67 protein-coding genes and 1 tRNA gene (1 of these 68 running past the window's edge) are annotated in these 53669 nt (G+C 59.3%); 50 read left to right on the top strand and 18 right to left on the bottom strand.

The annotated features are described in order from the left end of the window. The 5 genes from ctaD to ACIROW_RS15305 all read left to right on the top strand — a co-directional run. On the top strand, positions 1-916 hold the 3' portion of the coding sequence (gene ctaD / locus ACIROW_RS15325; RefSeq protein WP_402277098.1) for a cytochrome c oxidase subunit I. Its footprint begins 704 nt before the window's first position; the window shows 916 of its 1620 coding nt (coding positions 705-1620); the start codon falls outside the window, past its left edge; its stop codon occupies positions 914-916. A gap of 34 nt (positions 917-950) precedes the next feature. Beyond that, positions 951-1058, top strand: a complete 108-nt coding sequence (locus ACIROW_RS15320) for a cytochrome oxidase small assembly protein (RefSeq protein WP_016834733.1) — start codon at positions 951-953, stop codon at positions 1056-1058. Continuing rightward, a complete protein-coding gene (locus ACIROW_RS15315) occupies positions 1058-1627 on the top strand; it encodes a cytochrome c oxidase assembly protein (RefSeq protein WP_402277096.1) in 570 nt (189 codons plus the stop codon). The genes ACIROW_RS15320 and ACIROW_RS15315 overlap by 1 nt, the downstream gene beginning before the upstream one ends. A gap of 43 nt (positions 1628-1670) precedes the next feature. After that, positions 1671-1898: a DUF2970 domain-containing protein gene (locus tag ACIROW_RS15310; RefSeq protein ID WP_016834731.1), complete on the top strand. Its 228-nt coding sequence runs from the start codon at positions 1671-1673 to the stop codon at positions 1896-1898. 97 nt (positions 1899-1995) lie between these two features. After that, entirely contained in the window at positions 1996-2856 is an 861-nt protein-coding gene (locus ACIROW_RS15305; RefSeq protein WP_402277095.1) for a cytochrome c oxidase subunit 3, read from the top strand. A 153-nt stretch (positions 2857-3009) separates the two neighbouring features. On the opposite strand, the gene ACIROW_RS15300 is transcribed toward ACIROW_RS15305, so the two are convergent. Next, a complete protein-coding gene (locus ACIROW_RS15300) occupies positions 3010-3210 on the bottom strand; it encodes a twin transmembrane helix small protein (protein ID WP_016834729.1) in 201 nt (66 codons plus the stop codon). 69 nt (positions 3211-3279) lie between these two features. Between ACIROW_RS15300 and ACIROW_RS15295 the strand changes: the two genes are divergently transcribed. The 5 genes from ACIROW_RS15295 (at position 3280) to ACIROW_RS15275 (ending at position 7214) form a co-directional block, all read left to right on the top strand. Continuing rightward, positions 3280-4011 carry an SURF1 family protein gene (locus ACIROW_RS15295; protein ID WP_402277093.1) on the top strand — a complete coding sequence of 244 codons (732 nt, stop codon included), beginning with the start codon at positions 3280-3282 and terminating at the stop codon, positions 4009-4011. A 76-nt stretch (positions 4012-4087) separates the two neighbouring features. Further along, complete coding sequence (locus ACIROW_RS15290; protein ID WP_402277681.1) at positions 4088-4606, top strand: SCO family protein; 519 nt, start codon at positions 4088-4090, stop codon at positions 4604-4606. A 7-nt stretch (positions 4607-4613) separates the two neighbouring features. Then, on the top strand, positions 4614-5720 hold the full coding sequence (locus ACIROW_RS15285; RefSeq protein ID WP_402277092.1) for a heme A synthase: 1107 nt from the start codon (positions 4614-4616) through the stop codon (positions 5718-5720). Between the two features lie 4 nt (positions 5721-5724). Continuing rightward, on the top strand, positions 5725-6618 hold the full coding sequence (cyoE, locus tag ACIROW_RS15280) for a heme o synthase (protein WP_402277090.1): 894 nt from the start codon (positions 5725-5727) through the stop codon (positions 6616-6618). After that, a complete protein-coding gene (locus tag ACIROW_RS15275) occupies positions 6618-7214 on the top strand; it encodes an SCO family protein (protein ID WP_402277088.1) in 597 nt (198 codons plus the stop codon). Before cyoE ends, ACIROW_RS15275 begins: the two co-directional genes overlap by 1 nt. An 85-nt stretch (positions 7215-7299) precedes the next feature. On the opposite strand, the gene rpoH is transcribed toward ACIROW_RS15275, so the two are convergent. The 4 genes from rpoH to ftsY all read right to left on the bottom strand — a co-directional run bounded on the left by rpoH (position 7300) and on the right by ftsY (position 11264). Continuing rightward, the gene (gene rpoH, locus ACIROW_RS15270; RefSeq protein WP_402277087.1) at positions 7300-8190 is read right to left on the bottom strand and encodes an RNA polymerase sigma factor RpoH; all 891 of its coding nucleotides are present in this window, start codon (positions 8188-8190) and stop codon (positions 7300-7302) included. A 313-nt stretch (positions 8191-8503) separates the two neighbouring features. After that, positions 8504-9427 carry a permease-like cell division protein FtsX gene (gene ftsX / locus ACIROW_RS15265; protein WP_402277086.1) on the bottom strand — a complete coding sequence of 308 codons (924 nt, stop codon included), beginning with the start codon at positions 9425-9427 and terminating at the stop codon, positions 8504-8506. Further along, on the bottom strand, positions 9424-10116 hold the full coding sequence (locus ACIROW_RS15260) for a cell division ATP-binding protein FtsE (protein WP_402277084.1): 693 nt from the start codon (positions 10114-10116) through the stop codon (positions 9424-9426). Before ACIROW_RS15260 ends, ftsX begins: the two co-directional genes overlap by 4 nt. Before the next feature lie 68 nt (positions 10117-10184). Beyond that, positions 10185-11264, bottom strand: a complete 1080-nt coding sequence (gene ftsY, locus ACIROW_RS15255) for a signal recognition particle-docking protein FtsY (RefSeq protein ID WP_402277082.1) — start codon at positions 11262-11264, stop codon at positions 10185-10187. Between the two features lie 173 nt (positions 11265-11437). Here ftsY and ACIROW_RS15250 point away from each other — a divergent pair, with 173 nt between their 5' ends. From ACIROW_RS15250 to ACIROW_RS15210, 9 genes are all read left to right on the top strand, one after another. Next, positions 11438-12847: a M16 family metallopeptidase gene (locus ACIROW_RS15250; RefSeq protein ID WP_402277080.1), complete on the top strand. Its 1410-nt coding sequence runs from the start codon at positions 11438-11440 to the stop codon at positions 12845-12847. Between the two features lie 79 nt (positions 12848-12926). Then, positions 12927-13604: an AAA family ATPase gene (locus ACIROW_RS15245; RefSeq protein WP_402277079.1), complete on the top strand. Its 678-nt coding sequence runs from the start codon at positions 12927-12929 to the stop codon at positions 13602-13604. A gap of 54 nt (positions 13605-13658) precedes the next feature. After that, complete coding sequence (locus tag ACIROW_RS15240; RefSeq protein WP_402277077.1) at positions 13659-14975, top strand: M16 family metallopeptidase; 1317 nt, start codon at positions 13659-13661, stop codon at positions 14973-14975. A gap of 4 nt (positions 14976-14979) precedes the next feature. After that, a complete protein-coding gene (gene rsmD / locus ACIROW_RS15235; protein ID WP_402277076.1) occupies positions 14980-15642 on the top strand; it encodes a 16S rRNA (guanine(966)-N(2))-methyltransferase RsmD in 663 nt (220 codons plus the stop codon). Positions 15643-15692: 50 nt separating this feature from the next. Beyond that, positions 15693-16181 carry a pantetheine-phosphate adenylyltransferase gene (coaD, locus tag ACIROW_RS15230; protein ID WP_029363547.1) on the top strand — a complete coding sequence of 163 codons (489 nt, stop codon included), beginning with the start codon at positions 15693-15695 and terminating at the stop codon, positions 16179-16181. Between the two features lie 81 nt (positions 16182-16262). Continuing rightward, a complete protein-coding gene (locus tag ACIROW_RS15225) occupies positions 16263-16520 on the top strand; it encodes a YfhL family 4Fe-4S dicluster ferredoxin (RefSeq protein WP_402277075.1) in 258 nt (85 codons plus the stop codon). 188 nt (positions 16521-16708) lie between these two features. Beyond that, positions 16709-17338 carry a cysteine dioxygenase gene (locus tag ACIROW_RS15220; RefSeq protein ID WP_402277073.1) on the top strand — a complete coding sequence of 210 codons (630 nt, stop codon included), beginning with the start codon at positions 16709-16711 and terminating at the stop codon, positions 17336-17338. Next, positions 17335-18951, top strand: coding sequence for a rhodanese-related sulfurtransferase (locus tag ACIROW_RS15215; RefSeq protein ID WP_402277072.1), 1617 nt, complete (start codon positions 17335-17337; stop codon positions 18949-18951). Before ACIROW_RS15220 ends, ACIROW_RS15215 begins: the two co-directional genes overlap by 4 nt. Before the next feature lie 78 nt (positions 18952-19029). After that, positions 19030-19917 (top strand): DMT family transporter, encoded by an 888-nt coding sequence (locus ACIROW_RS15210; protein WP_402277071.1) that lies wholly within the window; start codon positions 19030-19032, stop codon positions 19915-19917. Here ACIROW_RS15210 and ACIROW_RS15205 read toward each other — a convergent pair. From ACIROW_RS15205 to ychF, 3 genes are all read right to left on the bottom strand, one after another. Beyond that, positions 19914-21008 (bottom strand): DUF484 family protein, encoded by a 1095-nt coding sequence (locus tag ACIROW_RS15205; protein WP_402277070.1) that lies wholly within the window; start codon positions 21006-21008, stop codon positions 19914-19916. The genes ACIROW_RS15210 and ACIROW_RS15205 overlap by 4 nt on opposite strands. 132 nt (positions 21009-21140) lie before the next feature. Next, entirely contained in the window at positions 21141-22040 is a 900-nt protein-coding gene (locus ACIROW_RS15200) for a class I SAM-dependent methyltransferase (RefSeq protein WP_402277068.1), read from the bottom strand. A 15-nt stretch (positions 22041-22055) separates the two neighbouring features. Then, positions 22056-23147, bottom strand: a complete 1092-nt coding sequence (ychF, locus tag ACIROW_RS15195) for a redox-regulated ATPase YchF (protein WP_402277066.1) — start codon at positions 23145-23147, stop codon at positions 22056-22058. 290 nt (positions 23148-23437) lie between these two features. On the opposite strand from ychF, the gene ACIROW_RS15190 reads away from it, so the two are divergent. The 24 genes from ACIROW_RS15190 (at position 23438) to tatC (ending at position 40922) form a co-directional block, all read left to right on the top strand. Beyond that, entirely contained in the window at positions 23438-24241 is an 804-nt protein-coding gene (locus tag ACIROW_RS15190; protein ID WP_402277064.1) for an ABC transporter ATP-binding protein, read from the top strand. After that, on the top strand, positions 24238-25017 hold the full coding sequence (gene mlaE, locus ACIROW_RS15185) for a lipid asymmetry maintenance ABC transporter permease subunit MlaE (RefSeq protein WP_116434277.1): 780 nt from the start codon (positions 24238-24240) through the stop codon (positions 25015-25017). The genes ACIROW_RS15190 and mlaE overlap by 4 nt, the downstream gene beginning before the upstream one ends. 105 nt (positions 25018-25122) lie before the next feature. Further along, a complete protein-coding gene (gene mlaD / locus ACIROW_RS15180) occupies positions 25123-25599 on the top strand; it encodes an outer membrane lipid asymmetry maintenance protein MlaD (RefSeq protein ID WP_402277062.1) in 477 nt (158 codons plus the stop codon). After that, positions 25596-26306, top strand: coding sequence for a VacJ family lipoprotein (locus ACIROW_RS15175; protein ID WP_402277060.1), 711 nt, complete (start codon positions 25596-25598; stop codon positions 26304-26306). The genes mlaD and ACIROW_RS15175 overlap by 4 nt, the downstream gene beginning before the upstream one ends. A 255-nt stretch (positions 26307-26561) precedes the next feature. Next, positions 26562-27194, top strand: a complete 633-nt coding sequence (locus tag ACIROW_RS15170; RefSeq protein ID WP_116434274.1) for a phospholipid-binding protein MlaC — start codon at positions 26562-26564, stop codon at positions 27192-27194. A gap of 23 nt (positions 27195-27217) precedes the next feature. Then, the gene (locus tag ACIROW_RS15165; protein ID WP_402277058.1) at positions 27218-27502 is read left to right on the top strand and encodes a lipid asymmetry maintenance protein MlaB; all 285 of its coding nucleotides are present in this window, start codon (positions 27218-27220) and stop codon (positions 27500-27502) included. Positions 27503-27678: 176 nt separating this feature from the next. Continuing rightward, entirely contained in the window at positions 27679-28590 is a 912-nt protein-coding gene (locus ACIROW_RS15160) for an ABC transporter ATP-binding protein (RefSeq protein WP_116434272.1), read from the top strand. Continuing rightward, complete coding sequence (locus tag ACIROW_RS15155; RefSeq protein ID WP_116434271.1) at positions 28587-29351, top strand: ABC transporter permease; 765 nt, start codon at positions 28587-28589, stop codon at positions 29349-29351. The genes ACIROW_RS15160 and ACIROW_RS15155 overlap by 4 nt, the downstream gene beginning before the upstream one ends. Before the next feature lie 74 nt (positions 29352-29425). Next, positions 29426-29662: a BolA family protein gene (locus ACIROW_RS15150; RefSeq protein ID WP_029363541.1), complete on the top strand. Its 237-nt coding sequence runs from the start codon at positions 29426-29428 to the stop codon at positions 29660-29662. A 14-nt stretch (positions 29663-29676) separates the two neighbouring features. Continuing rightward, positions 29677-30927, top strand: coding sequence for a UDP-N-acetylglucosamine 1-carboxyvinyltransferase (murA, locus tag ACIROW_RS15145; protein WP_116434270.1), 1251 nt, complete (start codon positions 29677-29679; stop codon positions 30925-30927). A gap of 13 nt (positions 30928-30940) precedes the next feature. Then, on the top strand, positions 30941-31606 hold the full coding sequence (hisG, locus tag ACIROW_RS15140; RefSeq protein ID WP_402277054.1) for an ATP phosphoribosyltransferase: 666 nt from the start codon (positions 30941-30943) through the stop codon (positions 31604-31606). Between the two features lie 65 nt (positions 31607-31671). Further along, the gene (gene hisD, locus ACIROW_RS15135) at positions 31672-32985 is read left to right on the top strand and encodes a histidinol dehydrogenase (protein WP_402277052.1); all 1314 of its coding nucleotides are present in this window, start codon (positions 31672-31674) and stop codon (positions 32983-32985) included. A 46-nt stretch (positions 32986-33031) separates the two neighbouring features. Then, positions 33032-33823 carry a DNA-methyltransferase gene (locus tag ACIROW_RS15130; RefSeq protein WP_402277050.1) on the top strand — a complete coding sequence of 264 codons (792 nt, stop codon included), beginning with the start codon at positions 33032-33034 and terminating at the stop codon, positions 33821-33823. Then, positions 33804-34892, top strand: a complete 1089-nt coding sequence (hisC, locus tag ACIROW_RS15125) for a histidinol-phosphate transaminase (RefSeq protein WP_402277048.1) — start codon at positions 33804-33806, stop codon at positions 34890-34892. The genes ACIROW_RS15130 and hisC overlap by 20 nt, the downstream gene beginning before the upstream one ends. 43 nt (positions 34893-34935) lie before the next feature. Further along, entirely contained in the window at positions 34936-35532 is a 597-nt protein-coding gene (gene hisB, locus ACIROW_RS15120; protein WP_402277046.1) for an imidazoleglycerol-phosphate dehydratase HisB, read from the top strand. Between the two features lie 63 nt (positions 35533-35595). Beyond that, a complete protein-coding gene (gene hisH / locus ACIROW_RS15115; protein WP_402277044.1) occupies positions 35596-36234 on the top strand; it encodes an imidazole glycerol phosphate synthase subunit HisH in 639 nt (212 codons plus the stop codon). 107 nt (positions 36235-36341) lie between these two features. Continuing rightward, positions 36342-37133: a 1-(5-phosphoribosyl)-5-[(5-phosphoribosylamino)methylideneamino]imidazole-4-carboxamide isomerase gene (gene hisA / locus ACIROW_RS15110; protein WP_402277042.1), complete on the top strand. Its 792-nt coding sequence runs from the start codon at positions 36342-36344 to the stop codon at positions 37131-37133. After that, on the top strand, positions 37130-37894 hold the full coding sequence (hisF, locus tag ACIROW_RS15105) for an imidazole glycerol phosphate synthase subunit HisF (RefSeq protein WP_094562503.1): 765 nt from the start codon (positions 37130-37132) through the stop codon (positions 37892-37894). Before hisA ends, hisF begins: the two co-directional genes overlap by 4 nt. Further along, positions 37891-38355, top strand: coding sequence for a phosphoribosyl-AMP cyclohydrolase (hisI, locus tag ACIROW_RS15100; RefSeq protein WP_402277040.1), 465 nt, complete (start codon positions 37891-37893; stop codon positions 38353-38355). Before hisF ends, hisI begins: the two co-directional genes overlap by 4 nt. After that, positions 38352-38696, top strand: coding sequence for a phosphoribosyl-ATP diphosphatase (locus tag ACIROW_RS15095; RefSeq protein ID WP_402277038.1), 345 nt, complete (start codon positions 38352-38354; stop codon positions 38694-38696). Before hisI ends, ACIROW_RS15095 begins: the two co-directional genes overlap by 4 nt. An 80-nt stretch (positions 38697-38776) precedes the next feature. Continuing rightward, positions 38777-39160: a histidine triad nucleotide-binding protein gene (locus ACIROW_RS15090; protein WP_116434260.1), complete on the top strand. Its 384-nt coding sequence runs from the start codon at positions 38777-38779 to the stop codon at positions 39158-39160. An 83-nt stretch (positions 39161-39243) separates the two neighbouring features. Continuing rightward, entirely contained in the window at positions 39244-39465 is a 222-nt protein-coding gene (gene tatA, locus ACIROW_RS15085; RefSeq protein WP_016834683.1) for a Sec-independent protein translocase subunit TatA, read from the top strand. Between the two features lie 140 nt (positions 39466-39605). Continuing rightward, positions 39606-40106 carry a Sec-independent protein translocase protein TatB gene (tatB, locus tag ACIROW_RS15080; RefSeq protein ID WP_402277036.1) on the top strand — a complete coding sequence of 167 codons (501 nt, stop codon included), beginning with the start codon at positions 39606-39608 and terminating at the stop codon, positions 40104-40106. Between the two features lie 42 nt (positions 40107-40148). Beyond that, entirely contained in the window at positions 40149-40922 is a 774-nt protein-coding gene (tatC, locus tag ACIROW_RS15075) for a twin-arginine translocase subunit TatC (protein ID WP_402277034.1), read from the top strand. A gap of 71 nt (positions 40923-40993) precedes the next feature. On the opposite strand, the gene ACIROW_RS15070 is transcribed toward tatC, so the two are convergent. Both ACIROW_RS15070 and ACIROW_RS15065 read right to left on the bottom strand, forming a co-directional pair. Beyond that, on the bottom strand, positions 40994-41680 hold the full coding sequence (locus ACIROW_RS15070) for a DUF2461 domain-containing protein (protein ID WP_402277032.1): 687 nt from the start codon (positions 41678-41680) through the stop codon (positions 40994-40996). 14 nt (positions 41681-41694) lie between these two features. Then, entirely contained in the window at positions 41695-42867 is a 1173-nt protein-coding gene (locus ACIROW_RS15065; protein ID WP_402277030.1) for a Do family serine endopeptidase, read from the bottom strand. Positions 42868-42892: 25 nt separating this feature from the next. Between ACIROW_RS15065 and ACIROW_RS15060 the strand changes: the two genes are divergently transcribed. Then, the gene (locus tag ACIROW_RS15060) at positions 42893-43663 is read left to right on the top strand and encodes a Nif3-like dinuclear metal center hexameric protein (protein WP_402277028.1); all 771 of its coding nucleotides are present in this window, start codon (positions 42893-42895) and stop codon (positions 43661-43663) included. A 97-nt stretch (positions 43664-43760) separates the two neighbouring features. Here the strand turns inward: ACIROW_RS15060 and mscL are convergent, their stop codons facing one another. Further along, complete coding sequence (gene mscL, locus ACIROW_RS15055; protein WP_402277026.1) at positions 43761-44192, bottom strand: large conductance mechanosensitive channel protein MscL; 432 nt, start codon at positions 44190-44192, stop codon at positions 43761-43763. Positions 44193-44445: 253 nt separating this feature from the next. Here mscL and petA point away from each other — a divergent pair, with 253 nt between their 5' ends. From petA to ACIROW_RS15025, 6 genes are all read left to right on the top strand, one after another. Beyond that, positions 44446-45054, top strand: a complete 609-nt coding sequence (petA, locus tag ACIROW_RS15050; protein WP_053195379.1) for a ubiquinol-cytochrome c reductase iron-sulfur subunit — start codon at positions 44446-44448, stop codon at positions 45052-45054. A 2-nt stretch (positions 45055-45056) separates the two neighbouring features. Then, on the top strand, positions 45057-46463 hold the full coding sequence (locus ACIROW_RS15045; protein WP_402277024.1) for a cytochrome bc complex cytochrome b subunit: 1407 nt from the start codon (positions 45057-45059) through the stop codon (positions 46461-46463). Positions 46464-46485: 22 nt separating this feature from the next. Further along, positions 46486-47250, top strand: coding sequence for a cytochrome c1 (locus ACIROW_RS15040; RefSeq protein ID WP_402277022.1), 765 nt, complete (start codon positions 46486-46488; stop codon positions 47248-47250). Between the two features lie 93 nt (positions 47251-47343). Beyond that, entirely contained in the window at positions 47344-47955 is a 612-nt protein-coding gene (locus ACIROW_RS15035; protein ID WP_016834673.1) for a glutathione S-transferase N-terminal domain-containing protein, read from the top strand. A 151-nt stretch (positions 47956-48106) separates the two neighbouring features. Beyond that, a complete protein-coding gene (locus ACIROW_RS15030) occupies positions 48107-48598 on the top strand; it encodes a ClpXP protease specificity-enhancing factor (protein WP_402277020.1) in 492 nt (163 codons plus the stop codon). Between the two features lie 24 nt (positions 48599-48622). Then, positions 48623-48698: transfer RNA gene (locus ACIROW_RS15025), tRNA-Thr, on the top strand. Positions 48699-49212: 514 nt separating this feature from the next. Here the strand turns inward: ACIROW_RS15025 and ACIROW_RS15020 are convergent. The 7 genes from ACIROW_RS15020 to ACIROW_RS14990 all read right to left on the bottom strand — a co-directional run bounded on the left by ACIROW_RS15020 (position 49213) and on the right by ACIROW_RS14990 (position 53535). Beyond that, positions 49213-49533 carry a hypothetical protein gene (locus ACIROW_RS15020; RefSeq protein WP_402277018.1) on the bottom strand — a complete coding sequence of 107 codons (321 nt, stop codon included), beginning with the start codon at positions 49531-49533 and terminating at the stop codon, positions 49213-49215. Between the two features lie 66 nt (positions 49534-49599). Then, the gene (locus tag ACIROW_RS15015) at positions 49600-49875 is read right to left on the bottom strand and encodes a hypothetical protein (RefSeq protein WP_402277016.1); all 276 of its coding nucleotides are present in this window, start codon (positions 49873-49875) and stop codon (positions 49600-49602) included. A 46-nt stretch (positions 49876-49921) separates the two neighbouring features. Beyond that, positions 49922-50431 carry a hypothetical protein gene (locus ACIROW_RS15010; protein WP_402277014.1) on the bottom strand — a complete coding sequence of 170 codons (510 nt, stop codon included), beginning with the start codon at positions 50429-50431 and terminating at the stop codon, positions 49922-49924. A gap of 477 nt (positions 50432-50908) precedes the next feature. Continuing rightward, entirely contained in the window at positions 50909-51250 is a 342-nt protein-coding gene (locus ACIROW_RS15005; RefSeq protein ID WP_402277012.1) for a DUF6572 domain-containing protein, read from the bottom strand. A gap of 235 nt (positions 51251-51485) precedes the next feature. Beyond that, positions 51486-52178: a hypothetical protein gene (locus ACIROW_RS15000; protein WP_402277011.1), complete on the bottom strand. Its 693-nt coding sequence runs from the start codon at positions 52176-52178 to the stop codon at positions 51486-51488. Between the two features lie 83 nt (positions 52179-52261). Next, positions 52262-52771 (bottom strand): hypothetical protein, encoded by a 510-nt coding sequence (locus ACIROW_RS14995; protein WP_402277010.1) that lies wholly within the window; start codon positions 52769-52771, stop codon positions 52262-52264. Positions 52772-53226: 455 nt separating this feature from the next. Further along, positions 53227-53535, bottom strand: a complete 309-nt coding sequence (locus ACIROW_RS14990) for a hypothetical protein (protein ID WP_051994718.1) — start codon at positions 53533-53535, stop codon at positions 53227-53229. Between the last annotated feature and the right edge of the window lie 134 nt (positions 53536-53669).

Here is a 53669-nt window from a genome sequence, read left to right as displayed (position 1 = left end):
GCTGACTGACCGCCACTTCGGTACTTCGTTCTTCAATGCTGCCGGCGGCGGCGATCCGGTGATGTATCAACACATCTTCTGGTTCTTCGGCCACCCTGAGGTCTACATCATGATTCTGCCGGCGTTCGGCATCGTGTCGCAGATCATCCCGGCCTTCGCCCGCAAGCAACTGTTCGGCTATGCATCGATGGTCTATGCGACTGCTTCGATCGCGATCCTGTCGTTCATCGTCTGGGCCCACCACATGTTCACCACCGGCATGCCGGTGACTGCACAGCTGTTCTTCATGTACGCCACGATGCTGATCGCCGTGCCGACCGGTGTGAAGATCTTCAATTGGATCGCCACCATGTGGCGCGGTTCGATGACGTTTGAAACACCGATGCTGTTCTCGGTCGGTTTCATCTTCGTGTTCACCATGGGCGGCTTCACCGGCCTGATCCTGGCCGTGACCCCGATCGACATCCAGATGCAGGATACCTATTACGTGGTGGCGCACTTCCACTACGTGCTGGTGGCCGGTTCGCTATTCGCGCTGTTCGCCGGTTTCTACTACTGGGGTCCGAAGTGGACAGGCTTCATGTACAACGAAACCCGCGGCAAGATCCACTTCTGGAACTCGCTGGTCTGGTTCAACGTGACCTTCTTCCCGATGCACTTCCTGGGTCTGGCCGGCATGCCGCGTCGCTACGCCGACTATCCGGCGCAGTTCACCGACTTCAACATGCTCGCGACCATCGGCGCGTTCGGTTTTGGTCTGTCGCAGGTGTACTTCCTGTTCTTCGTGGTGATCCCGTCGATCAAGGGCGGCGTCAAGGCAGCAGACAAGCCATGGGAAGGCGCCGAAGGTCTGGAGTGGACTGTGCCGAGCCCGGCGCCGTTCCACACATTCGAAACGCCACCGACAGTTAAGTAAAAAAGGAGCGGCGGGCTGGTTCCGCCCACTTCGTATGACAGATCGTAAAAAGCCGAATAATCTGCGCACGGGTTTGTTGCTGGCGCTGGTGGCATTTGTGTTCTTTGCCGGCATCTTCATCAATCGCATCTGGTTCCGCTGATGAGTGACGCCGACAAGAACGACGCGTCGCCGGAAAGCAGCCTGAACCGCAAGATGCTCGGCAAGCTGCTGGTGATTGCAGTGCTGATGTTCGGTTTCGGCTATGCGCTGATCCCGGTGTATAAAAAGATTTGCGAAGTGACCGGCGTCAATTTCCTGACGCCCAAGGATGTGACGGTCGAAGCGCCGAGCAACAGCCAGATCGACAAGAGCCGTACCGTGACGATCGAGTTCGACGGCAATTCGCAGGGACCGTGGCGTTTCCGCCCGACCGTAGCCAGCATGAAGGTCCATCCGGGCGAAATGACGCAGGTGGTGTACGAGGTGGTCAATACCCAGGCGCGCAGCGTCGACGCCCAAGCCATCCCGAGTTACGCGCCGCAGCAGTCGGCAGCCTTCTTCAAGAAGGTGGAATGTTTCTGTTTCACGCAGCAGACGCTGGGTCCGAACCAGGCCAAGCAAATGCCGGTGGTGTTCTACATCGATCCGGCGCTGCCCAAGGATGTAACGACGATCACGCTGTCTTATACGTTCTTCGAGATCGGCGGGCAGGCCAAGAAGGCCAGCTGAAGAAAGTAAGCGGAGGTCGTCGGCAACAGGAAGGAAGCGGCACATGAGCGACTTGAAGGATGCATCACAGCGCAAGGCGTCATTTGCAGCGACGATGAAGGCGGTGTTCTGGTCGTTCTTCGGTGTGCGCAAGCGCAGCGATTACGAAAGTGACGCAGCCAAGTTGAATCCGCTGCACGTCATCATCGCCGGCGTCATCGGCGCGGCGATTTTTGTGACGGTATTGGTATTGATCGTGAAAATGGTAGTGGGCTCGGCGGTTTCTTCGTGAGGCAGCCGCAGTCCGGCAGCAAGACACAACGGATGTGGCAGTGCAGGTCAGAAGCAGTCATTTATAAAAGATCCGAATTTTGTATTGGGAGATGGAGATGAGTTCTCAACACGCTAAAGCGCCGTACTATTTTGTACCTGGTCCCTCGCAGTGGCCGGTGCTGGCGGGTATTGCAATGCTGGTCACCATGGCCGGCGCATCGGCATGGGTCAACAGTTATGCCTGGGGCATGCCGCTCAACCTGATCGGCATCGTCGCCGTGCTGGTGGTGCTGTACAAATGGTTCGGCCAGGCCATCGGCGAGTCCGAATCCGGTCAGTACAGCGCGCGCATCGATGCCTCGTTCCGTTGGAGCATGGGCTGGTTCATCTTCTCCGAAGTGATGTTCTTCGCGGCGTTCTTCGGTGCGTTGTTCTATGCCCGCAGCATCACCATGCCGTGGCTGGCTGATCTGGATCACAAGGTGATCTGGCCCGACTTCGCTGCGCACTGGGGCAACATCGGCCCGGCCCGCACAATCGAATCGTTCCAGACCATGGGCCCGTTCCCGATCCCGACCATCAACACTGCATTGCTGCTGACATCGGGCGTGACGCTGACGATTTCGCACCATGCGTTGCGCGCCGGTCATCGTGCGCAAACCGCGATCTGGCTGTTCGCCACCGTGCTGCTGGGCGCGATCTTCATGGGCTTCCAGGCTTACGAATACATGCACGCCTACAGCGAGCTGAACCTCAAGCTTACGTCCGGCATTTACGGTTCGACCTTCTTCATGCTGACCGGCTTCCACGGCTTCCACGTAACCATGGGCGCGATCATGCTGTCGGTGGTGCTGTACCGCGTGCTGCGCGGCCACTTCACGCCGGAACACCACTTCGCCTTCGAAGGCGCCGCCTGGTACTGGCACTTTGTGGACGTGGTCTGGCTGGGTCTGTACGTCGTGGTCTACTGGCTGTAACGACTAGCCGCTCCGGCAACAAAAAGCCGCACTTCGGTGCGGCTTTTTTACGGGCGAAACATTCCTCGAAAAATCAGGAAAGCGTGCGCTGCATCGTGTAAGCTGTGGCGGCTCGCGCAGCAGTGGAGGTAGTGGCAGCCGCGGCGACAGAGGTCAGCGAATGCCGGTCGGTTGTATCCAGCCCAGGCGATAAGCGATCAGCAGCAGGATGAACAGCAGCACCGAAAATCCCACGCGCATCGTCAGCGCATACACCGTGCGATTGCTCTTGCCCTTGTCGCGCATCATGAACAGCAGGGCCGATGCAAGGCTGCCGATGATGAGCACGAAAGCGATGGCGACGATGATTTTCATGGCGGGTGCAGGTGGGTGAAAAGGAAGGCGCCGCAGCGTGCGGGGCGGCTTGAATAAAGTGACATTGTAATGCCAATCAGATTCCGTATTCGATGGATTCCGCTGCTGGCCACCGTGATCGTGGCGGCCATCGGCATATCGCTGGGCCAGTGGCAGACGCGGCGCGGCGACGAGAAGCAAGCGATCGAGGCGAAGATGGCGGCGCGCCAGTCGGCTCCGGCCATGGCGCTGGAAAACGCCGCCGGGATCGACATTGCCGAGGCTGAATTCCGCCACGTCAAACTGCGCGGCCGCTTCGTGCCCACGTGGGTGACTTATCTGGAAAATCGCCCCTACAATGGCGTGCCCGGATTCTATGTGCTGATGCCGTTTAAAATAACCGGCTCCGCAGAGTCGGCAATCCTGATCGAACGCGGCTGGGCGCCGCGTGACGCAAACGACCGCACGCGCGTGCCGGTGGTGCCGACGCCGGCGGATGAAATTGAAATTAAAGGCGTGATCCGCAGCGACGCCGGCCATTTGCTGCAGCTCGGCGCGGCCGAGGTGCCGCGTCCCGGCGCGATCATGCAGAACCTCGACATCGCCGCCTACGCACGCGCCAGTCAATTGCCGCTGGCGCCGTTCGTGGTGGAACAGTCGGGAGAAATCAAGGATGGCCTGGTGCGCGACTGGCCGGCGCCGTCGCTGGGAATAGACCGTCATCGCGGCTACGCCGTGCAATGGTATGCGCTGGCCTTGATGGCCGTGATTTTTTTCGTTGTCACAGGATTCCGAAGTGGAAAAAAACAAAGAGCAGGGTAAGAATCAATCGCCAAGTCAACAACGCAAGATCGGCCGCTGGAAGCTGCTGCTGGTGGTGGCGGTGTGCGCCGCACCGATGATCGCGTCGTATTTGACTTACTACGTGATCAAGCCGGAGGGCCGCACCAACTACGGCACGCTGCTCGACCCGCGCGACTACCCGATTCCGCCGCTGGGCAGCACCGAACTCGACGGCAAGCCGGCAAAGCTTGAGGACTACAAGGGCAAGTGGGTCCTGCTGCAAGTGGCCGGCGGCGATTGCGATCAGTCTTGCAAGACGCGCCTGTTCGCCATGCGCCAGCTGCGCCTGATGCAGGGTAAGGAAATGGAACGCATCGAACGGGTCTGGCTGATCACCGATGCCAAGCCGCTCGACACCGTGCTCATGCGCGAATACGACGGCACCGACATGCTGCGCGTCGATCCGAAACTGCTTAAGGCGTGGCTGCCGACCGACGCCGGCACCAGCGTGGAAGACCACCTCTACATGATCGATCCGCGCGGCAACCTGATGATGCGCTTTCCCAAGGATGCCGACCCCAACAAGGTCAAGAAGGACATCAGCAAACTGCTGCGCGCGTCGAGCATAGGATAAGGTCGCCATGCTGATTCAACTTGCCATCATGGGCCTGCTGGTCGCGCTGATTCCGCTGACGCTGACCTGGGTGTCCAACGACGCCGACAAATACCGCAAACTGGTCTGGATCACGCTGTTCCTGACCTTCGACCTGATCATGTTCGGCGCCTTCACGCGTCTGACCGATTCCGGCCTGGGCTGCCCGGACTGGCCGGGTTGCTACGGTCACTCCAATCCGCTGCTGGCGCATGAACACATCAGCGCCGCGCAGGAGGCGATGCCGACCGGACCGGTGACGGTCGCCAAGGCATGGATCGAAATGATCCATCGCTACCTGGCGATGGCGGTCGGCGTGCTGATCATTACGCTGATGGTGATTGCGTGGCGGCGCTGGATCAAGTCGGGGCGCACCGAGCTCAAGTTCCGGCCTTGGTTTCCGACGCTGCTGTTCCTGTTTGTCTGCCTGCAGGGCGCGTTCGGCGCCTGGACCGTGACGCTGAAGCTGCAACCCGTGATCGTCACGATACACCTGCTGCTCGGCCTGACACTGCTGGCCATGCTGACCTGGCTGGGGGCGCGCCAGAATGCGCATGCGCCGGTGTCGTCGCCCGGCCGCGCACTGGCGGTGCCGGCGCTGCTCGGCCTGCTGCTGCTGATCGTGCAAGTTGCGCTGGGAGGCTGGGTCAGCACCAATTATGCGGCGCTGGCGTGCAACGATTTTCCCCTGTGCCATGGCGCGCTGATTCCGCAGATGGATTTCGACAACGGCTTCACGTTGTGGCGCCATCTGGGCAAGACCGCCGATGGCGAATACCTGCCGTTCCCGGCGCTGACGGCGATCCATTGGGTGCACCGCACCTTCGCCTTCGTGGTGATCGCCTTCATCGCCTGGTTGGCGCACAAAGCGCTCAAGGACGGCGGCCTGCGCAAGACCGGGCGCGGGCTGCTGATCGTAATCGCGCTGCAGCTGGTCACCGGCCTGGCGACGATTTACCTGAACTGGCCGCTGGCCATTGCCGTCGTGCACAACGGCGGTGCGGCGCTGCTGCTGCTTTTGCTGGTCATGTTAAACTACAAGACCAGACACGCCCCTGCCGTCGAGGCCGCACGCGCCGTTCCCGCACCGTTTTGAAGACATGACCACATTGACCGCACAACCCAATCGCATCGCCCAGTACTGGGCCTTGACCAAGCCGCGTGTGACGCAGCTTGCGGTATTTTGCGCCGTCATCGGCATGTTCCTGGCGACGCCGGAATTGCCTGACTGGCGCAAGGTCGTGTTCGCCACCGTCGGCATCTGGCTGCTGGCCGGCGCCGCTTTCGCCATCAACTGCCTGGTCGAACGCGAAATCGATTCGCGCATGGCGCGCACCGCACGCCGTCCGATGGCGCGCGGCGAAATCACCGTGCCGCAGACGCTGATGTTTTCCGGCGTAATCGGCGGCATGGGCATGTGGGTGCTGTACGCACTGGTCAATCCGCTGACCATGTGGCTGACGCTGGCGACCTTCGTCGGCTACGCCATTATCTACACCATCATCCTTAAACCATCCACGCCGCAGAACATCGTCATCGGCGGCCTGTCGGGCGCGATGCCGCCGGCGCTGGGCTGGGCTGCGATCGCCAACGACGTGCCGATGCAAGCCTGGATCCTGGTGCTGATCATCTTCATCTGGACGCCGCCGCACTTCTGGGCGCTGGCGATGTACCGCCGCGACGACTACGCCAAATCCGGCCTGCCGATGCTGCCGATCACGCACGGCATGAAGCTGACGCAATTCCATATCCTGCTCTACACGATTGCGCTGATCGCCACCACCATGCTGCCGTTCGCGGTCGGCATGAGCGGGCTGATCTATCTGGGTACGGCGATTGTGCTGGGATTGATTTTCTTCCATTACGCCTGGCAGATCTATCGCCACTACACCGATCTGATTGCACGCAAGGCCTTCACGTTTTCGATCATTTACCTGTCGATTCTGTTCGCCGCGCTGCTGGTCGACCATTACCTGCTGTTCAGGACTTTCTGATGAAACGTTTGCTGTCTTTCCTGCCGGCCGTGCTGCTGGCCCTCGGCGTACTGTCGCTGGCCGCCTGCCAGCAGAACCCCGCCGAGAAATTTGTCAACACCGACGTCACCGGGCTGGAATACGCCAAGGACTTCGCATTGACCGACCACAACGGCAAGCCGCGCACGCTGGCCGATTTCAAGGGCAAGGCGGTGGTGATGTTCTTCGGCTATACGCAATGCCCGGACGTCTGCCCGACTACCATGGCCGAAATGGCGAACGTGATGAAGGAACTCGGCCCGCAAGCCGACAAGGTGCAGGTGTTGTTCGTGACCGTCGATCCGGCGCGCGATACGCCGCAGATCCTGTCGCAATATGTGCCGGCCTTCGACAAGCGCTTCCTGGGTCTTTACGGCGACGAAGCCGCGACCGCCAAAGTGGCCAAGGAATTCAAGGTGTTCTACCAGAAGGTGCCGGGCAAGACTGCGGGCAGCTATACGATGGACCACACCGCCGGCAGTTACGTGTTCGATCCGCAGGGGCATATTCGTCTGTTTGTGCGGCACGGCCAGGGCGCCGAGCCCATCGTGCATGACCTGAAATTGCTGCTGTCCTGAACGGACTCTGCGGACAAAAGAAAAGGCGCTCAATTGAGCGCCTTTTTCATTGCTGCCGGGTTTGCTTGTTGGGTTTGCCTGATTCTCAGGCAAAAGCCTGCAGCGAACCCTTCATCTTCTTCAACGCCACCGCTTCGATCTGGCGGATACGCTCGGCGGACACGCCGAATTCGTCAGCCAGTTCGTGCAATGTCGCGCCGCTGCCGTCGTCATTGGCCAGCCAACGAGCTTCCACGATACGGCGCGAACGGTCGTCGAGCTTGCTCAGCGCAGCTTCCAGGCCTTCCGACTGCAGACGGTCGTATTGCTTGGCTTCCATCACGCGAGTCGGCTCATTGTTGTCCGAAGACAGATAGGCGATTGGTGCAAACTTGTCGTCTTCATCGTCAGTCGGCGCTTCCAGCGCAACATCGCGGCCGGACAGGCGGGTTTCCATCTCGATGACTTCTTCGCGCTTGACGTCCAGCGTCTTGGCCAAGGCGTCGACTTGCGCCGGCGTCATGGCGTCCAGGCCGGTCTTGTGGCTGCGCAGGTTGAAGAACAGCTTGCGCTGCGCCTTGGTCGTCGCAACCTTGACCAGACGCCAGTTCTTCAGAATGTACTCGTGCATCTCGGCTTTGATCCAGTGCATCGCGTACGACACGAGACGCACATTTTGATCGGGGTCGAAGCGCTTGACCGCCTTCATCAGGCCGATATTGCCTTCCTGGATCAGGTCGGCATGCGGCAGGCCGTAGCCCAGATAACCGCGGGCGATCGACACCACCAGACGCAAATGGGACAGCACCATCTTTTGAGCGGCGCCGAGGTCATTCTGGTCGCGCAAGGCGCGGGCCAGTGAAATTTCTTCAGCTTGCGTCAGCATCGGCAGACGATTGACGGCCGAAATATAGGCGTCAATGTTGCCCAGGCTGCCGGAGAAGCCGAGCGCAAGCGCATTGGTCTCGACGGGCATGAGTGCAGTAGCTGATTTCATTGATTCTCCTTGGTTCCTGTGAGGAAGCGATGCGTAAATTGGCAATTGCCTTAAAGCCGCACTATTTCTATCAACTATTCTAGCACTCCTCAATTGAGAGTGCTAATAACGAATCTGGAAGAAAGAAATAGCTAATTTCTATGGCAGTTTTTTTGCCAATTGGCATTTCATCGCAAGAATTAGAGGGAAATTGGGGATCAAAGTTGCTTGTTTCAAGCACAAACCTGTAACAAATTTTGCAGGGCAACATTAAAAAATGGCAACAATTCCATCAAAGGAGTTGTTGCCATTTCAAGCAGAAATTAGGGGGGATTCAGGCCAGCCGAGACAGGTGCCGTTTGACCGACAGCATGGCGCCGATCAGGCCGAGCAGGGCGCTGACGCCAAGCAGGAAGCCGATGGCCTCGATACTCGGCGGCGCCAGGCGGAATTCGGAAGCGTACAGCCGGGCGAAGTCGGTGATCGCCAAGTTGAGCGGCTGCAATGCCAGCACCACCAGGCCCAGCGCCAACCCGCCCGCGCATACGCCGAGCAGGGCGCCGGTGTAATAAAACGGTCGGTGGATGAAGGCGTTGGTAGCACCCAGCAGGCGCGAAACTTCGATTTCCTCGTATTGCGTCATAACCTGCAGGCGGATGGTGTTGAACACCACGGCCACCACCACCGCGCCCAGCGTGATGCCCAGGAACAGCAGCACCAGCCGCAAGATGCGCAGCAGCGCTGCCAGCCGCTTGACCCAGGCCGAATCGATCTGCACCGTGTCGACGCCCGGCATGGCCTTGAGTTTTTGCGCGATGTCGTCGACGCGGGTGGCGTCCATGGCGTCCTGGAAGCCAGACATCTTCAGCACATAGCTGTCAGGCAGGGGATTGGCGCCCAGCGTTGCCAGCACGTCGTTGAGGCCGGTCTTGCTCTTGAGCGAGTCGAAGGCCTTCTCGCGCGGCGTGAAATCGACACGCGCGGCGCTGCCGCTGTCGGCCAGCACGGCGCGGATGTTGCCGGCCAGCGCGGTGGCCTTGTCGCGCGAGAGGTCCATTTTCAGGAAGATGCTGATCTCGGGCTCGACCGCGAGCTGTTCCGAGACCGGGCGCACGTTTTCAAGCACGGTCAGGCCGGCGAACGGCAGCGCCAGCGCGATCGACACTACCAGTACGTTGAGGACGAAGTTGCCGGGCGAGCGCAGCAGGTGATGGAAGGCGTCGGCGAAGGCGAAGAAATGTTGGCGCAGCCAGTTCATTGCGAAATCTCCACCGGGTTGCTGACGCCGTTGTGCCAGCCGTCGACGATGCGGCCGCGGTCAAGATAGATGATGCGGTCCGCGCCGGTTAGGTATTGCTCGTCATGGGTCGAGATCAGGCAGGTCACGCCGACGCCGTGAAAAGACTTCAGTGCAGCCAGCACCTTGTTGGCGTTGTCGCGGTCGAGATTGGCGGTCGGTTCGTCGGCCAGGATGATCTGCGGGCGGTTGACGATGGCGCGCGCAATCGCCACGCGCTGCTGTTCGCCGCCGGACAGTTCCTGCGGGCCGGAAGTCGCCTTGTCGAGCAGATCGACCTTGTCCAGCGCGGCGCGGGCGCGTTTTTCAGCATCCGAACGCGCTGCGCCGGTGACGATCAGCGGCAGCATCACATTAGCTAGGATGCTGCGATCCTGCAGCAGGCGTTGTTGCTGAAAAATCAGGCCAAGGTTGCGGCGCAGGTAAGGCATGCCGGAAGGCTTGATGGTGTTGATGCTCTGGCCGTTGACAGTGAGCGTGCCGGCGCTTGGGCGCTCCATCGCGGCGATCATCTTGAGCAGGGTCGACTTGCCGGCGCCGGACGGACCGGCCAGGAACAGCAGCTCGCCCTTCTGGACCGAGAGCGTGATGTCGCGCAGCGCAAAGACGTCGCGCGAATATTGTTTGGAGACCTTGGCGAATTCGATCATCGTCGGTGATGGATTTGTTTTTCTTGGGCGCGGTTCAAATTGGTTTTCAGCTTATTTTCAGCTTATTTTCAGCTTAGCAAGGCATCCACGAATTCTTCGGCGTCGAAGGCTTGCAGGTCGTCGATCGACTCGCCCACGCCGATGAAATACAGCGGTATCGGACGGGTCTTGGCGATCGCCGCCAGAATGCCACCCTTGGCGGTGCCGTCCAGCTTGGTCACGACCAGGCCGGTCAGGCCCAGCGCGTCGTCGAAGGCCTTGACCTGCGCCAGCGCATTTTGGCCGGTATTGCCGTCGATGACCAGCAGTACTTCATGCGGCGCGGTGTCCATGGCCTTGCCGATGACGCGCTTGATCTTCTTGAGCTCGTCCATCAGGTGCAACTGAGTCGGCAGGCGGCCTGCTGTGTCGACCATGACGACGTTGGTGCTGCGCGCCGTGGCCGAATGCACGGCATCGTAGGCCACCGCCGCCGGATCGCCCGATTCCTGCGAAATCACGGTAATGTTGTTGCGCTCGCCCCAGATCGTCAGTTGCTCGCGGGCGGCGGCGCGGAAGGTGTCGCCGGCGGCCAGCAGCACCGATTGGTCATGCGCCTGCAAATGCTTGGCCAGCTTGCCGATGGTGGTGGTCTTGCCGGCGCCGTTCACGCCCGCGATCATCATCACCAGCGGCTGATGGCGGCCCAGCACCAGCGGCTTCTGCAGCGGGCGGAGCATCTCGATGAGCAGTGCGCGCAAGGCCTGGCGTACCTGGTCGGCTTCGGTCAGCTTTTCGTCCCGGACTTTTTTCTTGAGCGCATCGAGCAGGAACTGGGTCGCGTCGACGCCGGCGTCCGACACCAGCAGGGCCGATTCCAGTTCTTCATACAGCTCGTCGCCGATTTTGGCGCCGACGAACAGGGTGGTCAGGTTGCTGGAGGTCTTGGAGAGACCGCTTTTCAGGCGCGCCAGCCAGGAACGTTTGGCCTCGACCGACGGCGGCGCAGCTTCGACGATCTCTTCGGCTGCCGGAGCAATTGCAGAAGAAATTGCGGGAGTAGCCGCAGGGATTGCAGAAGGCGCAGCCGGGACGGGCGCGGCCTGAGGAGCTGCTTCTTTGGCAACGGCGGGTTCAGGCTGGGTTTTTTTCTTGAAGAAACTAAACATCGGATGCTGGGCTGGCTCTGTCGAAAGTGGCTGCGGTGTCTGATGGAGGGCGTTTCCGGCCGTTTCCAGGCGGGAAATCGCAATGAACAAGGTACAATTGGCCAGCCTCATGCCCGGATACTGCCGTCCGGGCGGTCCTTGGCCAGCCCCCGCATTCTATCAGAGCACAGCGCATGAAATTGAAGATCAGAGCAATCCTGTCGACCGGTTTGGTGTTTGCGTCCCTGGCGGTCCAGGCCCAGTCTTCCGGTCCGGCGACGGCTCAGGCGTCCACGCAGGCAGCTGCGCAGGCAACTGAATTCACGCTTAAAAACGGCATGAAAATCATCGTCAAGGAAGATCACCGCGCGCCCACGGCCGTCCAGATGGTCTGGTACAAGGTCGGTGCTATCGACGAGATCAACGGCACCACCGGCATCGCCCACGCGCTGGAACACATGATGTTCAAGGGCACAAGGAAGCACAAGGTCGGCGAGTTCAGCCGCCTGGTCGCCGAACTCGGCGGCCGCGAAAACGCCTTCACCAACCGCGACTACACCGCCTACTTTCAACAGGTCGGGCACGACAGCCTGGAAGCGGTGATGGCGCTGGAAGCCGACCGCATGCGCAACCTGCAGTTCGACCAGAACGAATTCGCCAAAGAAATCCGCGTCGTCATGGAAGAGCGCCGCTGGCGCACCGACGACCAGCCGCAAGGCCTGATGAACGAAGCGCTGCACGCGGCCGCCTTCGTGGCCCATCCCTATCATCATCCGGTGGTCGGCTGGATGGACGACCTGCAGCACATGACTATCCGCGACATCGAGGACTGGTATCGCCGCTGGTATGCGCCCAATAACGCAACGCTGGTGGTTAGCGGCGACGTCAGCGCGCAGAAGGTGGCGGCGCTGGCGGAAAAATACTTCGGCCCGATTCCGTCCAAGAGCATCGTGCGCGGCAAGCCGCAGAACGAACCCGAACAACACGGCCTGCGCCGCGTAACCGTCAAGGCGCCGGCGGAAAATCCCTACGTCATCCTGGCGTTCAAGGTGCCCACGCTGCGTGAAGTCGAAAAAGACCAGGACGTCTATGCCCTCGACGTACTGTCGGCGGTGCTCGACGGCTACGACAACGCGCGCCTGAACGACAAGCTGGTGCGCACCGATAAGGTCGCCAACAGCGTCGGCGCCAGCTACGACGACATCACGCGCGGCCCGACCTTGTTCACGCTGGAAGGAAGCCCCGCCTCCGGCACCAGCACTGCGCAACTGGAAACCCTGCTGCGCGCCGAAGTCGAGCGCATCGCCCGCGACGGCGTCTCGGAACAGGAATTGCAGCGCGTCAAGACGCAGCTGATCGCCTCGCAGGTCTACAAGCGCGACTCCATTTTTGGCCAGGCCATGGAAATCGGCGTGATGGAAATGTCCGGCCTGTCGCACAAGAACATCGACCGCATCGTCGAGCGGCTCAAGTCGGTCACGCCACAGCAGGTGCAGGCGGTGGCGCAGAAGTATTTCAGCGACGACAAGCTGACTGTGGCGACGCTGGAACCCTTGCCGCTGTCCGGCAAGAAGGCCGGTCCGCCGCCGGGACCGCTGCGCTGAGCTCAGTTTGGCTGACTGCAAGACACGAACCCCCTGATTTGCCGATTGATCTTCAGTTGTACTCTCACGGAGGAATAGCATGCCAGTGATCGTCGTTGCGAACCCCAAAGGCGGCGTAGGTAAAAGCACTCTCTCGACCAACCTCGCCGGCTACTTCGCCAGCCGCGGCCACGGCGTGCTGCTGGGCGACACCGATCGCCAGCAGTCGGCGCGCGCGTGGCTCAACATCCGGCCGCCGGCGGCGGCGCCGATCGCCACCTGGGAGATCAGCGAAGACTACATCGCCAAGCCGCCCAAAGGCACCACGCACGTGGTGCTGGACACACCCGCCGGTTTGCACGGCTGGCGCCTGAACGACGTCCTCAAAATGGCGGACAAGGTGATTGTGCCTTTGCAGCCGTCGATTTTCGACATTCTGGCGACGCAGGATTTTCTGCGCCGGCTGGCCGAAGAAAAAGCCGTGCGCCAGGGCGACATCGACGTCGGCATCGTCGGCATGCGCGTCGATGCGCGCACGCGCTCGGCCGACCAGCTGCATCGCTTCATCGAAGGTCTCAACCTGCCGGTGCTGAGCTATCTGCGCGACACCCAGAATTACGTGCAACTGGCGGCGCACGGCCTGACCCTGTGGGACATCGCGCCCTCGCGCGTGCAGCGCGATATCGAGCAATGGCAGCCGGTCATTGACTGGGTGGATGGCAAGACTGCCGCCGCTCCTGCTGCAGTCGTGGCCGATCCGGCCGGGCAGGGTGGATAAGAATGAATACAGATAGCTTCTGTTTTGCTTTGATTTGATTGGTCCGGTATCAAGATGAAAAAATATTTGTTGTTGTGTGCCCTTGTCCTCGGCGGTTTTGCAGTGCAGGCGCAGGCGGCACTGCAGATCCAGTCGTGGTCGCTGCCCAACGGGGCGCGCGTGCTGTTCGTGGAAAACCACGCGATTCCTATGCTCGATCTGAGCGTGGAATTCGACGCCGGCGCGCGCCGCGATCCCGACGGTAAATCCGGACTGGCCTCGCTGACCAACGCCCAGCTCACACGCGGCGTAGCAGCGTCAGGTGACGGGCCTGCGCTGACTGAGGCGCAGATTCTCGACGGTCTCGCCGACGTGGCTGCCCAGCGCGGCGGCGGCGCCAGCATGGATCGTGCCGGCGTGACCTTGCGCATGCTGTCGAGCGCCGCCGAGCGCGATGCTGCGATCGGCTTGCTGGCGCGCACGCTGGCGCAGCCGAGCTTCCCTGAGGCACCGTTCGCCCGCGACAAGGCGCGCACCATCGCTGACGTGCGCGAGTCGCAGACCAAGGCCGAAGACATCGCCGCCAAGGCATTCTGGGCTGCACTATATGGCACTCATCCCTATGCGCGTCAGGAAAGCGAAGACAGTGTCGTCGCCATCACGCGCGAAGACCTGGTCGCTTTCCATCGCACGCACTATGTCGGCAACCGCGCCGTTGTCGCCATGATCGGCGACGTCACACGCGCACAGGCCGACCAGATCGCGCAACGGCTGACGCAGCAATTGCCGCAAGGCGCGCCATTGCCGGCCTTGCCTTCCATCGGGCTCACTGCGCCGAAGGACCAGCGCATCAGCCATCCCGCTTCGCAATCGCATATCCTGATCGGCATGCCGGCGCTGGTGCGCGGCGATCCGGATTTCTTCGCGCTGACGGTCGGCAACTACATTCTCGGCGGTGGCGGTTTCGTCTCGCGCCTGACCAATGAAGTCCGTGAAAAGCGTGCGTTGACGTACAGCGTCTACAGCTACTTCTCGCCGATGGCGCAGAAGGGACCGTTCCAGATCGGCTTGCAGACCAAGCAGGAACAAACCGCCGAAGCGCTCGAGGTGGTACGTCGCACGCTGGCCGATTACCTGCGCGACGGCCCGACTGCGGGCGAGCTCAAGGCGGCCAAGGACAACCTGGTCGGCGGCTTCGCGCTACGCATCGACAACAACCGCAAGATCCTCGACAACCTCGCGGTGATCGGCTATTACGGCCTGCCGTTGGATTATCTGGACACCTGGACCGCCAATATCGGCAAAGTCACCGTGGCGCAAATCCGCGCCGCTTTCAAACGTAAAATCGCCCTCGATCAACTCAGTACGGTCGTGGTCGGCGAGGCAAAATAAAAACATGAGCAAGACAGCAAGAAAACATGGCGTGGCCGCGGGTGGTCATCACAGCAATCGCGCTTCGCATCAGGTGCGCATCATCGGCGGACAGTGGAAGCGCACGCCGCTGCCGGTGCTCGAGGCCGAAGGTCTGCGCCCGACCCCGGACCGCGTGCGCGAGACGGTGTTCAACTGGATCACGCACCTGATCGACGCCGACTGGCAAGGCGTGCGTTGCCTCGACCTGTTCGCCGGCACCGGCGCGCTCGGTTTCGAAGCCGCCAGCCGTGGCGCACAGCGCGTGGTCATGGTGGAGAATCACGGCCCGGCTGCCCGCCAGCTCGACGCCAGCAAGGAAAAATTGAAAGCCGCGCAGGTCGAAGTGAGGCGCGGCGATGCGCTGGCGCTGTTGCAGGGCTACAAGGCGCCAAGCCTGACGCCGACAAACTCAAGCGCGGGATTCAACCTCATCTTCGCCGATCCGCCGTATCATCAGGACTGGCTCGCGAAGATCATGCCCATATGCGAGCAAGTGCTGACCGATGGCGGCCTGGTGTACGTCGAATCGGAGCATGCGCTGGAAGGCGAAGAGTTGCCCGCCTGGATGGCGCCCTGGGAGGTTGTCAGGGCCGACAAGGCGGGCATGGTGTTTTATCATTTATTGCGGCGCAAAAACATCGGCTAATTCAGGCATAATGCGCGTTCTGATTGCTTAGCTGGTGAGGAGAGACCCTGATGGTGACAGCTGTTTATCCGGGAACATTCGATCCGTTGACACGAGGCCATGAAGATCTGGTCAGACGCGCATCGGGATTGTTTGACAAGTTGGTCGTAGGCGTAGCGGACAGCAAAAACAAGAAGCCGTTTTTCTCTCTCGAGGAGCGCCTGTCGATAGCAAATGAAATACTCGGGCACTACCCGAATGTCCAGGTGGAAAGTTTTTCCGGTCTGCTCAAGGATTTCGTGAGGCAAAACAACGCCCGCGTGATCGTGCGCGGCCTGCGCGCGGTATCGGATTTCGAATATGAATTCCAGATGGCCGGCATGAATCGTTATCTGCTGCCCGACGTGGAAACCTTGTTTCTGACGCCGTCGGACCAATATCAATTCATATCGGGCACCATCGTGCGCGAAATCGCCCTGCTGGGCGGCGACGTATCGAAGTTCGTATTTCCCTCGGTCGAAAAATGGCTGAAGGAAAAGATGGCCAAGATGGATTTGTAATGTCCGCATTGCCTGCCGGAACGAAACCGGCCGGCAATCCGGCAGTCCAAGTAATGAGCTGCATGTAAAGGAAGCGTTTGTATGGCACTGATGATCACCGATGATTGCATTAACTGCGACGTCTGCGAGCCCGAGTGCCCGAACGAGGCGATTTACATGGGCCCGCAGATCTATGAAATCGACCACAACAAGTGCACCGAATGCGTCGGCCATTTCGATGAGCCGCAATGTCAGCAAGTCTGCCCGGTCGCCTGCATCCCGTTCGACCCGGCCTGGCGCGAATCCAAAGAGCAGCTGATGCTCAAATACGAGACGCTGCAGGCCGCGGCCAAGACCTGATCGTTCTTCCCGTACTTCCTCTCTTCTTCTTTATTCTTTCCGCCTCATAAGAAAAACCTGCTTGCATATAGGCAGTTGGTATTTCTGCCGTGCGCCGCTCGCGCGGTATCATCGTCGCTCGCCATTTTTTTCGCAGTTTCATGCGCGCGCCGATGGATCTCACCGGCCGCCTCGCCGGGAAAACAGCCATGCCCAATCATCAGCGCCTGCGTCAGTTCATCACTTCCTTCTCCGATTTGCTCGGGCGTGAAAGCGCCGAAGCGGCCATCCTGCGCGACGGCGCCGAGCTCCTGCGCGATCTGGTCGCAGTCGACGACTGGTTGCCGGAAGCCTATGCCCAACCGGATCCGGAACGCTATCGCCAATACCTGCTGCACGTCGATTCGGCGCAGCGCTTTTCGGTGGTCAGTTTCGTCTGGGGACCCGGCCAGCAAACGCCGGTGCACGACCATACCGTGTGGGGCCTGATCGGCATGCTGCGCGGCTCGGAATATTCGCAGTCCTATCGTTGGCAGGGCGGCAACGACAACGGTAACGGCAAGGGCGCGCTCGCGCCGCACGGAGAACCGATACAATTGACGCCCGGCATGGTGGAGCCGATTTCGCCCAACCTCGAAGGCCTCGACGATATCCACCGCGTGCACAACGCGCATGCGGACCAGGTGTCGATCAGCGTGCACGTCTACGGCGCTAACATCGGCGCGGTAAACCGTTCGGTGTATCAGCCGGACGGTACGCGCAAGGCGTTCATCTCGGGCTATTCGAACGACACGCTGCCCAACATCTGGGATTTATCCAAGGAGAGCAAGACGACATGAGCAGCATCCGCATCGGCAGACGAAGCTTTCAACAAGTCCGCGACGACCTTCTGGCGCGCCGCGAAATCGCGCTGCTCGACGTGCGTGAAGAAGCGCCGCACGCCGAAGCGCATCCGCTGTTCGCCGCCAACCTGTCGTTCTCGCACCTGGAATTGCTGGCCTATGCGCGCATTCCGCGCCGTGATACCACCATCGTCGTGCTCGACGACGGCGAAGGCCTGGCGCGGAAGGCTGCCGAGCGCTTCGTCGCGCTCGGCTATAGCAATGTCAGCGTGCTCGACGGCGGCGTGACGGGATGGAAGGCCGCCGGCGGCGAGCTGTTCCAGGACGTTAACGTGCCTAGCAAATCCTTCGGCGAGCTGGTCGAAAGCAAGCGCCACACGCCGTCATTGTCGGCGCCCGAGGTCAAGGCGCTGCTCGATGCGAAGGAAAACGTGGTGGTGCTCGATGCACGCCGTTTCGACGAATACCAGAACATGAACATCCCGTCCTCGATCAGCGTGCCAGGCGCCGAGCTGGTCTTGCGCGTGCGCGAACTGGCGCCGGATCCGAACACGCGCGTGATCGTCAACTGCGCCGGCCGCACGCGCAGCATCATCGGTACGCAATCACTGGTCAATGCCGGCATTCCCAACCAGGTCCACGCGCTGCGCAATGGCACCATCGGCTGGACGCTGGCCGGGCAGCAACTCGAACACGGCAACAGCCGGCAATTCCCGGTTGAGCTGACGGCGGCAACGCGCGCGCAGGCGGCGGCCGATGCCCGCGCCGTGGCTGACCGCGCCGGCGTCAAACGGCTGGATGCACAGGGTTTGCAGGCGCTGCGCACCGACACCGCGCGCACCACCTATCGCTTCGATGTACGCACACCGCAGGAATATGAAGCCGGCCATCTGCCCGGCTTCCTCAGTGCGCCCGGCGGACAGCTGGTGCAGGAGACCGAGTCCAACGCCACCGTGCGCGGCGCCCGTATCGTGCTGATCGACGATGACGGCGTGCGCGCCAACATGACGGCTTCATGGCTGGCGCAGATGGCGTGGGAAGTCTACGTGCTCGACGGCGCAACCGCGCAGCAATTCAGCGAACAAGGTCTTGCACCGCGGGAATTGCCGCCGGCGCCGTCCTCTGAAAAAATTACGCCGCAGACATTGGCCGGCTGGCTGGAGCAAGACAAAGCCCAAGGCAACGCGGGCAAGGGTACCGTCGTGCTGGATTTCTCCACTAGCGCGAACTACGTCAAGCAGCACGTTCCCGGCGCCTGGTTTGCCTTGCGCTCGCAACTGGCGCAAGCCTTGCAGAATGTGCCGGCAGCCGAGCGTTACGTGGTCACTTGCGGCAGCAGCCTGCTGGCGGCATTCGTCATCGGCGATCTGGCCGCACTCACCGATAAGCCTGTGTTCCTGCTGGAAGGCGGCAACAACGGCTGGAAAGCCGCCGGCCTGCCGATCGAGACCGGCGCGACCTCGCTGGCTTCGCCGCGCATCGACCGCTATCGTCGTCCTTACGAAGGCACCGACAATCCCGCCTCCGCCATGCAGGCCTATCTCGATTGGGAGTTCGGGCTGGTCGAGCAGCTTGGCCGCGACGGCACTCATGGGTTCCAGGTCATATGAGGTATTGCTGAACGACAGGCAAAGAAAACGCGCGACCCGATTACAATGACGGTCGCGTTTTCTTTTGAAACGGTACTCATGCAACACATCCCGCCGCGCGCAGTCGGCGCACTGCTCGTCAACACCACCATCTGGGGCTTGTCCTGGATCGCCTTCAAATCCCTGCAGCAGCAGGGCATCCATCCGCTGTGGGCGACCGCGATCATCTTTTCCTGTTGCACGCTGTGGATGCTGCTGCTCAAGCGCAAATCGCTGGGCGAGATCGGCAAGCATCCCGAGCTGATTTACGTGGCGATTGCGTCCGGCCTGACCAACACCGCCTTCAACGGCGCGGTGGCGTTCGGCGACGTGGTGCGCGTGGTGCTGCTGTTTTACCTGATGCCGATCTGGGCAGTGATCCTGGCCCGGCTGGTGCTGCACGAGCCGATCACGCAACGCGCCTTGCTGCGGATTGCACTGGGTCTGACGGGCGCCGTCATCGTGTTGTACCAGCCGGCGATCGGCGTGCCGCTGCCGCACGACCTGGCCGATTGGGTGGCGCTGGCCGGCGGTTTCTTCTTCGCAGTCAACAATATCATGTTGCGTCGCCTGCATGGCGTCGCCGACGGTGCCCGCGCCATCGCCATGCTGAGCGGCGGCGCGCTGCTGTCGATTATGCTGGGCGCAGCGCTGGCGGCGTCCGGACTGATCGCCTGGCCCGAGGCCATCGGCGCACCCTCGGTGCCGACGCTGGCGCTCTGGTCGGTGCTGTTCATGGTGTCCAACCTGTGCCTGCAATACGGCGTGTCGAGGCTGCCGGCGAACATCACGGCAGTGGTCATGCTGGTGGAAATCATCATCGCCGCCGTGTCGGCGTGGTTGTTCGGCGCGGCGGAATTGCGCGTCCAGGATCTGATCGGCGGCGCCTTGATCATCGCCACGCCGTGGCTGGTGCGTGACCGCCGGGTGGCGGAGCAGCCGCTCTAAACCGCCAGCATCACCCGGTTGCGGCCGCCTTCCTTGGCGCGGTAGAGCGCCTCGTCGGCGCTGGCGATCAGTTTCTGGCGCGCCTGGTCGGCCGGCATGCTGCGGTCGGGTGGCGTCTGCGAGGCGGCGCCGATGGAGACGGTGATCTGCAATGCTTCGTCGGCGCCGACAATCTCAATGACTTGCTGGGCCACGCTGGCGCGAATGCGCTCGGCGATGCGTTCCGCGTCTTGCATGGTCGCCTGGGTCAGCAGCACGATGAATTCTTCGCCGCCGTAACGTCCCAGTGAATCGCTCAGGCGCAATTCCTTCTTGATACGCGTCGCCACTTCGCGCAACACGTCGTCGCCGCTCTGGTGGCCGAACTTGTCGTTGACGCGCTTGAAGTGGTCGATGTCGATGAACAGGCAGGACAGCGCCGAACGGTCGCGTTGGGCGCGGCCGATTTCTTCCTGCATGCGTTGTTCGATGTAGCGGCGGTTGTTGACGCCGGTAAGCGGATCGGTCAGGCCGATGTGCTTGAGGCGTTCGTTGTTGATGACGTTTTCCAGGCAGATCGCCACCACCGAGGCCAGCCGTTCAATGAAGTCGGTCGCCAGGTTGCCGGTGAAGCGGCCTTCATGGGCGCTGCCCAGGGCCAGGTAGCCGATCAGTTTCTGATGGCGCGTCAGCGGCAGGATCGCTACGCTGGCGGGCTGGTAAAGCGGGAACAGCGACTGATGCAATTCGTGCTGGTAGGGGCCGAGCGTGGGTTTCTCCAGCGGCAGGGCGGGGCCGTCTTCGGGCAGGAACAGCAGGTTGGGATACTCGTCGAGACCGATTTGCAGGTCGTGCAGGATGCGGCGTACGTCGAAGGCGTAGTCGACCAGCGTGAGCGTGACGATTTCGAGGCTGAAGGTGTTGGGCATCAAGAGCGACACCGTTTCGATCAGGTCGCGGAATTCGCTGGAGCCGATCAGGCGCAGGTCGAAATCCTGGTGGCGCTGCATGATTTGCTGGTTGATGCGGGCCTGCTCCAGCAGGTCCTGCAACTCGGCGTGCAACTGCTGGTTTTCCACCAGCAATGCTTGGGTGTCGACAGCGCTATTCATCGTGGTCCGGTCTTGTGCCGTTTTTGCTTGGTTCCCTTGATACCCTCAACGCTGGCCGGAGCCGCGTTCCCCTTGCCCGGCAGGCGATTTGCTGCGGACGCACAAGCTTACCACCAGCGCGCCGCGATTGGCTTACAGCGTGCTGAAAAAACGCTCGCCCATTTCTTCCAGGCCGAGCGACTGCAACACGTCGTGCAGGCGTTCAGTCGGCCGCTTGCGCGGCAGGTCCTTGTAGCGGGCGATGATCAGTTCGTTCTTCATTGAGTGTTCCCAGCCGACCAGCTCGGTCACGCTGACCTGGTAGCCATGCGCCTCCAGCTGCAGGCAGCGCAGCACGTTGGTGACCTGGCTGCCGAACTCGCGCGTGTGCAGCGGATGGCGCCACAGCTCGGTCAGCGAAGTACGGCCCAGCGAGGCGCCTTTGTTGCGGTTAAGCACGGAGGCGACCTCGGCCTGGCAGCACGGCACCAGCACGATGAACTGCGCGTGTTTTTTCAGCGCGAAGTGGATGGCGTCGTCGGTCGCCGTATCGCAGGCGTGCAGGGCGGTGACGACGTCGATCTGTTCGGGCAGCGCGGTCGAGCCTATCGAGTCGGCCACCGACAGGTTGAGGAAGGACATGCCCGGAAAGCCCAGGCGTTTGGCCAGCTCGGTCGATTTCTGCACCAGTTCTTCACGGGTTTCGATACCGTAGATGCGCGAATTGCCTTCCAGCGCCTTGAAGAACAGGTCATACAGGATAAAACCGAGATAGGACTTGCCGGCGCCATGATCGACCACGCTGACATCGGGATGCGCGTTGCGGATCTCCTGCAGCAGCGGTTCGATGAACTGGTACAGGTGATAGACCTGCTTGAGCTTGCGGCGGCTGTCCTGGTTGAGCTTGCCGTCGCGCGTCAGGATGTGCAACTCCTTGAGCAGTTCGATCGACTGGCCCGGACGGATTTCCGGAATTGTCGCGGCAGGGGTGGCGCCGCTGGAACCTGCAGCGGCGCCGGCCGCCGCAGGTTTGTTGTGCTTCTTGCTGCTCATAGGGATGGCAATGGCTTAGACGTTGAACAGGAAGTTCATCACGTCGCCGTCCTTGACGATGTATTCCTTGCCTTCGGCGCGCATCTTGCCCGCTTCCTTGGCGCCGTTTTCACCCTTGTAGGCGATGTAGTCTTCGTAGGCGATGGTCTGCGCACGAATGAAGCCGCGTTCAAAGTCGGTGTGGATCACGCCGGCCGCCTGCGGGCCGGTGGCGCCGACCGGTACGGTCCATGCGCGCACTTCCTTGACGCCTGCGGTGAAGTAGGTCTGCAGGCCGAGCAGCTTGAAGCCGGCGCGGATCAGGCGGTCCAGGCCCGGTTCATCCATTCCCATGTCGGCCAGGAATTCGGTCTTGTCGGCGTCCTCGAGGTCGGCGATTTCCGATTCGATGGCGGCGCAGATGGCGACGATCGGCGCACCTTGCTCTGCCGCGTACTTGGTCAGCAGGTCCAGCAGCGGGTTGTCGGTGAAGCCTGTGTCGGACACATTGGCCACATACATGGCCGGCTTGGCCGTGATCAGGCACAGCGGCTTGATCAGCGCCATTTCTTCCGCGTCGAGGCCGAGTGCGCGCACCGGCTGGGCGTCGTCCAGTGCCGGCATGATGCGTTCCAGCAGGGCCACCAGCTTGGCGGCGTCCTTGTCGCCCGAGCGGGCTTTTTTCTGTTCGCGATGGATCGCCTTCTCGACCGTGCCCATATCGGCCAGCGCCAGTTCGGTCTGGATCACGGCGATGTCGTCCAGCGGGCTGACCTTGCCGGCCACGTGAATCACGTTCGGATCTTCAAAGCAGCGCACCACGTTGACGATGGCGTCGGTTTCGCGGATGTGGGACAGGAACTGGTTGCCCAGGCCTTCGCCTTTGGAGGCGCCCGCCACCAGGCCGGCGATGTCGACGAATTCCACGGTTGCCGAAAGAATACGTTCCGGCTTGACGATCTCTGCCAGTGCCTGCAAGCGCGGATCGGGCACTTCGACCATGCCGACGTTCGGTTCGATGGTGCAGAACGGATAGTTTTCAGCGGGAATACCCGCCTTGGTCAAGGCATTGAACAGGGTCGATTTACCGACGTTGGGCAGGCCGACGATGCCGCATTTGAGGCTCATGACAAAATTCTTTCTTAATCAAAAGCGGTATTGTATCAAGTCGGGCGGCCGATCCGCAGCTTTGCTGTGGCCGGTGCGGCATCTCCGGCAAGCTTTGTGCTGCGACGCGGAAACATAAGAATTGCATCTCAAGTCGCCGAGATTGGTCAGTTGAAGTGTTGCCGCTTTGTTTCAAGGCGTTAAATCTGCGGTTTGGCGTTGGATTGTATTTACACTGCCTGTTGCCCCGCCGAAAGCAATTGCTGTTTTTGCTCTACAATGTCGCCTTTGGAGAATTCTTGGTATACGTCTTGCCTAACATCGTAGAAATCCGCGACTTGCACTTTGGCTATGGGGACCGCCCGATTTTGTCGGGCCTCCACATGGACTTCCCACGTGGAAAAGTGATCGCCGTCATGGGCGGATCCGGTTCCGGCAAGACCACCATCCTGCGCCTGATCGGCGGCCAGTTGCGCCCGCAGTCGGGCACGCTGACGGTGGACGGCGAGAACGTGCCGTCGCTTGATACCCGCGACCTGTATCGCCTGCGCCGCAAGATGGGCATGCTGTTCCAGAACGGCGCATTGTTTACTGACATGACGGTGTTCGACAACGTCGCGTTCCCGCTGCATGAGCACACCGACCTGCCGGAAGAACTGATCCGCGACCTGGTGCTGCTCAAGCTCAACGCCGTCGGCCTGCGCAATGCCGCATCGCTCAAGCCGGCCGAGATTTCCGGCGGCATGGCGCGTCGTGTGGCGCTGGCGCGCGCAATCGCGCTGGACCCCGCACTGATCATGTATGACGAGCCGTTCGCCGGTCTCGATCCGATTTCCATGGGCGTCACCGCGAACCTGATCCGCAAGCTCAACGACGCACTCGGCTCGACCTCGATTCTGGTCTCGCATGACGTCAACGAGTCGTTTGGCATCGCCGACTACGTCTACTTCCTGTCGGCAGGCAAGATCGTCGCGCAAGGCACGCCGGACGAGATGCGCGCCTCGCAGGACCCTTACGTGAAGCAATTCGTGCACGCCGAGGCCGATGGCCCGGTGCCGTTCCATTATCCGGGCCGCTCGCTGGCAGAGGACGTCGGCCTGGGAGGACGTCAATGATCGCTGGTTTCCTGGGCGGCATCGGCCGCTCTCTGCGCGAATTCGTGCTCGGCCTCGGTTTTGCTGCGCGCATGTTCTGGACTGTGATCCGCTCGTCGGGAGGCCTGTGGCGCCGTCCGCGTCTGATCACCGACCAGATCCACTTCATCGGCAACTATTCGCTGGTCATCATCGCCGTGTCGGGCCTGTTCGTCGGCTTCGTGCTTGGCCTGCAAGGCTATTACACCCTCAACAAGTACGGTTCCGAACAGGCGCTCGGCCTGCTGGTGGCCCTGTCGCTGACGCGCGAACTGGGACCGGTCGTGACCGCCTTGCTGTTCGCCGGCCGCGCCGGCACGTCGCTGACGGCTGAAATCGGCCTGATGAAAGCCGGCGAGCAACTGTCGGCGATGGAAATGATGGCCGTCGATCCGCTGCAGCGCGTGGTCGCGCCGCGCTTCTGGGCCGGTGTTGTTGCCATGCCCGTGTTGGCCGCGATTTTTAGTGCCGTCGGTGTGATGGGTGGTTATATTGTGGGTGTACTGATGATCGGCGTCGATGAAGGCGCGTTCTGGTCGCAGATGCAAGGTGGTGTGGATGTCTGGAACGATATTGCCAACGGCGTGCTCAAGAGCATCGTTTTCGGTATTGCGGTAACCTTCGTTGCCCTTTATCAGGGCTACGAAGCCAAGCCGACCCCGGAAGGCGTTTCGCGCGCCACCACGCGCACGGTCGTGATCGCTTCGCTGATGGTGTTGGGATTGGACTTCCTGCTGACGGCGCTGATGTTCAGCTGAGCAGCATAGGCCGGAATACAGGCAGGAACGCAGTCAGGAATAATGAGGGCAAGTCCGCAACGAACTTCATCGCGGGCTTCGGATTGATTTTTAGGATGGCAGTGTATGCAACGTAAAACATTAGACGTGTGGGTGGGCTTGTTTGTCTTGCTGGGAGCGGCTGCGCTGGTTTTCCTCGCGCTCAAGGCGGGCAACATGAGCTCGTTCTCGTTCAATCAGAAGACCTATTCGATCACGAGCAAGTTCGACAACATCGGCGGCCTCAAGCCGCGCGCCGCAGTCAAGAGCGCCGGCGTGGTGGTCGGACGTGTCGACGCGATCCGCTTCGACGACAAGACATTTCAGGCATCGGTGACGCTCAATATGGATGAGCGCTACCAGTTTCCAAAGGATAGTTCGGCCAAGATCCTGACCTCAGGTCTGCTTGGTGAGCAATACATCGGTATCGAACCGGGGGGTGATGTAAAAAATCTGGCGGCAGGCGACACGATCAAGATGACGCAATCGGCGATCGTGCTGGAGAACCTGATCAGCCAGTTCTTATATAGCAAGGCAGCAGAGGGAAAGGATAATTCAAAATGAAAATAACAGCTCGCATCGGAGCGCTGGCCATGGTCGCCGCGCTCAGTGGTTGCGCCACTTCGCAAAACCCGAACGATCCGCTTGAAGGCTTCAACCGCGCGATGTTCAGCTTCAACGACACCGTCGACAAGGTGGCGCTGAAACCAGCTGCGCAAGCGTACCAGTTCGTTTTGCCGAATTTCGTGCAGACCGGCATCGGCAACTTCTTCGGCAACATCGGCGACCTGTGGTCGGCGGTGAACCAGATCCTGCAAGGCCGCGTTGAAACGGGCGTCACCAGCTTCATGCGCGTGGCTGTCAATACCACCTTCGGTCTGGTCGGCGTGCTCGACGTCAGTACCGAAGCGCGTTTGCCGAAGCAGAAGTCCGACTTCGGCCAGACGCTGGGCAAATGGGGCGTAGGCTCCGGCCCGTACGTCGTGCTGCCGCTGCTGGGCCCGTCGACGATTCGCGATACCGCTGCGTTGCCGGCCGATTTTTATGGCGATCTGTGGTCGTACAAGAAGCCGGTGCGCTGGCGTAACGTCGGTTCGGTGGTGCGCGTGATTGACAAGCGTGCACAGTTGCTGGACGCTTCCAACCTGCTGGAAGACGCCGCGCTCGACAAGTATGACTTCGTGCGCGACACCTATCTGCAAAGCCGCCAATCGCAAATCGACGGCACCAAGGACGATCATCGCAGCAAGGAAGAAGTCGTCAAGCCGTAACCGGCGCGCGACCTGCATTACAGGTGGAACCGGCCGGGCGCGATCATCGCGCCCGGCCTCACTTGAAAATCCGGAGAATGCATCCACGTTGGATGTCCGGTATCCAATATCCGTTTTAACCCGCCGCACGCGTTGCACAAAATTGTGGCAAAGTGGAATGGCAACAGCGTATCGGATCATCTCCGGCACGGCTGCGGCAGGCGGCGAAAGCGAAAAACGGATCGTGGCGCCTTATTTATGAATGGATCGTAGATTATGAACATGCTTACCAAATTTCTGGCGATTGCCCTGTCGGCTTCCGCGCTGACGTTCGCTTCTGCTGCCTCTGCGCAGGAAGCGCCCGACGCGCTGGTCAAGCGCATCAGCGACGACGTCATCAACACCGCCAAGAGCGACAAGGAAATCCAGGCCGGCAACATCAACCGCATCGTTGCCCTGGTGGAAGAAAAAATCCTGCCTTACGTCGACTCCGAGCGCATGACCTCGCTGGCGGCCGGCCGCTACTGGCGTCAGGCGACGCCTGAACAGCAGAAGCAGCTGATCACCGAATTCCGCAGCCTGCTGATCTATACGTACTCTGGCGCGCTGTCGCAAATCCGCGACCAGAAGATCGAATACAAGCCGCTGCGCGCCGATCCGGCCGACACTGAAGTGGAAGTGCGTTCGCAAGTGATCCAGTCGCGCGGCGAGCCGATCCAGCTGAGCTATCGTCTTGAAAAGCTGTCGTCGGGCTGGAAGATGTATGACGTCAACGTGATGGGCGCGTGGTTGGTGGAGGCTTATAAAGGCACCTTCAACAGCGAAATCACCAAGGGCGGCATCGACGGCCTGATCAAGAGCCTGTCCGACAAGAACAAGCAGCTGGCTGCGCGTTCGGGCAAGAAGTAACCGGGACCGACAGGAAACCTGACATGTTCAAACCCGCCGCCACCCTTACCGCCGACAATGCCAGCGCCACGCTGGCGGCCGGCCTGCAGGCAATTGCCGGCGGCCAGTCGGCGATCGACCTGAGCGGCGTTGCGACTGTGGATTCTTCCGCCGTCGCCACCTTGCTGGCGTGGCAACGCGCCGCCAGGAAAAAGGGGCTGACGCTGCAATTCGGCGTGCTGCCGGCCAATCTGCAAAGCCTGGTCGACCTGTACGGCGCCGCGTCGCTGCTGGGCGCGCCGACTTCCGCATCCGACCGACACCACTGATCTCCTGAAGGCGGCCGGCAATGCCGGCAGCCGCTTCCCCCATTCCGGCTGCAAGAGCGGAAATCCCCTATAATCCAACGTTTCGCTGCACCGCTTGTTGCCTTGATGCAAAAGGCCGGCAGCCTGATTCGTTCCCTTTTTGCTTACTCTGACGCGTCCCGAATACGGACCAAAAAATGGCAGCTCTACAGATCAACAACGTCGAAAAACGCTATCAGTCGCTACAGGCGCTGGGCGGAGTTTCGCTCTCGATAGAAGAGGGTGAGTTTTTCGGCCTGCTCGGCCCCAACGGCGCCGGCAAAACCACGCTCATCTCGATCGTGGCCGGCTTGAATCGTGCCGACTCCGGCTCGGTCACCATCCACGGTCACGACGTCGTCACCGATTACCGTGCGGCGCGCACCAAGCTCGGCGTAGTGCCGCAGGAACTGGTGTTCGACCCGTTCTTCACCGTGCGCGAAACGCTGCGCATGCAATCCGGCTATTTCGGCTTGAAGAACAACGACCGCTGGATCGACGAGGTGATGGACAACCTGGACCTCACCAACAAGGCCGACACCAATATGCGTGCGCTGTCCGGCGGCATGAAGCGGCGCGTGCTGGTGGCCCAGGCGCTGGTGCACAAGCCGCCCGTCATCGTGCTTGACGAGCCGACTGCAGGCGTCGATGTCGAGCTGCGCCAGACCCTGTGGAAATTCATCGGTCGCCTCAATCGCGAAGGTCACACCATCGTGCTGACCACGCACTACCTTGAAGAAGCGCAGGCGCTGTGTAACCGCATCGCCATGCTGAAGTTCGGCAAGGTAGTGGCGCTGGATTCGACGGATGCGCTGATCAAGCGCATTTCCGGTTCGCAACTGGTGCTGCGCCTGAAGTCGGGCGGCTTGCCTGACAGCCTGCGTCCGCTGGTGACGCATCCCGAAGAATTGTTGTCCGGCCTGAAATATACGCTGCGCGTAAACGACTACAACGACGTCGAGCCGATCCTGGCGGCGCTGCGCGAAGGCGGCGCGGTGATCGACGACATGCAGCTGCAACAGGCTGATCTGGAAGATGTCTTCATCCAGATCATGGGAGGCGTCAAATGACCGGTTTTCAAACACTGTTTTACAAGGAAGTGCTGCGTTTCTGGAAGGTCGCCACGCAAACCGTGACGGCGCCGATCATGACCGCCATGCTGTACCTGATGATCTTCGGCCACGTGTTGCAAGACCGCGTGCAGGTGTATCCGGGCGTGCAATACACCGGCTTTCTGGTGCCCGGGTTGGTCATGATGAGCGTGTTGCAGAACGCCTTCGCCAACAGCTCGTCCTCGCTGATCCAGTCCAAAATCACCGGCAACCTGGTGTTCGTGCTGCTGACTCCGCTGTCACACTGGGAAATGTTCGGCGGCTACGTGCTGGCAGCAGTCGTGCGCGGTCTGATCGTCGGCGCCGGCGTGTTCGTGGTGACGGCGTGGTTCGGTCACCTGAGCTTCGTGGCGCCGTGGTGGATCGTGATCTTCGCCTTGCTGGGCGCTGCCATCCTCGGCACCATGGGATTGGTCGCCGGGATCTGGGCGGAGAAGTTCGACCAGTTGGCGGCGTTCCAGAATTTTCTGATCGTGCCGCTGACCTTCCTGGCCGGCGTGTTCTATTCGATCCACTCGCTGCCGCCATTCTGGCAAACAGTCTCGCATTTCAACCCGTTCTTTTATATGATTGACGGTTTCCGTTACGGCTTTTTCGGGCAGTCCGACATCAATCCCCTGATCAGCCTGGCGATTGTCGTGGTGTTCTTCATCGCGCTGTCGACGCTGGCGGTACGGATGCTGAAGAGCGGCTACAAACTGCGCGCGGGCGCACATTGACGCACATCGACGCATATTGATGGCGACGTCCGACGTTCGCCATTTACCTTGATTACCTAGTGAAGAGCCGCATCATGCTACCCACACCTGAACTCGTTAAGAACTACATCGCTGCCGGCCTGGCCTGCTCGCACCTCGAAGTCGAGGGCGACGGCCAGCACTTTACCGCCGTTATCGTGTCCGACTCCTTCGCCGGCAAGCGTCTGATCCAGCGTCACCAGCTGGTCTACGCAGCGCTCGGCGATCGCATGCGCGAGGAAATTCACGCCCTGTCGATGAAGACCCTCACTCCCGAAGAATTTCAGAAATAAGGCCTAGCTTTTTCATGGACAAGCTTTTAATCCGCGGCGGTAATCGCCTCTCCGGCGAAGTCGTCATCTCCGGCGCCAAGAATGCTGCGCTGCCTATTCTGTGCGCAGGCCTGCTGACCGCCGATACGTTGAATTTATCGAACGTGCCGAACCTGCAGGACGTGAGCACGATTCTCAAACTGATGCGCCAGATGGGGTTGCGCGCAGAGCAGAACGATCACAGCGTCACCCTCAACGGCAATGACATCACCAAGCTCGAAGCGCCTTATGAACTGGTGAAGACCATGCGCGCCTCGATCCTGGTGCTCGGTCCGCTGCTGGCGCGCTTCGGCGAAGCCAAGGTCTCGCTGCCGGGCGGCTGCGCCATCGGCTCGCGTCCGGTCGACCAGCACATCAAGGGTTTGCAGGCGATGGGCGCGGAAATCACCATCGATGCCGGCTACATCTACGCCAAGGCCAAGCGCCTCAAGGGCACCCGCATCGTGACCGACATGATCACCGTCACCGGCACCGAAAACCTGCTGATGGCGGCCGTACTGGCCGAAGGCGAGACCGTGCTGGAAAACGCCGCACGCGAACCTGAAGTCAGCGACCTGGCGCATCTGCTGGTCGCGATGGGCGCGAAGATCGAAGGCATCGGCACCGACCGCCTGGTGATCCAGGGCGTCGACAAGCTGCACGGCGCTTCGCACACCGTCATCGCCGACCGCATCGAAACCGGCACCTTCCTGTGCGCCGTGGCGGCCGTAGGCGGCGACGTCACACTGAAGAATACCCGCAGCAGCCTGCTCGACGCTGCGCTCGACAAGCTGCGTGAAGCCGGCGTCATCCTGACGACAGGCGACGACTGGATCCGCGTGCAGATGGCGCGCCGTCCCAAGGCGGTCAGCTTCCGCACCACAGAATATCCAGGCTTCCCGACCGACATGCAGGCGCAGTTCATGGCGCTGAACTGCATCGCCGAAGGCACCAGCCACGTCACTGAAACGATCTTCGAGAATCGCTTCATGCACGTGCAGGAAATGAATCGCCTGGGCGCCGCCATCGACATCGAAGGCAATACGGCGATCGTCAAGGGCGTGGAAAAATTCATCGGCGCGCCGGTGATGGCGACCGATCTGCGCGCCTCGGCGTCATTGGTCATCGCCGGCTTGGCCGCGCAAGGCGAGACGCTGATCGAGCGCATTTATCACCTCGACCGCGGCTATGATCGCATGGAAAACAAATTGTCCTCGATCGGCGCCCAGATCGAACGCGTCAAATAATCGATAGCAAACAATGACTCAGCAACTCACTCCGCAGCTCACCCTGGCCCTATCCAAGGGCCGCATCTTCGAAGAAACGCTGCCGCTGCTCAAGGCGGCCGGCATCGAAGTCACCGAAGATCCCGAGACCTCGCGCAAACTGATCCTGCCGACCAATGACCCGGCCGTGCGCGTGATCATCGTGCGCGCCTCGGACGTGCCGACTTACGTGCAATACGGCGCGGCAGATTTCGGCGTGGCCGGCAAGGACGTATTGCTGGAGCATGGCGGCGAAGGCCTGTACCAGCCGATCGATCTGAACATCGCCAAGTGCCGTTTGTCGGTCGCGGTGCAGGAAGGTTTCGATTACGCCAGTGCGGTGCGCCAGGGCGCGCGCCTGCGCGTTGTCACCAAGTACGTCAAGACCGCGCGTGAACATTTCGCGTCCAAGGGTGTGCACGTCGACCTGATCAAGCTGTACGGCTCGATGGAGCTGGGCCCGCTGGTCGGCCTGTCCGACGCCATCGTCGACCTGGTCAGCACCGGCGGCACCTTGCGCGCCAACAAGCTGGTGGAAGTCGAACACATCATGGAAATTTCATCGCGCCTGGTGGTGAACCAGGCTGCGCTGAAACTGAAACGCGAACGCCTGCAACCGATCCTCGAAGCATTCGAAAAAGCGTCGCAGGCAAACGCATAACAGACACATGCGCTGAACATCACAGCGCAAGCATCGAACGTACTGAAAGCACCGAAGGCGACATCATGGGCATAGCAATCCGAAAACTCGATTCCACCGACGCCGGCTTCAGGCAGACGCTGTCGTCCGTGCTGGCCTTTGAGGCCGGCGAGGACGAGGCCATCGATCGCGCCGCCGCCGGCATCCTGGCCGACGTCAAGGCGCGCGGCGATGCCGCCGTGCTGGAATACACCAACCGTTTCGATCGCCTGTCCGCCACCGCCGTGTCCGCGCTGGAAATCGGCCAGGACGAGTTGAAAAAAGCATTGGACGGCTTGCCTGCTGCGCGTCGCGCCGCCTTGCAGACTGCCGCTGACCGCGTGCGTGCCTACCATGAGCGCCAGAAGAAGGAGTGCGGCTCCGACGGTTTTCTCTACACCGAAGCCGACGGCACCGTGCTGGGCCAGAAGGTCACGCCGCTGGATCGCGTCGGTATCTACGTGCCGGGCGGCAAGGCTGCCTATCCGTCGTCGGTATTGATGAACGCCATCCCGGCCAAGGTGGCCGGCGTGCAGGAAGTCATCATGGTGGTGCCGACTCCGGACGGCGTGAAGAACGAACTGGTGCTGGCCGCTGCGGCGATTGCCGGCGTCGACCGCGTGTTCACCATCGGCGGCGCCCAAGCCGTCGGCGCGCTGGCTTACGGCACCGACACAATTCCGCAAGTCGACAAGATCGTCGGTCCCGGCAATGCCTACGTCGCCGCCGCCAAGCGCCGCGTGTTCGGCACGGTCGGCATCGACATGATCGCCGGTCCGTCCGAAATCCTGGTGATCTGCGACGGCAGCACCGATCCGGACTGGATCGCCATGGACCTGTTCTCGCAAGCCGAGCATGACGAGCTGGCGCAATCCATTTTGCTGTGCCCGGATGGCGATTACATCGCCAAGGTCGAAGCCAGCATCAACAAGCAACTCGACGCCATGCCGCGCAAGGACGTGATCCGTACGTCGCTGACCGATCGCGGCGCGCTGGTCAAGGTGCGCGACATGGACGAAGCCTGCGAGATCGCCAACGCGATCGCCGCCGAGCATCTGGAAATCTCCACCGAACAGCCGCAGCAATGGGCCGACAAGATCCGTCACGCCGGCGCCATGTTCCTCGGTCGTTTCTCTTCCGAAGCGCTGGGTGATTATTGCGCCGGGCCCAACCACGTGTTGCCGACATCGCGCACCGCGCGTTTCTCGTCGCCGCTGGGCGTCTACGATTTCCAGAAGCGCTCCAGCATCATTCAGGTCAGCGAAGCCGGCGCCCAGACACTGGGCAAGGTTGCCGCCGAACTGGCTTACGGCGAAGGTTTGCAGGCGCACGCCCGTTCCGCCGAGTTGCGCCTCAAATGACGACCCTGCGCGTCCGCCCAGCTCAGTCAGCCCGGCCGGGTCGGCGATGAGCTGGCGCGACCGCGTTTTTTGCGAAGATGCGCTGGACGGCCTGGCGCGCATTCCCGATGGCGAGATCGACCTGTTGATTGCCGATCCGCCTTACGGTCTCGGCAAGGACTACGGCAACGATTCCGACAAGCTCGACAATGACGCTTACCTGGCCTGGACCGAGCAGTGGATCGATGCCGCGCTACCCAAGCTCAAGCCCAACGGCAGTCTTTACATCTTCCTGACCTGGCGGTACTCGCCGGAAATCTTCGTCATGCTCAAGCGTCGCATGACCATGCTCAACGAAATCGTCTGGGACCGCCGCGTGCCGTCCATGGGCGGCAGCACGCGCAAGTATTCTTCGGTGCACGACACCATCGGTTTCTTCGCACGCGCAAAAGATTACTATTTTGACCTCGACGCCATCCGCATTCCGTACGATGCCCAGACCAAGAAGGCGCGCTCGCGCTCGATCTTCGTCGGCGCCAAGTGGCTGGAGATGGGGTACAACCCGAAGGACGTCTGGAGCGTGTCGCGCCTGCATCGCGAGCACAAGGAGCGCGCCGACCATCCGACCCAGAAGCCGCTCGAAATCGTCGAGCGCATGATCAAGGCGTCGTGCCCACCCGGCGGCGTGGTGCTGGATCCCTTCATGGGCAGCGGCACCACGGCGGTGGCGGCGCGACGCTGTGGCCGCCAGTTTGTCGGCTTTGAACTGAATCCGGCCTATTGCGCGCTGATCGATCAACGCGTGGCCGACCTTGATCCCACTTCGACACAGATATCCGATGAGCAAGTCCCTGGTTGAACGCATCATCCGCGCCGACGTGCGCGCGCTGTCCGCCTATCCGGTGCCGGATGCCGCCGGCTTCGTCAAACTCGACGCCATGGAAAACCCGTACACGCTGCCGCAGGCCTTGCGTGACGAGCTCGGGCAACGCCTGGCCGCGGTGGCGTTGAATCGTTATCCGGTGCCGTCCTACAAGCTGCTCAAGGAAAAACTGTGCCGCCACATGGGCGTGCCGACCGGCTTCGACGTGCTGCTGGGCAATGGTTCGGATGAGCTGATTTCCATCGTCTCGGTGGCATGCGCCCAGGCCGGCGCCAAGGTGCTGGCGCCCGAGCCGGGCTTCGTGATGTACGGCGTGTCGGCGAAATTCGCCGGGCTCGAGTACATCGGCGTGCCGCTCAAGGCCGACTTCACGCTCGATCGCGACGCCATGCTGGCGGCGATCGCCGCGCACCGGCCGGCGATTACTTACCTGGCGTATCCCAACAACCCGACCGGCACGCTGTATGACGTGGCCGACATCGAAGCGGTGATCCGCGCGGTCGGTGACGGCGGCATCGTGGTGGTTGATGAAGCCTACCAGCCGTTTGCGCAGGAAAGCTTCATGCCGCGCTTGCCGGAATTCAACAATCTGGTGGTCATGCGCACCGTCTCCAAGCTCGGGCTGGCCGGCATCCGCCTTGGTTACATGGCTGCGGGAGCCTCCTTGTTGCAGGAATTCGACAAGGTGCGGCCGCCCTATAACATCAACGTGCTGACGCAGGCGGCGGCCGAGTTCGTGCTCGACCACACCACCGAACTGGACCGTCAGGCGGCGGCATTGCGCAATGCGCGCACCGGTCTGGCGGCGGCGCTGGCGGCGCTCGACGGCGTTGAAGTGTTCCCGTCCGCCGCCAATTTCCTGCTGGTCCGGCTGGCAAATGCGGATAAAGTATTCACCGGGCTGCAGCAACGTAAGGTATTAGTCAAAAATGCCGGTAAAATGCATCCATCGCTGCAAAATTGCCTCAGAGTCAATGTCAGTACACCCGAAGAGAATTCCCTGTTCCTGATCGCCTTGAAAGAAACGCTTCAAGAGCGCATCTAGGAAGCACCTTTGTCATTTTTGTAATGTCTGTTTTACCCTGATCATGTCAACTCCACGAACTGCAGAAGTCGTCCGCAACACCAACGAGACGCAAATCCGCGTCGCGATCAACCTGGATGGCACCGGCCAGCAAAAGCTGGACACCGGCGTGCCTTTCCTCGATCACATGCTGGACCAGATCGCGCGCCACGGGCTGATCGACCTCGACATCCAGGCCAAGGGCGACCTGCACATCGATGCGCACCACACCGTGGAAGACGTCGGCATCACGCTCGGCCAGGCCTTCGCCAAGGCCATCGGCGACAAGAAGGGCATCCGCCGCTACGGTCATGCCTACGTGCCGCTGGATGAAGCGCTGTCGCGCGTGGTGATCGACTTCTCCGGCCGTCCAGGCCTGGAATATCACATCCCCTTTACCCGCTCCATGATCGGCGGCTTCGATGTCGACCTGACCAGCGAGTTCTTCCATGGTTTTGTCAATCATGCGCAAGTCACGCTGCATGTAGACAATCTGCGCGGCATCAACGCGCACCATCAATGCGAAACCGTATTCAAGGCTTTTGGCCGCGCCCTGCGCATGGCGATCGAACTCGATCCGCGTTCGGCGGGAACGATTCCTTCCACCAAAGGTAGCCTGTAATGTGAGCCGGGCGGGACACTCCGTTCCGCCATTGACACTTTCCGTGCGTTTGCATTTTTCGATATGAATAAAATTGTTGTAGTGGATTACGGAATGGGCAACCTGCGCTCGGTCGCGCAAGCCCTGCGCCATGTCGCGCCCGAAGCCGACGTGCGCATCTCCGGCGAAGTCGCCGACATCGAAGCGGCCGACCGTGTGGTGCTGCCGGGCCAGGGCGCGATGCCGGACTGCATGCGCAGCCTGCGCGAGTCCGGCGTGCAGGACGCAGTGATCGCGGCCTCGCGCAGCAAGCCGCTGTTCGGCGTGTGCGTGGGCGAACAGATGTTGTTCGACTGGAGCGAAGAAGGCGATACGCCCGGCCTCGGCTTGTTGCCCGGCAAGGTGGTGCGCTTTCAGCTCGACGGTCGGATCCAGGAAGACGGTTCGCGTTTCAAGGTCCCGCAAATGGGCTGGAACCGCGTGCATCAGAAAGTCGCGCATCCGCTATGGCAGGGCGTCGATGAACAGGCTTACTTCTATTTCGTGCACAGCTACTACGCGCAACCGCGCGAGAGCGCACACACCGTCGGCGAAACTGTCTACGGCGCGCCGTTCGCGTGCGCCGTGGCTCGCGATAATATTTTTGCAACACAATTCCATCCGGAAAAAAGTGCCGCTGCGGGTTTGCAGCTGTATCGGAATTTCGTACACTGGAAACCTTGATTTTTGCTTAATTTTCACTCAGTTCTTTTTCCAACCGGCAAGCCATGCGCATATCGAACACCGTGCGCTGACCTGTCCTTCACTTACTCAACGTCATTACCGTAGCCATGCTGCTGATACCTGCCATCGACCTGAAAGACGGTCATTGCGTTCGCCTGAAGCAAGGCGATATGGACCAAGCCACCGTATTCTCCCAGGACCCCGCCGAAATGGCGCGGCACTGGCTGATGCAGGGCGCGCGTCGCCTGCATCTGGTCGACCTCAACGGCGCCTTCGCCGGCAAGCCGAAGAACGAATCGGCCGTCAAGGCCATCCTCAAGGCGGTGCGTGATTTCGCCGTCGAGAACGACGTCGAGGAAATCCCCGTGCAACTGGGCGGCGGCATCCGCGACCTCGACACCATCGAGCGCTATCTCGATGACGGCCTGTCCTACATCATCATCGGCACCGCCGCGGTGAAGAATCCGGGCTTCCTGCACGATGCCTGCAGCGCGTTCCCGGGTCAGATCATCGTCGGCCTCGACGCCAAGGACGGCAAGGTCGCCACCGACGGCTGGAGCAAGCTGTCCGGCCATGAAGTGATCGACCTGGCGCAGAAGTTCGAAGGCTACGGCTGCGAAGCCATTGTCTACACCGACATCGGCCGCGACGGCATGATGGGCGGCGTCAACATCGAAGCCACCGTGCGCCTGGCGCAGGCGGTCTCGATTCCGATCATCGCCTCCGGCGGCGTGCACAACATCAAGGACGTCGAAGCCCTGTGCGGCGTGCAGGACGAAGGCATCGAAGCGGTCATCTGCGGCCGTTCGATCTACGAAGGCACGCTGGACCTGAGCTCGGCGCAGGACCGTGCCGACGAATTGACGGAATCCGAAGGGTCCGACAGCGAACCATCATGACACTCGCAAAACGCATCATCCCCTGTCTCGACGTGACGGCCGGTCGCGTCGTCAAGGGCGTCAATTTCCTCGAGTTGCGCGATGCCGGCGACCCGGTTGAAATCGCGCGCCGCTACGACGAGCAGGGCGCGGACGAGATTACCTTCCTCGACATCACCGCTTCCTCGGACGGCCGCGGCCTGATCCTCGACATCATCGAAGCGGTGGCGTCGCAGGTCTTCATTCCGCTGACCGTAGGCGGCGGCGTGCGTGCAGTCGACGACGTACGGCGCCTGCTCAACGCGGGTGCGGACAAGGTCGGCATCAACACTTCCGCGGTAACCAATCCGCAGTTGGTGGAAGACGCAGCGAGCAAATACGGTTCGCAATGCATCGTGGTGGCGATTGACGCCAAGCGCACCGGCGAAGGCAAGTGGGAAGTCTTCACCCACGGCGGCCGCAACGCCACCGGGCTGGACGCGGTCGAGTGGGCGCGCAAGATGGCGCAACTCGGCGCCGGTGAAATTCTGCTGACCAGCATGGACCGTGACGGCACCCGCAGCGGTTTCGACCTGGCGCTCACACGCGCAGTGTCGGAAGCGGTGGCCATTCCCGTGATCGCCTCGGGCGGCGTCGGCGGCCTGCAGGACCTGGCTGACGGCATCAAGCAGGGCAAGGCCGATGCAGTGCTGGCGGCAAGCATTTTCCACTATGGTCAACACACCGTGCAGGAAGCGAAACGTTTTATGGCGGATCAAAATATCCCGATGAGGCTGGCATGAGCATCAGTGCAAAATGGCTGAACAAGGTGAAGTGGGACGAAGTCGGCCTGGTGCCGGTGATCGCCCAGGAAGTCGGCTCCAACGACGTGCTGATGTTCGCCTGGATGAACCGCGAAGCGCTGGCCCGCACCGTGCAGACCGGCGAAGCGGTGTACTGGAGCCGTTCGCGCAAGAAGCTGTGGCACAAGGGTGAAGAGTCCGGCCATTTCCAGAAGGTGCACGAAATCCGCCTCGACTGCGACGAAGACGTGGTCTTGCTCAAGGTCGAGCAGGTGGCCGGCATCGCCTGCCACACCGGCCGTCATTCCTGCTTCTTCCAGAAGTTCGAAGGCAACGCCGAGACCGGCGAGTGGCAAACCGTCGAGCCGGTGCTCAAAGACGACGAAGCGGCGCCCGCCCAGGAAAAGCCCAAGCGCGTCCGCAAGACAATTACCAAGACAGCCCCCAAGGTAACGCCATGAGTGAGACTCTGCGCCGCCTTGCCGACGTGATCGAGTCGCGCAAGCTGGCCAACGGCGGGGACCCCGCCACGTCCTATGTCGCCAAGCTGTTTTCCAAGGGCGACGACGCCATCCTGAAAAAGATCGGCGAAGAAGCCGCCGAAACCATCATGGCCGCCAAGGACGCGCGCGTCAGCGGCGATGCCTCGAAGGTGCTCTACGAGTGCGCCGACCTGTGGTTCCACTCAATGGTCATGCTGGCCCATTTCGACCTCAAGCCGCAAGACGTGCTCAACGAACTGGCGCGCCGCGAAGGCTTGTCTGGTCTCGAAGAGAAGGCAGCTCGTCCGGCGGACGCGTAATCAACACAATCAGCATCAACGCATAAGAATTCACGACCGCAACAGCGGCGATTAACCGGGACACCCCAGGAGGAGCAGCTTTGGACAACTGTATTTTTTGCAAGATCGCCGCCGGAGAAATCCCGTCGAAGAAGGTCTACGAAGACGACGACGTGCTGGCGTTCCACGACATCAACCCGGCCGCGCCGGTGCATTTCCTGATCATCCCGAAACTGCACGTCGCTACGCTGGCCGACTGCGGCGAGAAACATGCGGCGCTATTGGGTAAAATGGCCCTGCTTGCGCCAAAACTGGCGCAGGAACAGGGATGCGGCTACCAGCTTGACGCGACCGGCAACAAGACCGGCGGTTTCAAGACGCTTTTCAATACAGGCCCGGACGGCGGCCAAGAGGTGTACCATCTCCACATGCATGTCATTGGCGGCGCCCATCCGTGGCGCACCAAGTCCGTGCTGCAGGGATAAGGACAACGCATCCGGCCTGGCAGGAATATTGCAACAAAGATTTATTTGAATACAGGGCACGCGTGTCCGCTTAGGAGAGAAAAATGGGTTCGTTCAGTATCTGGCATTGGTTGATTGTTCTGGTGATCGTCATGGTGGTGTTCGGCACGAAGAAGCTGGGCAATATGGGTTCCGACCTCGGCAAGGCCGTCAAGGGCTTCAAGGACGGCGTCAAGGGCGAAGAAGAAGACAAAGACAAGCCTGTCGCCAAGGATCAGACCATCATCGACGTGCAAGCCAAAGACAAAGAAAAATCCGGCAGCTGAGTCTTCCGCCGACGCCCGCACCGTTTCGCCGCTTGTGGTTTGGCGAGGCTGCGCGGGCTATCGTTGTTCCTGATGCCCCGCCGGCCCGGCCTCGCGCACGCTGATTTTCTCGGCATTCACTTTCGATTGTTACCCTTGCAATGATTGATATCGGACTTTCCAAGCTGGCTCTCATCGGCGTCGTCGCGCTGGTGGTGATCGGTCCTGAGCGCCTGCCCAAGGTGGCGCGCATGGCCGGTTCGCTGTTCGGCCGCGCGCAACGCTACATCAACGAGGTCAAGACGGAAGTCAGCCGCGAGATCGAGCTGGAAGAACTGCGCAAGATGCAAAAGGATGTGCAAGACGCCGCCGGGGACGTCCACAGCAGCATTTCCAAGAGCGTCGCCGATGCGGAGAATTCCATCCACGATGCCTGGAACGACAGCAGTTCCGGCAGCAGCACCAGCTGGAGTACAACGCCAAGCCCGGAAGCGCTGGTCATCAAAGCCAAGAATTTTCGCAAGAAGAAACTGGCGCGCACTTCCGGTGTTCCTTCGTGGTACAAGAACCAGAGCGGCCGCCGCACCCGCGTGATTTCCGCCGCGGCGCGCGTGGCCAAATATCGTCCTATCGGCGCCGGCAAATCGGCCGGTTTTTTCTAATCCCGATGGACTTGTTTTCCATCCCACTCCTGCAGTAATTCCATGGCCGAAGAACAGAAAACGTCAGGTAGCGAAGATACCTTCATTTCGCATCTGATCGAATTGCGCAGCCGCGTGGTGAAAGCGTCGGCAGCGGTGCTCATCATCTTCCTGTGCATGATGCCGTGGTCCGCGCATATCTTCGACTTGCTCGCGGCGCCGATGATCAACGCGCTGCCGGTCGGCAGCAAGATGATCGCCACCGGCGTGATCACGCCGTTCCTGATCCCGGTCAAGGTCACCATGCTGATGGCCTTCATGATTGCGCTGCCATGGGTGCTGTACCAGATGTGGGCTTTCGTCGCGCCGGGTTTGTATTCGCACGAGAAGCGCCTGGTGGCGCCGCTGGTGATTTCTTCCTCGCTGCTGTTCCTGATGGGTGTGGCGTTCTGCTACTTCTTCGTGTTCGGCGTGGTGTTCCCGTTCATCAATAACTTCGCGCCGAAGTCGGTTTCGGTGGCGCCGGATATCGACAGCTACGTCGACTTCGTGCTGACCATGTTCCTGGCCTTCGGCATTACCTTTGAAGTGCCGATCATCGTGATCGTGCTGGTGCGCATGGGCCTGGTGCCGCTGGCCAAGCTCAAGCAGATCCGCCCTTACGTGGTGGTCGGCGCCTTCGTCATCGCCGCCGTGGTGACGCCGCCGGACATCATGAGTCAGCTGATGCTGGCCGTGCCGCTGTGCCTGCTGTATGAAGTCGGCCTGCTGGTGGCGCCGATCTTCGAGAAAGCCACGCGTGCGCCGGAACAGCGTGAAGACACCGTCGGCAGCTGACCGGCACGAACCTCCGATATTGAAAAAGGCCACTGCATGCAGTGGCCTTTTTGTTTTGCAGCGGATTCAATTCACTCCGCAATGATCAGCGGAACCTGGCGCAGCCAGCTCACCAACGGATAGGCGTCCTTGAATCCGGCCAATACTTCCTTGCCGATATCAGCCGGAATCTTCTTCTTCAGGCTTGATTCCTTCCAGACGATGAAGTTTTTCAGCTTGATGTACTCGAGATGCGGACTGTCGGCGTCGAAGCCTTTCGGCGGACGCGTCAGCTTGCCTTCTTCCTGCAAGCCGCCGTAGTTGTCCTTGATGGTCTTGTTCCTGAGCACTTTGCTGAAGCCGGCAGCATCTTCAATGACGCGCTGGCGAATCGCGCGCAGGCGATCCGATGGCGGCATGTATTCGCCGCCCGCGATCAGCAACTGGCCGTCAGCGTCGATGTGGAAGTAGTACGCCGGGCCGCCACCCGAGCTCGGCTTCTTCAGGCCGCTCGCGGTCAGCGACGCCGAGAAGTGCGTCTTGTACGGGCTCTTGTCGTGCGAGAAGCGCATGTCGCGGTTGATGCGGAACAGCGCTTTCTTCGGATTGCAGCTGGCCATGATGGGATCAAACTTGCTGATGTCGGCGATCAGCTGCGTCACCAGTTCAAGGAACTCCGCACGCAGGATGTCGTAGCGTGGCTTGTTCATGACGAACCAGGCGCGATTGTTGTTCTCCGACAGTTCGGCGAGGAATTGCGTCAGGTCACGGATATGCATGTTGCGTTCTTTCCTTACTCTCGTTCTTCACGTTTCGGCGGCGGACGTTTGCCGACGACGATCTCCAGCGTGGTCTCCTGCGCCTTGCGCAGCACCGTCATTTTCGCCTTCTGCCCCGGGATAAGCTGGGCGATCAGGTTCAGCATTTCGGTGGTGTCGGTGACCGGTTTGTCTTCCACGCTGATGAGGATGTCGCCCGGCTTCATGCCGGCCTTGTCGGCGGGACCGTTCTTGAGTACACCGGCAATGATGGCGCCGGTCTTCTTGGTCAGGCCGAAGCTCTCTGCCAGCTCAGGCGTGATGTCCTGCGGCTCCACGCCAATCCAGCCGCGCACGACCTGGCCGTGGTTGATGATCGCTTCCATCACGGTCTTCGCGGTCGACACCGGAATCGCAAAGCCGATGCCGAGGTTGCCGCCGGTGCGCGAATAAATCGCCGTGTTGATGCCCAGCAGGTTGCCGTTGGTGTCGACCAGCGCGCCGCCCGAATTGCCCGGATTGATCGCCGCATCGGTCTGGATGAAATTCTCGAAGGTATTGATGCCCAGGTGATTGCGGCCCAGCGCCGAGATGATGCCCATGGTGACGGTCTGGCCGACGCCGAAAGGGTTGCCGATGGCCAGCACGATATCACCGACGGTAGCCTGCTCGACGTGCGCCAGCGTGATCGCAGGCAGATTGGGCAGGTTGATCTTGATGACCGCCAGATCGGTCTCGGGATCGGTGCCGACCACCTTGGCGGACGCCTTGCGGCCGTCGGCCAGCGCCACTTCGATTTCGTCGGCGGCTTCGACCACGTGGTTGTTGGTCAGGATATAGCCCTGCGGGCTGACGATCACGCCCGAACCGAGGCTGGATTGCTTGTCGTCCTGCTGTTGGTCCTCGAACTGGTCGCCGAAGAACTTCTTGAAGAACGGATCATCCATGAACGGATTTTTTTGCGGCCGCGCTTCCGTCGTGGTGAAGATGTTGACCACCGACGGCATGGCCTGGCGGGCGGCGTCGCGATAGGAGTTCGGGGTGGGAGCGCCCGGTGCGGCTTCCTGCATTTGCACCGTGGAGGAGGCGGAGCGGACCCGGGAACCGAGCGTACCGCTCGCCCAATCGGGCTTCAAGGTAGCTACAATGAACCAGACCGCCAAACCGACAGTCACGGTTTGAGCAAACAACAGCCAAAAACGTCGCATATTGAAATAAAGATGAGGATGAAAGATGACCCTGCGCACAGCAAATAGGGAAGAGCTTGCCAACTACCTGGCGCAAACGCTGAATATCGCACAATACCGCGATTATTGCCCAAATGGGCTACAGGTGGAAGGGCGCGGGGAAATCGGCCTGGTTGTCAGCGGCGTCACCGCCAGCCAGGCGCTGATCGAAGCGGCGCTTGATCTCAAGGCCGACGCCATCCTGGTGCACCACGGTTATTTCTGGCGTGGAGAGGACGCACGCGTAATCGGCACCAAGCACAAGCGCCTCAAGGCGCTGCTGGCCAACGACGTCAATCTGTTCGCGTATCACCTGCCGCTGGATGGCCATACGGAACTCGGCAACAACGCGCAACTGGCGCGCCAGCTGAGTCTGGTCGGCAGCGATCGCTTCGGCGAAGACAAGCTGGGCTGGCTGGGGGTGCCCGAAGCCGATGCCAACATCGCCACGGTCGGCGACCTGGCGCGCCTGATCGAGCATCGCCTCGGGCGCGCACCGCTGCTGATCGGCGACGCCGGCCAACCGCTCGGCAAGATCGCCTGGTGTACCGGTGCCGCGCAAGGCTTCCTGGGCGACGCCATCGCCGCCGGCGCATCGGTCTACATCAGCGGCGAAATCTCCGAGCCGACCGTGCACCTGGCGCGCGAGACCGGCGTCGCCTACATCGCTGCCGGCCATCATGCGACCGAGCGCTACGGCGTACAGGCGCTCGGGGCGCATCTTGCGGGCCACTTCGGCATCCGCCATCAGTTCGTCGACATCGATAATCCGGTCTGATTTCCTGATTTCCTGATTTCCTGATTTCCTGCATTCCGCCGCAGCATGAAAAAAGCCCGCATCGCGGGCTTTTTCGTTGGCGCGGGGTGAAATCCGCTTACTTCTTCAGCGAATCGCGGATTTCTCGCAACAGCACGATGTCTTCCGGCGGTGCGGCAGGCGCAGCAGGCTCCGTCGCTTTTTCATGGATGGCCAGGTCGCGCGCCTTGTTGATCATGCGCACCATCTGGAAAATGATGAAGGCCAGGATCAGAAAGTTGATCAAAATAGTCAGGAAATTGCCGTAAGCGAACACCGCGCCGGCTTTCTTCGCTTCAACCAGCGTCAACTGCGTTCCCTGGCCATTGAGCGGCAGGTAATAGTTGGCGAAATCCAGCCCGCCGAAGATGCGGCCCACCACCGGCATGATGATGTCCTGCACCAGGGATTCCACAATCTTGCCGAACGCGCCGCCGATAATCACGCCTACTGCCAGGTCGACAACATTTCCCTTTAGCGCGAAAGTGCGGAATTCTTGCATCATGCCCATCTTTTTCTCCTAGAAATTGTTGCAAAACAATGCAGTCGGTTATATCGTGCTTCGATTAAAAAGTAAATTGCTGGCAATTTATTGCACAATACAAAGCACGAGACATTTTCCTGTGGGGCTTGAAATATTAAAAAAGTTCCATAAATTGCATTTCCCGAATCTTATTCGCTTTAAAAGGCATCCCAGGTTAGTTATAATCTAGGGTTGCTGGAAGTTCCGTGCAGTTTTCGTATTTTCACTAATTGGGGTTGGTATGAGTAACGAAAAACAGGTCGACTCCAGTCGACGCGGATTGCTTGTCGCGACTTGTGCGGCAGGTGGTGTGGCTGGATTGGCTACAGCGGGGGCATTTGTTTCCACCTTTCAACCATCCGAGCGCGCCAAAGCCGCCGGTGCACCGGTTGAAGTGGACATTTCCACATTGACGCCGGGCGAAATGCGCACCGTAGAGTGGCGCGGCAAGCCGGTGTGGATCCTCAAGCGCACGCCGGAAATGATCGAGTCGCTCAAGAAGGTCGATGCCCAGGTGGCCGACCCGGAATCCAAGCGCACTGAATTCTCGACCACGCCCGAATACGCCCTCAATGAATGGCGTTCGATCAAGAAGGACCTGCTGGTCGTGGTCGGCATCTGCCCGCACCTCGGCTGCTCGCCCAGCTCCAAATTTCAGACCGGTGCGCAACCGTCGCTGCCGGACGACTGGCAGGGCGGTTTCCTGTGCCCCTGCCACGGTTCGACGTTCGACCTGGCGGGCCGGGTCTACAAAAACAAACCGTCCCCAGACAACCTCCAGGTTCCACGGTATATGTTTGAAGGTGACACCAAGCTGGTCATCGGCAAAGATGAGAAAGGCGAGGCGTAAGCATGGCTGCATTCCACGAAAAACAATTGCCCAAAGACGCACCGGTATCCGCCAAAGCATTGAACTGGGTTGACGCCCGCTTCCCTCTGACTTCCACTTGGAAAGCGCACCTTTCCGAATACTACGCTCCCAAGAATTTCAACTTTTGGTACGCCTTCGGTTCGCTGGCGCTGCTGGTGCTGGTTATTCAGATCGTGACCGGGATTTTCCTGGTGATGCACTACAAGCCCGACGCCACGCTGGCGTTCGCTTCGGTCGAATACATCATGCGCGACGTCCCATGGGGCTGGCTGGTGCGCTACATGCACTCCACCGGCGCCTCGGCGTTCTTCATCGTGGTCTACCTGCACATGGTGCGCGGCCTGCTGTACGGTTCCTATCGCAAACCACGCGAACTGGTCTGGCTGTTCGGCGTCGCCATCTTCCTGTGCCTGATGGGCGAAGCCTTCATGGGCTACCTGCTGCCATGGGGTCAAATGTCCTATTGGGGCGCGCAGGTGATCGTCAACCTATTCGGCGCGATTCCTTTCATCGGTCCTGACCTGTCGCTGTGGATCCGCGGTGACTACGTCGTCTCCGACGCCACGCTGAACCGCTTCTTCTCGTTCCACGTGATCGCCATTCCGCTGGTGCTGATCGGCCTGGTCGTGGCGCACATCATCGCGTTGCACGAAGTCGGTTCGAACAACCCGGACGGCGTTGAAATCAAGGAAAAGCTGGACGCCAACGGCATCCCGCTGGACGGCGTGCCGTTCCATCCTTACTACTCCGTGCATGACATCATGGCGGTTGCCGTGTTCCTGATCGTGTTCACCGCCGTCGTGTTCTTCGCGCCGGAAATGGGTGGCTACTTCCTCGAATACAACAACTTCGTCCCGGCCGATTCGCTGAAGACGCCGCCACACATCGCACCGGTCTGGTATTTCACACCGTTTTACTCGATCCTGCGCGCCACGACATCCGACTTCATGGTCTACCTGATGGCCGGTGTCGCCGCCTACGTTGCGCTGCTGGTGTTCCGCTCCCAGCGCAGCGGCATCTTCAAGATCGCCGCGATCGTGATCGGCGTTGCCGTGATCGCCGGCATGGCCATCTTCGACGCCAAGTTCTGGGGCGTGGTGCTGATGGGCGTGTCCGTCATGATCCTCGGCGGCCTGCCGTGGCTCGATCATTCGCAAGTCAAGTCGATCCGCTATCGCCCAAGCTGGCATAAATATGTCTACCTGGTCTTCGGCGTCGCTTTCGTTGCCCTCGGCTACCTCGGCGTGCAACCGCCGACCGCCGTCGGCACCACGATCGCCCAGATCGGCACCTTCATCTATTTCGGCTTCTTCCTGTTGATGCCATGGTGGAGCGCATTGGGCCGGTTCAAGCCGGTTCCAGACCGCGTTACCTATCATCCGCACTAAGCCAGCCGCCAAGAGGATAAAAATGACATTGCTGAAAAGACTGATCGCGACTCTCGTGCTGCTGCCGGCGCTGGCTTACGCCAACGAAGGCGGCTACCCGCTGGACAAGGCGCCGAATCGCACCACCGATGTATCGTCGCTGCAAAACGGCGCCAAGCTGTTCGTCAACTATTGCCTGAACTGCCACTCGGCGTCGGCCATGCGTTACAACCGCCTGCGCGACATCGGCCTGACCGAAGACCAGATCAAGAACAACCTGCTCTTCACCGGTGAAAAAGTCGGCGACCTGATGAAGACCACCATGCTGCCGCAAGACGCCAAGGCATGGTTCGGCGCCGTGCCTCCGGACTTGTCCGTGATCGCCCGCGCCAAGGCGTCCGAAGCCGGTTCCGGTCCTGACTGGATCTACACTTACCTGCGTACCTACTACAAGGACGACAGCCGTCCGACCGGTTGGAACAACATGGTTTTCCCGAACGTCGGCATGCCGCACGTCCTGTGGGAACTGCAAGGCATTCGCACGCCGAAGTTTGCAGAAGAGAAAGATCCACATGAAGAAGGCAAGACCATTCACAAATTTGTGGGTTTTGAACAGTTGAAACCGGGCAAGTTATCCGCGCTCGAATACGACAATGCGGTGGCCGATCTGGTCGGCTACTTGCAATGGATGGGCGAACCCGCGCAAAATACGCGTAAGCGCCTCGGCGTCTGGGTTTTGCTGTTCCTGGGCTTGTTCCTCGTGTTGGCATGGCGTCTGAACGCCTCCTTCTGGAAAGAAGTCAAGTAAAGCAGAGTTTTTCGTGCCCGCGCAGTCTGCGGGTGTACGTATCGGGGTGAGGCGTACGGCGTCTCGCCCCTTTGTTTCTAAGGCACTACAAAAATGATGGTTCTCTACTCGGGCACAACCTGCCCATTCTCGCAACGTTGCCGTCTTGTCCTGTTCGAAAAGGGCATGGACTTTGAAATTCGCGACGTCGACCTGTTCAACAAGCCGGAAGATATTTCGGTCATGAACCCATACGGCCAGGTGCCGATCCTGGTCGAACGCGACCTGGTGCTGTACGAATCCAACATCATCAACGAATACATCGACGAACGCTTCCCGCATCCGCAACTGATGCCGGCCGATCCGCTGATGCGCGCGCGTGCACGCCTGATGCTGTTCAATTTTGAAAAAGAATTGTTCATCCACGTCCACACGCTGGAAAACGAAAAGACCAAGGGCGCCGAAAAAGCCCACGAAAAGGCCCGCTCGGAAATCCGCGATCGCCTGACCACATTGGCGCCGCTGTTCCTGAAGAACAAGTACATGCTTGGCGACGAGTTCTCCATGCTTGACGTCGCTTTGGCGCCGTTGCTCTGGCGTCTCGACCACTACGGCATCGAATTGTCGAAGACTGCAGCGCCGCTGATGAAGTACGCCGAACGCATCTTCTCGCGTCCTGCCTACATCGAAGCGCTGACGCCTTCCGAAAAGGTCATGCGTCGTTAATCGACAGAGCTCAGCAGCACGCAGCATCAAGCATCATCGCGCCTCGCCGGTTGATCCACACAAGGGACAATCGGCGAACGCATTTAAGACTGCCGCCTCGGCGCAAATGAGGCAAGCCAGCGCAGTCAGTCTTTCCGGATCGGTTTACGTCATGCCAGAAGTGTCTACCAAACCCTATCTCCTGCGCGCTATTTACGAATGGTGCACGGACAACGGCTATACGCCGCATATTGCGGTCGTCGTGGACGCCAGCACGCGCGTCCCGATGCAATTCGTCAAGAACGGCGAGATCGTCCTGAACATCAGTTTTGAAGCCACCAGCGGCCTCAAGATGGACAACGACTTCATCAATTTCAGCGCCCGTTTCGGCGGCGTCTCGCGCGACATCTCGGTCCCCGTCGAGAACGTCATCGCGATTTACGCCCGTGAAAACGGCCAGGGAATGGCCTTCGAAGCGCCGGCCGTACTGGCCGTCGGCGAGACCGAAGACGCCCCTGAATCCGCACCGGGATCCGTGCCGCCACCCGGCCTGGCATCGGTCCCGACCGCAGACAAAACCAACGCAAATAACAAGCCCGCACCCGACGATGAGCCGGAACCACCAAAAAAAGGTGGAAGGCCTGTACTAACCAGAATTAAATAGGTTATAATCGCCGTCTAAGTTTTTGCTGGCTTAGCTCATCTGGTAGAGCACCTGACTTGTAATCAGGGGGTGGCGGGTTCAAGTCCTGCAGCCAGCACCAGTATTTAAAAGGCTCTCCGACCGGAGAGCCTTTTTATTTTGCTTCGCAACGCACATTTTTTTGCGAAGCGGCCTGTTTTTTGGTGATTTTATGCAGTCACTGAAACGGGATGATTTTTACTCGCAAAAAAATAGCCCAAATTAATTGGGCTATTTTTTTGCCGATTAAGTCCGCTTCTGGCCGGTTGCAGACTTTCAAAGTACCGATTCTATCTTCTGCGTAAGGCAAAGAATTCGGTCAATAAGATTACGACCAGTCCCATAACCCAGTAAGGGAGTTTCAATAGGCTAAATGCCACGATTTGAAAACCAAAACTGTTGCTGTAAAGCTCGTCTGATGACGGTTGGGCTGAAAGAATATACCAACCAAAATGGACTGACACTAACAGCAACCAGAACAATGAACTTGCCGTATAAATAGTCTGAGGTTTTTTTGTCATGGGAAGATAGAGGGGCTGTCTCGTTTCAGGAAATGTGTCTGCTTCTGGCCTGTTGCGGACGTCGGTAGTCAGCGCTTACAGCTTCAATAGATTTTTCTCGAACATAGATAAATCGGTTACAGACATGCCCTTATCGACTTTCACAAGCCACTTGTCGTAGACCGCTTTCATTAACGCCATCCCTTTTTCGGTCAAATCAGAAGTCGATATGGCAAAGTCATCGTCGATGTCTGATTGAGATTTTAGAAGCTGCTTGGTGGTCAAGTCATTGCGTTGCATAAAATCAATAACGTGCCAGAAGCGGGCTTCAATATGGTCTCTGTGTTCCGGGTTACCTACGACCTTTGTGTGCCAAGAAACTTGGTCAATCACGTAATTTTCATTAGTTTTAGTCATATTTTTCGTCGTCCATTCTCACAAGAGAGCGTCCGCTTCTGGCCGATTACGGACATCCATTTTCACTTAAGCATCATTGATTGCATATTCGATGACACGCTTGCAGGTCGAAAAAGACGTTGGCGGTTCAATCTGCGAGGCAGTCCAATCTTGGACCAACTCCAACACAATAGCGGCCTCCAAAAAATATCTAACGCCATATGGGGCTTCCGCTGGAAGCCCTCCGTTCTCGGGCTCCTTTGCAACAAATGCCTCTGCGTCTTCATTCCACGGCTCTGTTGCGTATATGGTGCCTTCTTCGTACAAGTCCGAAAGGTTATTGAATATGTCTATGAGTTTCATTGAGTATTGCCCTATTCAATGTACGGCAGCTCCTGGCCGCTTTCTGTCAGTCCGCTGAGAGCGACAAAACTTTATGAGAAAGAATAACTCCGCCCTTCTCGTACTGCCCGTGACGCCAAGAAGCGTCCTCGTAACGGAGGTAATACTCTTCACTTTGCGCTGCAGACACCAGTTGTCCTAGCATCACCAGGAATCCTTGCAGCGTAAAGGTTTTGCTATCAAAATCCTGAGGGAAAAACGTTAGCTCACAAAATATCTTATCTGGTTCTAACCATACAAAGTAGGCTTGGATATGCTCAGGATTACGGCCGCCGTTCCAAACAGTGCTGATTGAGCCGAAAGGTTGCTGAAGAGTACTTGAGAGCTCAGCGCTGGCAACTTCATGTCCGTCATTTGTCATCGCTTGAGCGAACCTCCACGAGGCCATAAGAAACCTCAGAATTTCGATAGCTCCTGATGTCGAAATGCCTTCAGCAAAGTTAATATCTCGGCACGAACCATCACAGTCCAGCAGATCTGCCTCAATGCGGCCGCGAGTTGTTTCATCTAGTTTCATTAGAAATCCGATTTGGATGCCAAGGTCTGCTATTGGCCGATTGCGGACCTCGGCCCTATGTTTGTCGCGCAACTTTATCAGGAACAGCCCCGTATTCGCATTAAGAACTGGAAATTCCGCTTCGCAATTCGCAATTGAGCCGCATGTAATAAGCCTTTGCGGCCGTCTATAAATCCTTATTGCGAAGCAGAAAATGACCTAAGTTATTGATTTTTATGGTTTCTACATCGGACTTGTAATCAGGGGGTGGCGGGTTCAAGTCCTGCAGCCAGCACCAGTATTTAAAAGGCCCACCGTTCGGTGGGCCTTTTCTTTTCTGCTCCGCAGCGCACTTTTTTGCGGAGCGGCCTGTTTTTTGGTGATTTTATGCAGTCGCTAAAACTGGACGATTTTTACTCGCAAAAAAATAGCCCAAATTAATTGGGCTATTTTTTTGCCGATTAAGTCCGCTTATGGCCGGTTGCGGACCTCAAGATATTAACCGGCGTCGTCAATGTACCCTTGTCCGGCATGCGTATATTGCAGCGCCGAGCCGTACTCCTTCGCCACCAAAAAAGCCGCGTCAAGAAAGCGTAGGGCGTCATCAGTAGGTCGAAAGTGGCAATATATTTCAATGACGCACGGTCGGCCCTTGGCTGCGGGATAGGCTTCGAAAATTTCCCCAGACTCAATAAATCCAAGATAGCGATTTATTTTTTCCTCGAGCAATAGCAGGCTCTCCCTATCCCATGGCATATGAGCAAAGATGCTGAGAACAACACTCCCGGTTTCTTTGTCGATACCGGCAGCATCAATGACCGAGGAATTTTCTGTTGTCATATTAGGAAATCATGAAGCATGAACGTCTGTTCTTGGCCGAGGCTGTGTAAAAACGTAAATTTTTTCAGCTGATTGAAAAATCGGCCTTTCAGATAGGCCGCTATTCAATTTTCTCGATATCGGGAAGGGTCTCCCTACCCACGAATTTTCCGATGTTTTACGTTTTTACACAGCCTCGGCCGATTGCGGACGTCCAAGGAGTAATATTTTGTACGTCCAACAGCGTGTCAGGTCACTAAGGACGCCACCAAGATTTTTTCTTAGTTGCGACATGCTTTTCCATGAAGACCGGCTCAGAACGCATGTATGACGTCCAGACATCCTCACCCATCAATTCACTAAGCTGGTCTATAACTTTAATCGAGCGCTCCATAACTTGTCGCACCTGCATTACAAGTTCGCCCCTAGGAACTCGGATGCAAACGTGTGTCTCGTCATAATCTGGGTCTCGCTGCCGAACATAGATATCGTCTTCATAGGCGTCAACTTCCATTTCCCAGCATTGGTCAACGTCGTAATAAATTTCCCCAGATTCGACTGACAATAGCGCGTTCAGAAATTTTGACACCTCTGAGTAATTGTCATACCAAGGAAAAGAAATATGAACGTCGTCTTCGCTATTCCATAGCCAAAACCGCACCCAGAAGTGATGACGAATTGAGCTAAATGAAAGTCGATGATGAACTGCAAATCTAACAACCTGTTTATAGTAAGTAGCCAATTCGCCCTCATGCCCAATAAGCTCGCTCGTACAAACCATTGAGGGCTGTCGCCTTGGAATTGAGGGCAGGTCAAGACTCTGTTTGGATTTTGAACGGTCTGAGCCTATGTGCCTGTCCGGACCGAAATCGAGTTCGTCCTTTAGGACAAAACACAATTCCGCATTCAGCATCGATACTGATTGCGCTTCAGAGAACCAAGGTTTCATATTTTGCGTTCAAGTCTGGTAGCAAGCATTCTGTCGGAGTGTCCATTTCTGGCCGATTGCGGAAAAAGTAACCGTTGTGCGGACTATTTCCAAAATGTTTGAACATCTTTAACTATCTTGATATTAGAGGTTTTCTCAATGCTCTCTCGCCAGACATTGAAGGCCATGTCAACCGCAGAGGGAAGTTCCTTGGCATAGATAGTTAGCGTCGCTGATTTTGGGTCGAAGTGTCCCGGGCGAATGTCAAAATGAAGTATCCCAACAGCCTGTATGACGCCAGGGCACGTAAATATCACCGCGGCTTTTTCATCGCAACTGTGGTAACGACAAGCTGTAGCCATTTTCAGATTTTCCGTGAGGGAGTGAATTTGGTCTGGAGGGCCGCCAAGGCCCTCGAGGACTTGTTCATATAAAACCCCCGTATGAAAAAAATTTACTCGCTTGTCTCCGAGAAAACGATGAACACGAATCGGTAGATTTTTATCACGGGCAAGCTCGTTGGTATTCGTGTAATCACAGAATTCCTTTGCACATACCGAGTTAGCGAACATCATCGCGGCCGTTGCCAAAATAAAATGCAACCTCAAATTCATCTAATACTCCTTTCACTCCAAGGAAAAGTCGGCTTCTGGCCGAAGTCAGACCTGTTTGAATCAGTCGGCTCCTGACCTGACAGCCACCAATGGCAAACCATTGTTCACAGCGCTGAACATAAGGGTTAGAGTTTGGTTCGCGTGCCTATAGATGGCAGAGCAAGTGGCGTCAATTCCACTACCACAAGCGATTTTCTCTCCATCGGCTGACTCTACCCATCCCTGCGCAAGCAAACGATTCCTAACGTCTGCATATGGCATCCCCAGTATCAATCCTTGCGCTTCCGCCGCATGCAGTTCTTGGTCAGAGAATGTCATGCATGTATCGCGAATTTTGACGCAATCCGCAGCGCTTGCTGCGCTACTTATGAACCATATACAAAGCAGAAGAATTCTTTTCATTTTTCGGAAACGCTAGTGTGGAGGATGTCTGCTCCTGGCCGGTTGCGGACTAGTCATGCCTCTCCGAAAATAGGTTCATCTTGCCTTTTCCAACAAACCGTCAAAACCTTCCCGCTCACAAGCGATTCTTCGCGAAGCTGCTGAAACACTGCAGCAGGTGGCCAGCCCGCCGGCTCATCGGCAAAAAAGAATTTGGCACGCTGCAAGGCAGTAAGAACCTCAGCCAAGTTCTTCTTCGACGAAAATGGCAGATGAGCTTCACCTGAATTTAGGTTCGCGGCCAGCAACTCGATGTCAGGTGGAATCGTTCCAGAGGTCACAATCCTTACCGACTCGTTAAATATTGCTGATACGTAGTTCATTGCGCCTCGTTCATCAAAACGTGAGATATCGACATACTTCCGCTTCTGGCCGGTTGCGGTCATTCAATGTAGGCTGGTTATAAATAAATTTAAATAGTATTCCTGCTCGTTTAAAGAATGAGATTCATCATTCA

The sequence above is a fragment of the Herbaspirillum sp. NPDC101397 genome, from assembly GCF_044767325.1.
Classification (GTDB): domain Bacteria; phylum Pseudomonadota; class Gammaproteobacteria; order Burkholderiales; family Burkholderiaceae_D; genus Herbaspirillum.
This window is presented reverse-complemented; position numbering and strand designations above follow the sequence as displayed.

Coding starts and splice junctions, on each gene's coding strand:
- ACIROW_RS15030 (WP_402277020.1), top strand. CDS start 48,107: ATGCCAGAAGTGTCTACCAAACCCTATCTCCTGCGCGCTATTTACGAA.
- coaD (WP_029363547.1), top strand. CDS start 15,693: ATGGTGACAGCTGTTTATCCGGGAACATTCGATCCGTTGACACGAGGC.
- ACIROW_RS15015 (WP_402277016.1), bottom strand. CDS start 49,875: ATGAAACTCATAGACATATTCAATAACCTTTCGGACTTGTACGAAGAA.
- mlaD (WP_402277062.1), top strand. CDS start 25,123: ATGCAACGTAAAACATTAGACGTGTGGGTGGGCTTGTTTGTCTTGCTG.
- hisA (WP_402277042.1), top strand. CDS start 36,342: ATGCTGCTGATACCTGCCATCGACCTGAAAGACGGTCATTGCGTTCGC.
- ACIROW_RS15160 (WP_116434272.1), top strand. CDS start 27,679: ATGGCAGCTCTACAGATCAACAACGTCGAAAAACGCTATCAGTCGCTA.
- ACIROW_RS15295 (WP_402277093.1), top strand. CDS start 3,280: ATGCCAATCAGATTCCGTATTCGATGGATTCCGCTGCTGGCCACCGTG.
- ACIROW_RS15260 (WP_402277084.1), bottom strand. CDS start 10,116: ATGATCGAATTCGCCAAGGTCTCCAAACAATATTCGCGCGACGTCTTT.
- ACIROW_RS15245 (WP_402277079.1), top strand. CDS start 12,927: ATGCCAGTGATCGTCGTTGCGAACCCCAAAGGCGGCGTAGGTAAAAGC.
- ACIROW_RS15205 (WP_402277070.1), bottom strand. CDS start 21,008: ATGAATAGCGCTGTCGACACCCAAGCATTGCTGGTGGAAAACCAGCAG.
- hisB (WP_402277046.1), top strand. CDS start 34,936: ATGTCAACTCCACGAACTGCAGAAGTCGTCCGCAACACCAACGAGACG.
- tatB (WP_402277036.1), top strand. CDS start 39,606: ATGATTGATATCGGACTTTCCAAGCTGGCTCTCATCGGCGTCGTCGCG.
- hisC (WP_402277048.1), top strand. CDS start 33,804: ATGAGCAAGTCCCTGGTTGAACGCATCATCCGCGCCGACGTGCGCGCG.
- ACIROW_RS15040 (WP_402277022.1), top strand. CDS start 46,486: ATGACATTGCTGAAAAGACTGATCGCGACTCTCGTGCTGCTGCCGGCG.
- ACIROW_RS15065 (WP_402277030.1), bottom strand. CDS start 42,867: ATGCGACGTTTTTGGCTGTTGTTTGCTCAAACCGTGACTGTCGGTTTG.
- ACIROW_RS15290 (WP_402277681.1), top strand. CDS start 4,088: ATGATCGCGTCGTATTTGACTTACTACGTGATCAAGCCGGAGGGCCGC.
- hisH (WP_402277044.1), top strand. CDS start 35,596: ATGAATAAAATTGTTGTAGTGGATTACGGAATGGGCAACCTGCGCTCG.
- ACIROW_RS15150 (WP_029363541.1), top strand. CDS start 29,426: ATGCTACCCACACCTGAACTCGTTAAGAACTACATCGCTGCCGGCCTG.
- ACIROW_RS15220 (WP_402277073.1), top strand. CDS start 16,709: ATGCCCAATCATCAGCGCCTGCGTCAGTTCATCACTTCCTTCTCCGAT.
- hisD (WP_402277052.1), top strand. CDS start 31,672: ATGGGCATAGCAATCCGAAAACTCGATTCCACCGACGCCGGCTTCAGG.
- ACIROW_RS15320 (WP_016834733.1), top strand. CDS start 951: ATGACAGATCGTAAAAAGCCGAATAATCTGCGCACGGGTTTGTTGCTG.
- ACIROW_RS15010 (WP_402277014.1), bottom strand. CDS start 50,431: ATGAAACTAGATGAAACAACTCGCGGCCGCATTGAGGCAGATCTGCTG.
- ACIROW_RS15210 (WP_402277071.1), top strand. CDS start 19,030: ATGCAACACATCCCGCCGCGCGCAGTCGGCGCACTGCTCGTCAACACC.
- ACIROW_RS15200 (WP_402277068.1), bottom strand. CDS start 22,040: ATGAGCAGCAAGAAGCACAACAAACCTGCGGCGGCCGGCGCCGCTGCA.
- ACIROW_RS15175 (WP_402277060.1), top strand. CDS start 25,596: ATGAAAATAACAGCTCGCATCGGAGCGCTGGCCATGGTCGCCGCGCTC.
- rpoH (WP_402277087.1), bottom strand. CDS start 8,190: ATGAAATCAGCTACTGCACTCATGCCCGTCGAGACCAATGCGCTTGCG.
- hisF (WP_094562503.1), top strand. CDS start 37,130: ATGACACTCGCAAAACGCATCATCCCCTGTCTCGACGTGACGGCCGGT.
- mlaE (WP_116434277.1), top strand. CDS start 24,238: ATGATCGCTGGTTTCCTGGGCGGCATCGGCCGCTCTCTGCGCGAATTC.
- ACIROW_RS15170 (WP_116434274.1), top strand. CDS start 26,562: ATGAACATGCTTACCAAATTTCTGGCGATTGCCCTGTCGGCTTCCGCG.
- ACIROW_RS15250 (WP_402277080.1), top strand. CDS start 11,438: ATGAAATTGAAGATCAGAGCAATCCTGTCGACCGGTTTGGTGTTTGCG.
- ychF (WP_402277066.1), bottom strand. CDS start 23,147: ATGAGCCTCAAATGCGGCATCGTCGGCCTGCCCAACGTCGGTAAATCG.
- ACIROW_RS15240 (WP_402277077.1), top strand. CDS start 13,659: ATGAAAAAATATTTGTTGTTGTGTGCCCTTGTCCTCGGCGGTTTTGCA.
- hisI (WP_402277040.1), top strand. CDS start 37,891: ATGAGCATCAGTGCAAAATGGCTGAACAAGGTGAAGTGGGACGAAGTC.
- ACIROW_RS15300 (WP_016834729.1), bottom strand. CDS start 3,210: ATGAAAATCATCGTCGCCATCGCTTTCGTGCTCATCATCGGCAGCCTT.
- ACIROW_RS15060 (WP_402277028.1), top strand. CDS start 42,893: ATGACCCTGCGCACAGCAAATAGGGAAGAGCTTGCCAACTACCTGGCG.
- mscL (WP_402277026.1), bottom strand. CDS start 44,192: ATGGGCATGATGCAAGAATTCCGCACTTTCGCGCTAAAGGGAAATGTT.
- ACIROW_RS15000 (WP_402277011.1), bottom strand. CDS start 52,178: ATGAAACCTTGGTTCTCTGAAGCGCAATCAGTATCGATGCTGAATGCG.
- ACIROW_RS15315 (WP_402277096.1), top strand. CDS start 1,058: ATGAGTGACGCCGACAAGAACGACGCGTCGCCGGAAAGCAGCCTGAAC.
- ACIROW_RS15165 (WP_402277058.1), top strand. CDS start 27,218: ATGTTCAAACCCGCCGCCACCCTTACCGCCGACAATGCCAGCGCCACG.
- ACIROW_RS15045 (WP_402277024.1), top strand. CDS start 45,057: ATGGCTGCATTCCACGAAAAACAATTGCCCAAAGACGCACCGGTATCC.
- ACIROW_RS15035 (WP_016834673.1), top strand. CDS start 47,344: ATGATGGTTCTCTACTCGGGCACAACCTGCCCATTCTCGCAACGTTGC.
- ACIROW_RS14995 (WP_402277010.1), bottom strand. CDS start 52,771: ATGAATTTGAGGTTGCATTTTATTTTGGCAACGGCCGCGATGATGTTC.
- ACIROW_RS15130 (WP_402277050.1), top strand. CDS start 33,032: ATGAGCTGGCGCGACCGCGTTTTTTGCGAAGATGCGCTGGACGGCCTG.
- ACIROW_RS15020 (WP_402277018.1), bottom strand. CDS start 49,533: ATGACTAAAACTAATGAAAATTACGTGATTGACCAAGTTTCTTGGCAC.
- ACIROW_RS15005 (WP_402277012.1), bottom strand. CDS start 51,250: ATGACAACAGAAAATTCCTCGGTCATTGATGCTGCCGGTATCGACAAA.
- ftsX (WP_402277086.1), bottom strand. CDS start 9,427: ATGAACTGGCTGCGCCAACATTTCTTCGCCTTCGCCGACGCCTTCCAT.
- tatA (WP_016834683.1), top strand. CDS start 39,244: ATGGGTTCGTTCAGTATCTGGCATTGGTTGATTGTTCTGGTGATCGTC.
- ACIROW_RS15285 (WP_402277092.1), top strand. CDS start 4,614: ATGCTGATTCAACTTGCCATCATGGGCCTGCTGGTCGCGCTGATTCCG.
- ACIROW_RS14990 (WP_051994718.1), bottom strand. CDS start 53,535: ATGAACTACGTATCAGCAATATTTAACGAGTCGGTAAGGATTGTGACC.
- ftsY (WP_402277082.1), bottom strand. CDS start 11,264: ATGTTTAGTTTCTTCAAGAAAAAAACCCAGCCTGAACCCGCCGTTGCC.
- ACIROW_RS15155 (WP_116434271.1), top strand. CDS start 28,587: ATGACCGGTTTTCAAACACTGTTTTACAAGGAAGTGCTGCGTTTCTGG.
- tatC (WP_402277034.1), top strand. CDS start 40,149: ATGGCCGAAGAACAGAAAACGTCAGGTAGCGAAGATACCTTCATTTCG.
- petA (WP_053195379.1), top strand. CDS start 44,446: ATGAGTAACGAAAAACAGGTCGACTCCAGTCGACGCGGATTGCTTGTC.
- cyoE (WP_402277090.1), top strand. CDS start 5,725: ATGACCACATTGACCGCACAACCCAATCGCATCGCCCAGTACTGGGCC.
- ACIROW_RS15225 (WP_402277075.1), top strand. CDS start 16,263: ATGGCACTGATGATCACCGATGATTGCATTAACTGCGACGTCTGCGAG.
- ACIROW_RS15095 (WP_402277038.1), top strand. CDS start 38,352: ATGAGTGAGACTCTGCGCCGCCTTGCCGACGTGATCGAGTCGCGCAAG.
- ACIROW_RS15310 (WP_016834731.1), top strand. CDS start 1,671: ATGAGCGACTTGAAGGATGCATCACAGCGCAAGGCGTCATTTGCAGCG.
- ACIROW_RS15305 (WP_402277095.1), top strand. CDS start 1,996: ATGAGTTCTCAACACGCTAAAGCGCCGTACTATTTTGTACCTGGTCCC.
- ACIROW_RS15275 (WP_402277088.1), top strand. CDS start 6,618: ATGAAACGTTTGCTGTCTTTCCTGCCGGCCGTGCTGCTGGCCCTCGGC.
- ACIROW_RS15070 (WP_402277032.1), bottom strand. CDS start 41,680: ATGCATATCCGTGACCTGACGCAATTCCTCGCCGAACTGTCGGAGAAC.
- ACIROW_RS15215 (WP_402277072.1), top strand. CDS start 17,335: ATGAGCAGCATCCGCATCGGCAGACGAAGCTTTCAACAAGTCCGCGAC.
- rsmD (WP_402277076.1), top strand. CDS start 14,980: ATGAGCAAGACAGCAAGAAAACATGGCGTGGCCGCGGGTGGTCATCAC.
- murA (WP_116434270.1), top strand. CDS start 29,677: ATGGACAAGCTTTTAATCCGCGGCGGTAATCGCCTCTCCGGCGAAGTC.
- hisG (WP_402277054.1), top strand. CDS start 30,941: ATGACTCAGCAACTCACTCCGCAGCTCACCCTGGCCCTATCCAAGGGC.